Source organism: Neptunomonas qingdaonensis (genome assembly GCF_900113275.1).
Classification (GTDB): Bacteria; Pseudomonadota; Gammaproteobacteria; order Pseudomonadales; family Balneatricaceae; genus Neptunomonas; species Neptunomonas qingdaonensis.
On sequence record NZ_FOOU01000016.1, the window covers coordinates 1 to 57671 of the forward strand.

Genomic DNA, 57671 nt, shown 5'->3' on the forward strand with positions numbered 1-57671 from the left:
AATTGCTCGTGAGGCTTGACCATATAACGCCAAAGGCGTGTGGGAAGCATGTTGTGACGCTGAATGAAGTAGGCATCACCGTAAAAGATAAAGTTACTAGCGCTTGTTAACACAGACAAACACAAAAGATACCAACCAAAAACATTCATCAAATCCTCGTTGTGACAGTTTACGCTTGGCGACCATAGCGAAATGGAACCACCTGATCCCATCCCGAACTCAGCAGTGAAACGTTTTAGCGCCGATGGTAGTGTGGGGTTTCCCCATGTGAGAGTAGGTCATTGCCAAGCACCTATTAGAGAAACCCCGATCACGCTGTGATCGGGGTTTTTTTATGCCTGTGAGAAATTAAACTCCGTATTTCGATTTTGTGCGCTGCACTAATAAATACTGGATTCTAAGAAAAAAGTAATGATATTGACTTGCGGTTGATGTACTTTGGTCTATATTGCATTGCAGCATTCTCGTCTTTTAGGAGTTTAAAAAATGAGTATTCCTTTTTCCTTGGAAGGTAAACGTGGAGTCATATTAGGTATTGCAAATCGTCATTCCATTGCATATGGATGTGCGGAAGTGTTAAGTGGATTGGGTGCTGAGCTTTGTATTACCTATCTTAATGAGAAATCTAAACCTTTTGTGGCTCCTTTAGCAGAAAAGTTATCAACCACATTGTTTCTTCCTTGCGATGTGAGTAAGGCCGGAGAGCTTGAGTCTGTTTTTGATGAAGCCCAAAAGCAGTGGGGTACGATAGATTTTGTCGTTCACTCAATAGCGTGGTCACCCTTAGATGAATTGCATGGCCGTTTGGTTGACTCATCCTCTGAAGGCTTTGCTATGGCAATGGATATCTCTTGTCATTCGTTTATTCGTACCGCGCGCTTGGCTGAGCCTTTAATGAAAGAAAATGGTGGCGCATTAATCACCATGACTTATTACGGCTCAGAGAAGGTGGTGGATCATTATGGCATGATGGGGCCGGTTAAAGCGGCGCTGGAGAGCTCTGTTCGCTATATGGCATCGGAGCTTGGGGAATATGGAATCCGGGTGCACTCAGTGTCACCAGGCCCAATGCCTACTCGTGCGGGCTCTGGTATTGCAGACTTTGATGGCTTAATGAATGACGCTGTAAGTCGTTCCCCGTTGCATCGCTTAGGTAGCCCTGAAGATGTCGGTCGTTTAACAGCGTTTTTGATTAGTGATTGGGCTTCTAGCCAGACGGGTAGTCAGCTATTTGTCGATGCAGGTCATAATATCATGGCTTAAGGTATCTATATTCAAGTTTCAAGAGGCCTCTTTCAGAGGCCTTTTTTCGTTGTAAATGAAGTAGCTAGCCTTTGCTGTTGTAGAAATGCAGTGCGTGTTCCAGATATTCGCTTAGCAGTTTACGGCTGACGACAAAGATATGGCCGATGTTCTTTTCAATGGTCCGATTCAGACCGTCTGTGGTTTCACTGTTGCCACCATGATCGACTCCCCAGTTCTCACTGGCAATGCAGGATCCCGCAGGAGAGATAGGGTCACGTAGCCCACGATAATCCATTAACTGGACGCCGGCCCGGGTCAGGGCGTGCATGTCGACCGGCTTACCATCCAGCGCCGGTATACTTGAAGATAAGCAGTATTTGTCTCGCCATATCTGGTTATCTGTAAATATGTTTTCGATCCATTCTTGGTGCGCTCGAGCCGGAAAACGTGTGCCGTGATTTAGCCAGTTGAGGAAAGGTGCTGCATCCTCAATGGCGCCGTCGAATGAGGCTCGTTCATAGAAACCGTGGCTGACGGTATAGCGTACTCCGGGTTGAATCTGGTGCATACCTGCTTCGATTAGCTGTGGTGGGATGTTGCTGCCATCAAATATCTGGCTAATCATTTCCTTGTCATAACGGGTTCGGATCAGCTCCCGCATCGGTCCATGGCCGCTGCCCGCGTCATCAAACAATATGGGTGTAGCCATCAGAACTAACTTAGTGATATCCATCGCCAGACCTTGTGCTTGGCGCTCTTCAGCCCGTCGGGCCAGATAGGTAACAAACAGGGTGCCCCCCATACAGTAACCCATCGCGTGGATCTTTTGTTCTGGATATTGTTGCTGGATCAGATTCAGATAGCGGTCATGAATCTGTTTGCCAAAGAAATCGAGTCCTTGCCCGGTGTCTTGATCCCCCGCCTGGCTATAATCAACCAGATAAACGTGATGTCCGTTGGATATCAGGCCTTCGATAACCGATTTTCCTGGTGACAAATCAAAAATATCAGCACGATTTATTAAGGGGCTGCTGAGATAGATAATGGGTTTTTTATCAGCGTTTTTTGATTGGCTCGGGTAGTAGCGTAGCTGTACTCCGTGCAATGACGAATCTTTAACAACGCTGTAATCACAACAGCCTAGCTTAGCGGCTGGGGAGTGCTCGCTGAAATACAGCAGATCAAAGGCTTGTTGCTGATACAGTTTTTCTAATCGGAGCTGGCACTTAGCCAGATATTCGTCAAAGCTATCGAGTGGTTGGTTGTTGTCATATTTGCGATAGGGTTGTGGATCTGTGGTCGGTGTGCCGGTTATCAATATAAGCAGGCTGGTCAGTAGCTCTTTTTGTGCTGTCAGGCGAGTCAGGCCGAGGCTATTGTATTGGTATTCCAGCGCAGCAAGCTTGATCAGGCGAAAGTAGAATAGTTGGCTTTGTAGCGGATCAGTGAATATCTTAGCGGCCCGGGTCGGGGAGAATTTGTCGTTCTCAAAGCACTGTTGGCAGAGCTCTCCTGTGAGCTTGGCATATTGGGTTTCGATATCAATGTTCTGCTGTTTAAACAGGTCTGGATCTGTTCGGTTTAATACTGCTTGTTTTGCTTTATTTCTAACAGGATCAAACAGAAAGGTTTGCATCCATTGCTGTGTCATCTGCAAATTAAATGCGGCTATCGAGTTATCGGGTAGCCTCCGGTTTAGGCTATCCAGTTGTTGATAATGCTGCTGCATCCCTCGTAACCAGTTACCGCACAGGTCACTCTTCCAATCTAAAGAGGTGTCGAGTCCGATGTTATTATTTGCGCCGGACCACTGACTCAACGCTAGCAACTGTTCAGTTGTGGGGGTATGGGCGGGGAATATGGATGTCCATTCCATGGAGGGTGCCTCTTAGAGTTGAGTTCGTTGTTATAAGATAATTAATTAGAATAGCTTAATATTGGATAAACAGGGCGTTAATATCAAGTGTGGATATGCTGATCGTAAAGCGTTCAGCATGTTTTGAGGAGATCTGGCCGGTTTTATTTAAATAACCAGGTGGGCTGATTATTTAATGCTGTTAGTACCTAACTTATCTATCCGGTAGTTACCCATAGCAACTCATTGCTAGCTGGGGCTGGTTTATCTTGGTGATCTGTCCACCCTTTGTTGGTAGGCCTATGGGCATTTGGATCTGTTGCGACAACGGTCTACTTTCTGCTAATACAATTCCTTTCTTTTTAGCTCTAAATAGTTTCACAGAAAACTGAGGGGTCATAAACATTAGGTTTTTGTGTCAGCGTGGGGTATTGTATTTAAAATTATAATGATCTATATCAATCATTTATGACGGTATAAAAATGGCTGAACTGTTGTTTTACACTAAACCAGAAATTTTAAACCGGGAAAATCATAAAGATTTAAACTTCCTCGCTGTAACCGATCTGAGTTTTTCGCGTGATGTTAACTCGGTGCCTGTATTGGGTATTGAGTTCTTTGAGGCTAGTCGCGATATGCCAATTTTATTTAGTCGCGATGAATCGGGTGCCTATTTTCCTATCGCTTTGCTTTCGCTTAGAAATGAAGGTCATGACCAGTTGAATGACAGCGGACAGTGGAAAGGTAACTACACACCGGCTTTTATTCGTCGCTATCCATTTGCCCTGACTGACGATAAAAACATTTGTTTTGATCAGGATTATGCGGGGTTTAATGTGGACGATGGAGAGCCGCTTTTTGACGAAGAAGGCGCCAACACAAAAACCCTCGATAATATTATAGAGTTCGTGACGAACTTTGACGTTGAGCATCAGCGGAGCAGAGAGTTTTGTGATGCCCTGACTGAGCAGGAGTTGCTTACCCCTTTCAGGCTACAAATAATGACGGCGGACAAGCAGCCCTTGCGCATGGATGGTTTATTCGTTATTGATGAGAAAAAGCTGGAAAGCCTAACTGATGATGTTGTAAGTGATTGGTTTAAAGAAGGATTTATTGCCTGGGCTTACGCTCATTTGCATTCGCTTGGCGCTCTCAGGCAGTTGGGTGAGCAACTGGACACCCGTTAAGTTCACCACATAATAATTAAAAAATCCGCGGTTAGTTAGCGCGAAAAACTACACGCTGCGATGCAGTGAAGGAAAGCTATACGCCATGGAATATCCTCGTAGCAAGATTGCTGTAGCAGTTGCCCAGTGCATTAATTTAGCCGAGCCTCATAGACTGAAGGCGCCTCTGTGGATGGCCGTGCTGTCAGCTGGCGCGATGCAGGCGGTGGCTGCCACGCCGCACAATATTGTCGAGGATTCAAGCACCGTTATCAAAACGATTGGCCCTGCTGGTACAACTAGCTTAGTCAACGATAATAATCGCGTCAACGGTAATGCCGTCAATGTTTTTCAACATTTTGTGGTGGGCAATGGCAATACTGTCAACCTGATCGTTCCCGGTGATGTTTCCAAACTGGTCAATATTGTCAAAGACAGTACTCCCGAGGTGCATGGCACTCTCAACAGCTATAAGAGCGGTGCACTGGGTGGGGATGTTGTGTTTGCCAGCTCACATGGCTTTCTGGTGGGCCCGGAGGGTGTGGTTAATGTGGGTGGGCTCACAGTGCGAACCCCTAGCAGTAGTGATATAGACAACTTGATCAGCGGTTCGGTGACACTCGATGAGGTGAAGTCGATATCATCAACGGGTGTGATCACCATTGATGGTAAGATCAACGCGAAAACCGGAGTCCAATTGAATGGTCAAGAGGTTGTTGTTGGGACCAATGGTGTGGTTATTGCTGGTAATCCTTGGGCTGCAACGGCGGTAAATCTAGGTGATTACACCCCTCCGACCGAGTTGAAACAAAACGGCGGTACTATCAGTATCGCGTCGGCCGGTGGTGCATCGGGCGATGCTTATGATGTCTCCCTAGACGGAAGTTTGCTAGCTGATGGTGGCATCACGATCACGGCACCCAAGATATCGGTGGGTGGGGATGGAGAGCTTGATACGCGACAGCAAGGTGCGTTGGTTGATGGTACGGGCGATGATGTTCAGATTAATCGCGCCATTGAGACGGGCGGCGATGTTGAGATTACAGCCAGTGCGCAGCAAGCATTGGGCTTTGGTGTTGCGACAGCAGATACTCAAGTGATTGTGGACGGAGAGATCCGAGCTGCAAATATCACCATCACTGCGCACAGTGATGCTTCCTCCTCGTTCATTGATCAGCCGGGTGCAGGTTTGGCAACCAACCTGGTCGCGGGAACATTCGCTGGTGCGAGTGTCTATGTCATGCAAGCTGATGCAGATGCCAGTATTTCTGTCGGTGGCCAGCTCTACTCTGACGCTGATATCACTCTGGGCAGCCAGGCCCTCGCCTTAAGTGAATCGACCTCTATTGCCACTTCTCAAGCCGGCGTTAGTGGTAGTGCCTCATTGGCGGCAACCTACAACAGCAGCAACGCGACAAGTTCAGCAAGAATAAAGAGTGGTGCCATAGTTGAGGCCGGTGGTGATTTGACCGTGACGGCACACAACGAAGCCTACTTGCTGGGCAGTGCGCTGGACATTGTGTCGACCACGGCGAATAAGGCGGTACTGGCCTTGGCCATCGGTGAGTCTGATGTGAGTTCAACGGCCATCATTGAGTCTGGAAGTACCCTGGCGGCGGAAAATTTGGTGTTGTCTGCTGAAAACCAGAACTCTTACACAGTATCAGCTAACGCAACGGGGCTGAGGAATACGGAATGGGGCGTCGCAGTAGCAGTCGGTGATTTTGAGACCAATGCGACGGCGCAGCTGGGTGCCAGCCTGGGCAGCGTTACCGATCCAGTGGGTAACGTAAGCATTACCGCTCTTGATCGTACTGTAAACCAGCAAGTGAAGTCGGCGGTGACCATCGGCAGTAATTTAGCGGCGCGAACTGTATTTCGCCCGCTGGTCACTACAGTTTCGGCTGTACAGGGCGGGGCCGACTCGCTGATTAAGCTCTTTGCTGGTGACCAGCAAACGCCAGCGGATAGCAGTGGAAAAATTCCCTTCAAGGGTGGTTTGGCCTTCACGCTGAACCTGTCAGACCATGAGGCATACAGTTATCTTGGGACCAATACGGCAGGGCAATTGGATGCGCCAAGTGTCCATGCTTCCGGTAATATCCTGGTGGCCAGTGCTGTCGATCTGGGCACAGACAACGCAACCATCGCCGGAGGTAATGATAACGCGGCCCACGGCGATGATCAGGGTGCATGGAGAACCTCGGCAGAAACTGCGATTTCCTCTCCCAGTGCAGCAGCAGGGGGTGGAAGTCAAACCAAACCCGCTGATGAAAGTCTGGCTCTTGCAATCAACCTTGCGATCAATAGCGGCGATTCGGTCGCCGAGATTGGTGATTATGTTGAGATTAACGCTTCAGCTCTGGGCGTTTCAGCGAGTTATAAGCTTCCTGCAGTTTCTACCTACGACAAGTGGGATTCTATCTCGTCGGTGCTCAATAAATTAACCGGTGTGCTTGGATTGCAGAATAACATCCTCACGACGTTCGCCAATGCCGGAGCCTCGGCAGATAAAGACGCAACGGGGGGATCGCTGAATGTGGTTGCTAACGATCTGGATACTAAGGCCTGGATCGGCGATAACGCGACGATTACAACAACCGGGAGTGGGGATTGGTCGGCTCGGCGTATTCTGCCCGGCAGTCTGGAAGCCCCGGGTATTCTGGACGACTCTAAGCCCTTTAAGCAGATCACTTACGATTTTAACTTTAATAGCTCAGTCGATGTTCGTGCCTATACGCTGAACGAAAGCATTAATCTGGCCGGTAATCTTGGAACTCTGGGGCTTATTCCCAATGGGGTCGGTACCAATGAGCAGGGCAAAATGATTGGCGCAGGCGTCAGTTTTGTACAGCAGAACGTCAATACCGTGGCTGGTATCGGTGAATCTACGGTGACGGCAAATGGCAATGTCGGTATCAGCGCATTTACTGATGAGCGCCACGTCCTGATTGCGCCGTCTTCCGGCGCGGGTAAAGGTATGGGCTTCAACGGTGTGTTGGCGATTTTGAATAATGAGGTGCTGACCCATGCATCTTTGAGTAATCAGGCAAGAATTACGGCCGGTGAATTATCAGTGTTAGCCGATTATGATTTTGGCAACTGGTCGGCAGCCGGAGCGGTAAACAAAGCTGAGGACTCTGCCGTGGGTGTTGCCGTTGCTATTAATATTACTCAGGGTGATACCAAGGCGTTCATAGGCGACAATAGTGAGGAAGCAGCAAAAGTCGATTTTGCGAGTGGCTTTGTAAACGATACCCAGCCAGAACCCACTTCGCCCACGTCTCCAGTGCCTGATCCACGTGCTGTTATTGTCAATAACGTCACTGTTAGATCGCGTGCTTCCGGCAGCAATGGTGCGCTAGCTCTGGCAGGGGCGCTCAGTAAGGAAGATAGCGGCACGCCGGGAATCGCCGAGAAGTTTGAACAACGCTGGTCGCCCTTGGGCAAGAAAACAGCCGACGCTCAGCAGGGTGCAGCCTCGGGTAGTGGAGATGCTTCGGTATCCGGTGCTGCAGGTGCTGCAAAAACCGATAGTGCGGCTTCTGGCAACAGCACCCCTACAATCGATGAAAATAAGACCGGGCTTGCTGGCGCCGGTAGTTTTTCAGTGGTGTTCAATAACATCGATTCGAAAGCCATTATTGATGATGCGGTGATCCAGGGCAGGAACGACAGCGACGTCGATGTTTCTGTACAGGCCCTGGAAAATGCGGTCTCTGTATCTGCTTCAGGCTCGGCCGCCCTGTCCTGGATGAGCGGTTCGCAGAATCCTCCGGCGACTCAGAATACCATTGCCGGTGCGATCGCTTACCAAATCAGCTTTAACGATACTCTGGCCTGGATTGAGGGTTCGGTGATTTCCAATGCTGATGAGGTGACCGTGCAGGCAGTCCACGGCGGTGAACTGGTTTCTATTGGTCTGTCGGTTGCGGTCACCAAAGCCCCGCAGGCTGAAACTACAACCCGCAATGGCGCCCTGTCTGTTTCGGGTGCCCAGATTTACGATGGTACCTCGGCCCGAATAGAGGGTAGCACGATCGAGAGCAATGACGATGGCGACGAGAGTCTGGAAGTATCGGCTTATAACAATGCCTCTGTGGGCGTAGGTGGCGGTTCCCTTTATCTCGGTGGTAAAAGTGGTGGTGGTTTGGCAATTACCTTTGCCGAAATCAATGATCCGTCAGCTATCCTCGCTGGGCTTAACCCCGATTCTGATAGTAACCTCAGTGCTACCGAGAACGAAGATATTAATGATGTCTATGGTGGCGCAGCGGTCGAAGCGGTAATCGCAGGTATTGACACGAATCGCAGTGCTATCACCAATTTCAATGATGTAACGGTGACCGCATCAGCGCTTAATCACATTGGTATCGGTGCGGCGGGTGGTGGCTACCAGGGCGTTGCAAATTCAGCGGGCTATGCCGGTAGTTTTGCGGTTGGTGTGATTGGGGCTGACACCAAAGCTCTGGTCGATACCACCGATATTGAGGGTGTCGTCACGCTCTCAATCAATGCTAGCGGTGAACTGGACAGTGACCTTGACCAGCTCCTGACCGACCTGGGGGATAGTGATGTCAATGACGATTTTGATTTCACGGGTGCTTCGGCGATTGATAGCACCGAGATTTTTACCAATGATCAGGGCGCCGGCAGTTCTTACCAGTACGACAGTGAGGGCAAACGCATCATTGCAGTTGCCGGCCTATTGCAAATTGGCAAGAGCAACAAGGGTATTTCCTACGCTCATACGGATATAAAAAGTGATACCACAGCACGCTTAGACGCATCCACGATTAATGCGACCGGAGACAGAGCGAATCAGGTATCGGTTAATGCCCGCGACGATTCTCTGTTGTACAGCGTTGCGGTGGGTGTCGGCGTAGCTACCGGCGGTAATGCCGGGGTTGGGTCTGTGGCGGTGAATCGATTGAACAACCAGGTGGTTGCAGAGGTCGGTGACTGGATCGGTGTTGATAGTGGCAGCATCAGTACCGAAAACCTGGCGGTCACTGCCACCAATGATATGGATCTGATCAATGTGGCCGGCTCGGTTGCGGCGAGTACTTCGGACTCTTCGAGTTTTTCTTCCACCAAGGGGCTGGCGGTGGCGCTGAACCTGGTGGGTACCAATGCGCATGAAACACGTGCGCGTATCGCCAACACGGATTTGCTGGCCGGTGGCGACGTGCTGGTGAGAGCGACCAGCGGAGCCTCGGATGACAGTAACCTGCTGGTGGGTAATGCCATCGGTGTGGGTATTTCAGCCAGCGAAGACGCGGCTTATGCCGGTGCTGTGGGTGTCAATAATGTGGATCAGTTGGTCACGGCGGGTATCAAGAATGTCGGCACCGGGCTTGATGCCGATGGTGTCGCAGTGGTGGGTGATACCTACCGCGTACATGCTTATGACTATACCGATAGCGTGGCCACGGCCTGGATCGGTACTCTTTCTGTGGGTGGTGATGCCGGCGGTATTGCCGTTGCTACTAATCGGGTGGATTCCGATGTTACCGCCGAAGTGCTTGGCGATGGCTTAACCCGCGGTAGCTCCACGCTGAATCTGGCCAACCTGGATATTCGAGCGGCCCGCGACAACTGGTTATTGACCATTGATGCTGGCATTGCAAACGGTGGCCAGGATGCGTTGGCGGCTTCGGTAGGCACCGGTGTGATTGACGGTGATGTAACCGCCCGTATTGCAGACGATGCGACGGTGACGGCTAGTAATAATGTACTGGTCAATGCGGATGCCAAGAGCGTGAATATCGTCGGTAGTGGCTCGATTGGCTTTGCTGTGGGCGATAACGCCGGTGCGGTAGCGATCTCCACGACGCTCGAGTATGGCAAAACCCTAGCCAGTATCGATAACTCCAGTGTTACTGCCCGCGGAGCGGACGGTAATAACGTGTTGCGGGTGGATACTGGAGAACTGTCGAATTACGGTACCCTGCCGGATTTATCGACCTCGGGACAGACCGAGGACGATAATGATGCGGACACCGCTGCACCGGTAGATCGCGATGCGCTGACCACAGGCTTTAGCCTGATAGATCAGGATAAGGAAACCGAAGATGCCAGTGGACTGGTGGTGAATGCTACCAGTCGTACCAAGCAACAGGCGATTACCATTGCCGGATCTGCCAGCGCGTCAAAAGGCTTTGCGGCCAACGTATCAACCAATGCTTCAACCAGCAGTGCTGAGGCCCTGGTCACGGGTTCAGAGATAAACTCAGGTGTTGCTGGCGCAGATGTGCGCGTGCGTGCCAATGCCCATGAGGCAGGTCTGTCGATAGCAGTCGGCGGTTCTATCAGTGGCTCTGCAGGCGTTGGGGGCGTGGCTACCAACAGCCAGAAGAAGGCAGCACAAGCGACGGTTGACGACAGCAATATTAATGCAGATTCCGTGGTTATTGGCGCCCATACTTCCAAGGTTGCCCAGGCCGTCTCTGCGGGGATCGCGGTGGGTACAGGAGATGGCGGCATCGGTGGTGCTGCCTCGGTAGTGATTACCGAACAATCCGGCTCGACCCGTTCCTGGCTTCGCGGCGGTACTATGGTGGCGAATGCCATGGAGGTTTCCTCAGACCGGCGTCAGGAAGCGAATGTAGCGGCGGGCTCTGCCGGTATTGGCCCCAAAGCGGGCATCGGTTTTGGTTTGGCGGTGAATCTAATCGGCGATGACAGTAGCGCATTGATCGGCAATAACTTGTCTGATGCTAACGATTCACGCAATACCGTTGTGCAGGTGAGCGACGTTACGGTTGATGCTGATCGTTTTGAAAATGTAAACAGTTATGCCTTTGGCGCCGGGGTTTCGGGTGGCGTAGGCGCGGCTGCGATGATCAATGTCACCGAATTTAGTGGGGAAACCCGCGCGGCGATCCACGGCAAAGTCGTGGGTAACGCCTATACAACCCAAGTGCGAAGTAAAGATGGCACGAGCGAGGCGGATACGGTCTCGGTTAATGGGCAAGAAATTCTCAGAGCCAATCATGCCGCATTCGGAATCGGCGTTGGCGCCAAGGTGGGTATCGGCGCCGTGGCCAACGTTGCTCTGGGGCGCAGCCAGGTTTATGGCGAGATTGTTGGTTCCGATATTCAATCGGGCCTTCTGGATATTGATGCAACCGCCCAACGTGAGGCTGATCTGCTGAGTGTTGCCGGTGCTGCGGGACAAGCCGCGGCTGCGGTTAGTATTGGTGTGGCACTGTTCGGTCAGGGCGATAGCACCGCCGAAGACGGCACTAATGCCGAAGATGAGTTTGATCCATCAAGGTCTGTAGCCAATGATGCACTGACATCCGGTTATCTGCGTTTGAACACACAGCTCGACAGTGCTGAGTTGGCCGTGGCCGAAGCAGGCCCTGCTAGCACCGTGGCCGATGGCAGCACGCCGACAACAGTGACAACGACCGCATCGGGCCAATCCTTGCGTATTGACGGGGAGAGCGTGACAGCTGCGAGAATTTCTGGAGGCCGCATTGATGTGGGCAGCCTCAGTGTCAACGGTCGAACCCGCCTGCATACCTTGCAGGGCCTGGGTGCAGCCCAGGCTTCCGCCGTTGGCTTTGCCGGCGTTGTGGGTATTACTAGGATGTACGACATCAATGTAGCGACAGTGGATACAGACCTGAACGCAAATTCTGTCGTCGTCGGCGCCTTGATTGAAGACCTGTCGGCAGAAGATGCGGCGGGAGAGGCAAGATCCTTTGTGGTCGGTCTCGGCGGCTTCACCACGGTGGTCAACTATCTCGATGTGCGCAGCCGTCAGCAAGTGGTTGCCGGTGTCGCCGGAGCCACGGGTACCGATGTCGATGATTTGACGGTCAGTGCCAAAGACACCACAGAGTTGCGCGCAGGAGATCTTGGAGCGGGTAAGCCGACCGTGGTAACCGACAGTGGTGCCAGTGTGAATCTGGGTGGTACCGCTGTTGGTGTCAGTTATGGCTATGCCAATAAAGACAGCGATGTTGATGTCTGGCTGGGTAGGAGTGGCCGCACTGTTGATGGTTATAACAATATCACTGTGATTGCCGAAAGCTCGGGGATGGTCAAGAGTACTGCGTTTGCTCTCTCTGGAGGTATTGCCGGGGGCGCGCAAGGCGTCATTACTGACGCTGAAGACAACTCTGACGTGAATGCCGCGGTCTATGGCACCATTGGTACAGGCTCTGGTGTCACCAGCATTTCTGCGCAGTCAGTTCCCGAGCTCTACTCCAACTCTTTTGGCGTTACGGTGAGTGGCGGTTACTCCATGGGGGCCTCTTTTGCCTATGCCACAACAGATAGCACAGCCACAGCAGAGATTACCGACGGTGTTATTTTTACAGGTGATGGCAATGTGATCCTAACCAGTGAAACCGGCGACGCTAGTGATGCTGATTATGAAACAGCAAATGCTACGGCGCTGGCGGCCTCCGGAGGGCTTATCCTGGGCGCGGCGGGTTCAGAAGCTCGTTCTACCAACGAGTCGGAGTCAGTCGCTCGCGTGGGTGACAATGTCACCATTCCCAATGCTAATTTCGAGGTGTATGCGCGCCATACCGGTGTTCAGTACGGTGACGCCAATGGCTACTTCTTTGGTGCGTTGGCAGGGGGTTATCAGACAGGTGTGGCTCAGTCCTATACCTCGACCCGGGTTGAGTTTGGTATGGACCCCAACGCGACTCTGGGTCGCACGGGCAATCTAATTCTTGATGCCTCAAGTTCCAATGCTAACCAAGCGTTTACCACGGCGGGTGGCGGTGGTGTCTTTTCGGGCAGCGCCGCAATTTCTGTGGTCGATGCAGGCAATCACAAAAACGGCAATGCTGCCGCTGCGGTGCTGATCGATGACTGGTTCGACGGTTATCGGGTATTGCCTGTTGATGCGGGTAATATTGTGATTAAGGCTGAGAACAACATTGAGTTCTTTGCTGGAACCGATGCCACGACGGTCTCCGCGGTGGGTGGTTCTGGTGCTGAATCTGATGTCGACATCAGCACCAATACTCAGGTGACTCTGGGCGAGAACGTGGGTTTTGACGCCTTCGATATTGATATTGATGCGCGGAATAAGGCGCGCCAGGTGCAGGTACCTTTTAACCGTTCATTCGAATCCAGTATTCGGGCAGGCGGCGGCGGCGGCGCTAATGGGACCGCGGGCTTGTCCTACCAGAACATCAAGAGTTTGTCGGCACGCGTTAATATCGGTGAAAATGCAGTCTTGAAAGTGTCTCCCCTAGTGCTCAGCTCCTCGGCTGATGTTGCCGGTGTCTCATCTCTTTCCTCATCGCTGAATTCCGCCGATCATCGCATCGCGATCGATGCCAGTACTGACTTTATTGTCTTTGATCAGGCTATCCTCGAAGTGGGTGGCGCCCTGCAGGGCGCCGGTACCGAGTCGGATGTTGACGTCAATGCCCGTAATTCGGTCACCCTAAATGATGGCGTGCAGCTTCTCAACGGAATCGGCGAAGTGGGTGTGGGTACCTATTCTAAGGGTAATGCCGCCGCCAGTGCCAATGTGACGGTCTGGGCGATCGCGGGCGTGGCCGGCGGCACCTCGACGTCTACGGTTGATGTGGACAATGACGTCACTCTGGGTGAAGGCGTCATTATCGATTCAATCGAAGAAATTAATATATTTGCCGGCCGCAGTTCCGACGGGCTGGGCCAGAATCAGATCTTTGCCGATGCCAGAACCAATGTTTACAATTGGACGGCAGTACCTATTCCTGCAGGTAATACGGCGCGTAGTCGAATTACCCTGGAAAACAATGTGTCCTTCGCTGACAGTTACCAACTGGGTAGTGATGGCGACGTCAATATCGGTGCTCTCAAGGGGCAGGTCAATGCGACTCATAGCGGAATCGAGCGCAACCCGTATCTTGAACTGTTCAGCGCCGAGACCACGTTTGGATCCAGCCGCAGCACTACCAATACCAATCAGTTGGTGTTTGGCGATCTGGGTCAGATCACTGCCGGACAGTACGCTTATCAATACGTGAGAATTGATGAAAGTGGTCGCATTGTCGACAACCTGGCCAGGTTTGGTGAGGCGCAACAGCTCAATGAGAAATATTCCTCGCGTGCTGAGCTGCAGGCGTTTATCGACGATCTGGACAGACGAATCACCGAGCTGCAGGCCTGGGACGGCTCTGCGACAACAACGAGTGGAGTGTCTGTCGGTGAAGCGGTTGCTGAGTTGAGCACCCAGCCTGAGGTCGACGCCTATATTGCCGAACTTACAGGGCTGAAGGCTGCGGCTACAGAAACTGACTATATCGCTGAACTGGATGCTGAAATTGTGTTATTGCAGGCTTGGGACGGCGTAACCACGCTGACGGTTTCGCCGGTTGATGGTAGTAGTACATCCGGCTCCAGCAGTGGAGCCAGTGTCACGGCAAGCACCCCGGGGGTCAACCCCTTCCTCGCTGAAATCGGCGATCTGCAGGCACAAAAAGTCTTGTTGAGTGGGGTTGTGAACCAGCTCTCAGGGGTAGCCAATTTTGCGGTTGAGGTTTCCAATGTGCGGGCTTCGGCGGGCAATATCAATCTGCTTGCCGGCGACATCAGCATGACGGGTGCCGGCAATACCTCAATGTTTACCGCCAAGGGTAATGCCACCATCGAGATCGACAATCTGGATGATCAGCATCTGATTCTGAATGAAATCAGAATCGCCAACAAGACCGGCGGTAATGTGTTTGTTTCCGGTGGCGCTACCAGTCTGTCCAGTAGCCATGTTGATAAGCAGCAGGGTGCACTGATTCCGGGTACGACGACCGGGCAATTTAAATCCGGTATTTATGTGAATCACCAGCCGGTTGGCCCCGACAGGCTTGACGCCGATGTTATCGTTAGCGGCAAGCTCAGCAATGTGCTATCCACGGTTAACATCGTGGTCGGTGAGGGCGATTTGATTCAGCAGGGCGTCATCGAAGCCAATTCGATTGAACTGGATGTTGCGGGCATATATCTGGTGAACAACCCCAATGAAGAGCAGGCGTTGACCCGTACGCCTTCCAGTCTGCTCAATTTTGTGAGCCGCTGGAAACCCCAGAACGCCGAAGAGGTGGTGCAGTATTATCTCAACGCCAAGTACTCAGACAAAATTGGCGATACTAACCTTGCCAGATTCAATGAGTGGTTCAGTGGGCGTGCACTGAGTTACGAGAACGTGGTTTTGCCCCCTGACCCTTATTTTGGCAGGCCAGATAAACTCAATATTTATTTCAACTGGGGCTTCAGTAACGCTAACGATTATTTGGCGGGCGATGCGCTGGTTTTCAATATGCTCAGCGATGACAGCTCCCGTGGTAGCACCAAATGGGGCTTTAAACCTGTCTTGAATAAGCAGTCGCTGTTATCGCAGACGGCAACCTACAATCAGGTGAAAGGTACCCCGGGGTTCGGCACTTCGCCTGAATCAGTGATTGGCGAGAAGGTTCTCATCAACGCCGCACGACTTGATATCAATGGCACCATCGTTGTGGGTAAAAACAACAACTGGTCGGTGGATGTGGGTAGCGGGTTTGATGCTGAAATACAGCGATATATTAGCGATACTGGTCTGTCGGCGGGCAATACGATTACCTTCACACCTGGCGAAACCAAGACAGTAAGGCGGGAGAACCCAGACTATCAACCCATTAGTTTGTTTCCTGATCATGACGGTCGTCGCTATCTTACGGATATTTATGATTTTGATATTGGCAAAACCGCAGGCGCCTCCGGTATAGAATTGAAATACGACGTTGCCACCGGCAAACTGGAAGTGGATGACATTCCGGTGAGTGGTGGCGGCTATGCGGAGATCCGCGCACGGATTACCTCGACCGGTGAGGAAGGCCGGATCAAGATCAGAGATGGTCTGGGTCAGATCTCTATCAATAATGACTCCAATACAGAGTTGGTGGTGGGCACTCTTAGCGCGGGCGATGACCCCAGAGGTGTTGTCCGTATTACCGATCTCAATAAGCCCGTAATCAGGACCTCGGAGAATAGTTCCGGCTACGAATCTCAGTGGTATGTGCATAGCCCGGGCAGCCAGATTGAGCGCTACACGACTACAGCGCTAGCGACGGCCTATACGCCTGCGGACTATGTTGAGAGTCTCGGAGTCGCAGGTACCACATCGACTACCAGCTACAATCCGCTTCGCGGGCAGTTATATTACTTCAGCGAAACTGCCACAGTTGCTCGCGAGGTAGACTTGCCGCCAGATGGCTACTTCGCCAAGTATCCAGGCACTGTAGGCTCCTGGGCGTATACAACTGACTGGCCCACTGATCCAGACGAGGATCCCAATTTTACCGACTATTATACCAATTGTACCTACAAGCCACAGGCTTGCGCAGGTGGTGTTGTTACCGATTACTTGTTGCACAAGTACAGTATCGGCAGCCAGAGAACGACCGGTTTCAGTGCCTGGAACCTGAGCTATGCGCCATACTACGGATCGCTTCTGGTCGCTACAGATCCGGCGATAACGATCGCAAAGCAGGTGCAAGTCCGTACCGAGACTTATGTCAAAGCCGATCACTCAATCGCACTGGAGTTCACCGGTTCGGCGACTGGCAGCATCGGCATCGATTCAAAGACATCGCTGCAGTTGACCGGGAATATCTTCAACCCTCGTGGTAATACCTTTATTGCTACCGAGGCGGACTTCACCAATTCCGGTGCGGCGGTCATCACCTCGGATGTCATCGACATTACCGCCTTTGGCAATATTGGAGAGGACGCTGCGCCGCTGACGGTCCGGACCAATGAGTTGTCGCTTCGTTCGAGTGAAGGCTCCCTGAACTTCGATGCCTCTGCGCTGAATAGCGATAATGTTGCACTGGGTGAGTTGAGTGCTCGATATGATATTGTTGGCACCGTCGATAAGAGTATTGTGGCCCGTGATGCGAGTTCACTGGTTTCTGCGGACACTGTTGACCTGACTAGCGAGACTGGCAGCATTGGTCGCGTTGGTTTGATCAGCGATCCAACGAGTTACGAATTTATTCGGATGGCGTCCACTGGCGCGGTATCACTGAAGTCTGATGGAGACGTAGCAGTCTCACAGGCAAGGGGAGATATGGCGGTACTTGCTATCGATGCTCGTAATAGCGTGGTCATTAGTCTGGGCGATGGTGACTTGATCAATGCCATTGGGCAGCAGGCGAAGTCGGCAAAAGAGCTGGCCTACCAAGCTTCGGTTTGGGATTCTCTGAACTTGCTGGATGGTTCTGCGGGCGAGCGTTATGTCAGCGCCTACGAGAATCAGTTCAATAATAAGTATAATGGCTACTGGCTGATCAGGCAGCGTCTTAGTGATGCCAGCGATGCAGGTTTTTCTCTGGATGTTGCTTTCGTCGATGCGCTCGGGATTCGTTACGGTGAGACAGATCTCACCGCGTTGACCGCCTTGGTTAAGGCTGACTATGATGCGCTTAACGGCTGGTTTGCGGACCAGCAGGCGACGCCCGAAGTCTATACTAATGTGACTGATGCAATCGGCCAGGAGCAAAAAGGTATACTGGCTGGTTTTGATTACGGTAGTTTGTTTGACAGCTATGACGAGAATTACAGTTTAACCATTGCACCCGGTAGCAATATTTATGATCGGATGGTCGACGGTGCAACTTGGAAGCAAAGCCAGCTGGATATCAGCATTTCGGCGGCGGCACTCAGTGCTGATGCCTCAGGTCAGCTTAGCGGTCGTGCGGCCAACATCACAGCACCAAATATAAAATTATTGACTAGTAGCGGCAGTGTTGGCCAGAACCTCTCGGATCTGGTGTTCAGTATTCCTCTGGATGATACGGCATCGGTTACCGATGCCCAGAAGGCAGCACTGTTAAGCGCAGGGCCTGGCGATATCACCTCAGTTGTCACGGATACACTAGCAACGTTGACGGTGAGGCAGGTTGACCCAGTCAAGGTGGATACTCTGAATGCGCTGAATGTTTCAGCCCGGGATGAAATCTATATCGAGGCGGCGAACTCGCTGCTTCTGGGTGCATTGAACTCGGCCACTAACGACATTCGTGTCGTGGTGGATGGCCAGATTTCGGCTCAGGACGGAGCTATCAACCTGACTGCGAGAGATCTTTTTCTGGCGAATACTCAAGGTGATATTGGATCTTCCAGCCAGGCCGTATCGTTACAGTTGGGTGGCGCGCTTCGCCAAGCCGGTGCTGCGGCAGATCTATTCCTGTCTCAGACGGGTGGCGATCTGCGGGTAGGTTCAATAGCCGCGGGCGGGGTTTTGTCGCTCACTAATGAGCAGGATATTTTGGCTAACGATAGTAATCAGTTCATGTCGGCCTCCGGAATTACGCTCAATGTGGGCGCCTCTAATCTGGGTGCTGCTGATAGCAGGCTCAATCTTAGTGTGCTAGGCGACGATGGACTCACTGTTACGGCTGGTAATGCCTGGTTGAATATCACGAACACACCATCGTTGACTTTGGGCAATATGCTCGTTAATCAGCGCCTAGATCTGGTTACAGTGGGTGATGTTGATATCACTGGTGCTCTTCGCGCCGCGAGTCTTGAGTTGGATGTGGACGCTGCTGTAACCGGTACTTCCTCGGGTTCTGTTACTGTTGATGATTATCTGCGAATCCAAGCGTCTAGTATCGATCTGGCGCAGCTGGATATTAGTACCGGAGCAGCGACTCTGCAAACCATGGGCGGTGACCTGTCTGTTGGGAGTGTGCGAGTAAGCAACGGTGATCTTGGCTTGTTGGCAACGGGCGAGCTGATACTCAATGGAGATATAGGTGTGCAGTCTGGATCGCTGGTGGGTGATGCGCAACGGGTGCAGATGGCATCCGGAACTCGTTTGGGCACCAGCGGTGATTTAACCCTAACAGCGATCGAATCGGCTAGGTTAGACGAGCTGCAGGTGGGTGGAGATCTGGCAGTCAGTGTGGCGAACGCGCTGAATGCGGCCGAGGGACGGGCTGATTTCGAAGGTAATGTGAGCGCACAAGCGATCACGGTCACTGCCAATGCCGGTATTGATATTGAAGCAAATCTGCTTGGCACCACGGTGACGCTGAATGCCGGTGCTGGCTCGTTGAATGCCGCTTCGGCTTCGATGGTGAGCTCACGCACTAGCACGACAAGCCTGACGGGCCTCGGTATCGCATTTGCGGCTGATTCGCAGCTCGACAGTGCGGGTGACCTATCAATTAATGCAGGTGCTGAAGGCGTGAGCCTGGGTAGGGTCAGCAGTGGGTCGCTCACGATGGTGAGTGGCGGCGATATTGACCTAAACAACGATGTGACGATGGCGAATACATCAAGCTTGCAGGCTGTCGGTGCCCTGACCGGTGACAACATCCGAGTGAGCAACGGTGATCTTGGCCTGCTAGCAACGGGCGAACTGATACTCAATGGCGATATAGATGTGCAGTCTGGATCGCTGGTGGGGGATGCGCAACGAGTGCAGATGGCATCCGGAACTCGTTTGGGCGCCAGCGGTGATTTAACCCTAACAGCGATCGAATCGGCTAGGTTAGACGAGCTGCAGGTGGGTGGAGATCTGGCAGTCAGTGTGGCGAACGCGCTGAATGCGGCCGAGGGACGGGCTGACTTTCAAGGTAATGTGAGCGCACAAGCGATCACGGTCACTGCCAATGCCGGTATTGATCTTGAAGCAAATCTGCTTGGCACCACGGTGACGCTGGATGCTGGCGCTGGCTCGTTGAATGCCGCTTCGGCTTCGATGGTGAGCTCACGCAGTAGCACGACAAGCCTCACGGGCCTCGGTATCGCATTTGCGGCTGATTCGCAGCTCCACAGTGCGGGTGACCTATCGATTAATGCAAGTGCTGTAGGCGTGAGCCTGGGTAGGGTAAGCAGCGACGGACGGCTCACGATGGTGAGTGGCGGCGATACCGTGCTTAATGGTGATATTAGTGTTGCCAATGCGGCAGTGTTGCAGGCTAACGGTGGCATTACTCTGTCCAGCGGAAAGTCCCTGGTTAGTGCCAACGAGATGGGCTTTATTACGGCTGACTTGCTGGAACTGTTGGCAGGTAGCGAGGTGAATGGTGGATCTGAAGTGACTGTCGTCGCTGCTGGCATAGCAATGGGCCAGGGTTCTCGGATCACCGCAGGCGGGCCGGTAAGCATCAACACACGTGATGATATGCTTTTATCGTTTGTAGAGACGGACTGGGACGGTGAAGATGCATTGCGCCTTACCAGCGGCGCTAAAATCGAAGGCCGCGAGGATAGCCTGTTGCACCTCAAGGCTGTCGGCGATAATGCCCAGAGCCACCTGAGTGCGGCCACTGGAATCGGAAGCCCGCTGGTGGTGGACTTGCCATGGTTGGCGGCTCAAACGAGGGCTGGTGATATTAAGATAGTCGCTGAGCGAGGTCTCTATTCACCGTTTATTGATGCGGGTAATGGCAATGTTGAGTTGTCAGTTTCTGGGGATCTGGAAATTGGTGAGTTGATTGGTAATCCTTACCTGTGGATCGACGGCGGTATTCATGTTGAGCGAGTGGTTCTGGATGAAGGGACGCTTGCTTCTCGCGAACGAATTGAGATAGATCAAATTGACCTTTTCGGTGAAGGCCCGCTGGCGTTGGAATCTGCGCTTATCGATGTATCTGTAGACAGTAAAAACTCGGAAAATACCACTATATCCTTGACTGGATTCGAGGGCTTGGCAGCAGATTCGATTGATCTGACCGTTCGAAACACCAACAAGCTGTCCATCACTAAGTTATTTACTAATAGCGGCGCATTAACGTTTGACGGTGATCTAAGATTGGCTGCTGGCCGCGTTGAGAGCAACCTGGAGATTGAATCCTCTGCGCTGATACTAAGCCTTGATAATATTAATCCGGCGGCACAGTATTTTGATGGCCAATTGGTGACGCCTAATGGTGAGTTCTGGCTGGCAATGACCGGTAACGAAGTGCGGACTAATGCAGTAGTTACCCGTTACCGGGATCCTGTCGTTCTTTTCTTTACGCCACCAGAAGACTTTGAATCTGGTACACAGGCGCTGAATCAATCCCAGCAGCAAAGCACTTATCAGCGACTAAGTGTCGAGAACCTGACTCTCATGGATATGTATAAGGATCTGAGCCAGCCACTGTTCTCTGGCGGAACCCGGCAATTCCCGGCGGTTGCCTTCGACGGCAGCAATATACAGACACAGTTTATCAACTCGCTGCTGGAACAGACCTTGCCGGCAGAAGACGACGATCTGCTGGAAATTGCCGCTAATGCCGGGCCATCCTCACCCGAACCGATTGAATAGGGAATAATTAATTGAATTATTGGTGTCATGCCCCGCGAGTCGCAGTGCTCGCTTTATTACCTGTAAATCTGCTTGCAGCAACTCTTCCTCCCGCTATTGATCCCGCTGGTCAAAATCAGGATTTGATGCGCCGGGAGGAGAAAATTCAGCAGCGGGAGCAAGCTGAGAAAAAGCCGGTCTTAATTGACGAGAAGCCAGTGGCTACGTCGACAGACGATGGTGCTTTTTTCGTATTAAAGAGTGTTCGTTTCACCAAGTCAGAAATACTGAATGCCGATGATTTGCGTAAGGTCGTTGGCCCTTATCTTGGCAAGAAAACTCGTCTCTCTGATCTTAATAAACTGGTTGCTGGGATTAATGCTGCTTATCGTGAGAAAGGGATATTCACCGCAGCGGCGTTACTTCCCCCGCAGGATATTAACGGCGGTACTGTCATTGTTAGGTTGGTTGAAGGAAAGCTGGGTGAGCTTGTGGTCGAAGGGAATGATTACGTTCCTGATACCTATGTGCGTGACTGGATCCGCAATGTTCAGGGCGAACAGCTGAGTGATATGACTTTGCTGGAAAGCGATATTCTTCAGTTCAACCGCGTTAACGATTCACGCCTGCAGGCCGAGTTGCGAGCAGGTAAGGGTTTTGGTTTAACAGACGTAGTGATTTTAGTTGATGAGGTTGCACAGAACAATTTCCAATTGTTCGTAGATAATTACGGTTATGAAAGCTCCGGCGAAAATGAAGTAGGTGGTCTTTATAGGCGCTATGGTTTGTTTAACGGTAGCGACCGCGCTTTGGTTTATGGATTGGTAACAGATGGTAATATAGCGTTTAGTGCCGGTTATAATACGCCAGTGAGGTCTACGCGTTGGAGGGTCGGTAGCTCTGTATCCCTCAACCAAACCGAAATTACCAGTGGCGACTTTGAAAACGTTTTGGTTAATGGAGACTCCAGCAGCATTACCCTGGATGCCTCGTGGTTAGCATATTCCACCCCAAATTTTTGGCTTAATGCAGTTAGCTCCGCGTTCTATTCGGATTCCGAAACCACTGTGGCAGATGAGATCATCAGTGACTATAGCATTACTAAACTCAATACCGGGGCGCAGTTTACTTGGTATGGTGCCGGTTGGCAGTGGACAGGTCGACAGCTTGTCAGCTGGGTCAGCACCAAGAACAAGGCAGTTGTCGATAATGATCAGGCTTTTATGGTTCTCAGCGGTGATACTACTGCTTTTTTCCGCCCTGGTAATACGAATGGCTATGGCTTGCTTCAACTTGATTACCAGTACACCGCTGAGGATTCTATTCCCGGTGCTGTCGCCTATTCATTAGGAGGAGCAGCGTCAGTTCGTGGCTATAAAGCCGGGGTGGTAAGCGGCGATTCTGCGTATCAAATAAGTCTTGAAGCACATTATACTGGCTGGAGAGCCTTCGGCGGTGATGTTGATAGCTTTGTTTTCTACGATGCTGGAGAAGTCTATTCCACTAGCCCCTCGCAAATGGTGCAGTCCGTCGGCGTAGGGTTAGGGTGGCACAATGCCGCCGGTCTTTCTGCGGATTTTACGGTTGCCAATGCCATTGATAATGTCGTGCCAGATCAGGACGACGTTGTCTTCTATGGCCGCTTTAGTTGGAAGTGGTCGAAATAGTGTGAGCTAAGCAACTGCTAACAAGAGAGGCGTGTTAGACCGTGAAATATTTACGGAGCTGACAAATCGTATATGAGGATTAAAGTGCTCATCGTTACCCAAAAGCCGCAGACTGAAAAGCTCTAACGGTGTATGGGGTGTGGCTATCTGAATTTAGCTGCTACGCTGACCTGAAATGGACCAGAGCCCATAAACAACAAAGCCCCACATATGACTGTGAGGCCTTAGTACTTGGTGCCCGGAGGCGGAATCGAACCACCGACACGAGGATTTTCAATCCTCTGCTCTACCGACTGAGCTATCCGGGCATCTCAAGAGGTGCATATTCAATCATTTAGCGTTTCTTAGTTCAAGCTTATTGTTTGTTTTTGTACATAATTCTGCTGGCTTAAGCTGTTATGTCGCCTAAACTAATATGAATACTAGCCGTTATATATAGAATCCCTATTGAGGCTAGTGCTAAATCCTCTTCTATTAGTCGTTTTAATCTTTAAGATTGCGTAAAAGGAGTTACTGATTTGCTTCGGTTCAGAAAGAAAAATAGTAGATCGAATGGATTAGTTGCTATCCACCTTCTGCCGGAGGGAGTCGCGTTGGCCTGCGTTGCTTCTGTAGAAAATAAGCGAAAGTTAACCGCCGCTGCCTTTTTGAATGTGTCTGACCCTTTGAATAACCCGGCTATAGTGGCTACATCCGTTTCTGAAGCAGGAATGGCTAACAGCCGTTGTTCATTGGTTTTATCTTCGGGTGAGTATCAGTTGGTGTTGATTGAAGCCCCGGACGTACCTAAAGAAGAGTTAAAAGAAGCACTGCTTTGGCGTGTTAAAGATATGATTCAGTATTCCACCGATGATGCCATTATCGATTATTATGAGCTGCCTGAAGATGCATTTCGAGGCCGCGGTAAAATGCTGTATGTCGTGGCTGCTGATCGAAAACTAATAGCAAAGCGCATCTCTTGGCTAGAAAGTATCGGGCTCTTTCCAGAGTATATTGATGTGCCTGAAATGGCATTATTGAATATTGCGGAAGGTCTGAGTGAATCAGAGGCAGGTACAGCAGTACTTTATTTAAATGAGAAGCAAAGTGTTATTAACATGATGTCTTCGGCTGGTCTGTATCTCTCCAGAGCCTTGTCTTATGACCATAGTGTGCAGATTGATAATGCCGTCTTGGATCTGCAGCGTTCGATGGATTATTTTGAGAGCCAGATAGGTAAGCCTCCTTGTATGCGTATTATTGTGATGCCCCTGCAGGTCGGTGAGACTCCGTTGATGATGGAGTTACGTAATAATCTGGGCGCGGATGTCCAGTCACTGGATTTAAGCGATGTTGTTGAATCAGATGAGCCCTTAACGATTGATCTCCAGCAGCGCTGTTTCGTATCGATTGCTGCAGCGTTGCGCTGTGAAGAGAGTAAGTGAGTTATGAAACAACGAATTAACCTGCTTCCGCCCCGGCCTAAAATTGAGCGTGATTATTTACGATTTAATTATGTAATCTGGACTTTTACGGGAGTGTTGTTACTTTGTTCCGTGATAAGTGCCTGGATCTGGAGAGACGTTCATCAGACTGATGAACAGCTACAGGGCTATGTGATCCAACTGCAGCAACAGCAGCAGGCGTTAAAAAAACTTGAGGTGCTTCAGAGCCAGCGTAAACCTGATCCGGCACTTGAGGATTACAGGGATCAGTTACAACAGACAGTATTATCTAAACAGCGTTTGTCTGGACTATTAGAGACGGTACAGCCGGAGCACCAACAAGGTTTCTCACAAGGGCTGTTGGCATTCTCAAATAGTACGCCGGATAAAGTATGGCTGACCGCTTTCAAGATGACGTCAGGTTCTTTAATCCTTGATCTTGCTGGTGAAAGCGCGGATACATCACAAATTCCCGTTTTTCTAAGACAGTTAGCGCAACAGAGCTTCTTCAATAAAATGCATTTCGCTGAACTTAAAACCGAAAAGAAGGATGATAAAGCCTACCTGTTTAATGCTCATGGGGTGATCGCGGGTAAAACACATGATTAATTCTATTGCTGAAAAGTTTAATGCACTGGAAAAGCGTGAACGCTTGCTGATTGCGGTGACCTGTACTGTTTTGATAATAGCAGTGTTTTTTATGGCCGTGATTGAGCCTTTGATGAAAAAGTCTTCAAGGTTTAATGCTCAAATTGAGCAGAATGTGCGTATGGTGAACACCCGGCAGACGGAAATAGATGCATTTACCCGCGCCTTAAATGTTGATCCCTCCGCTGCAGTTCGGGCCAAGATTGCTGAGCTGGAAAAAACAGATAAACAAGTGACCAGCATCCTGCAAAGACGTTCTATAAATTTGATGGATCCTGGTCAAATGGGGCAGGTGTTAGAAACGGTTTTAAGAGATAAGCCGGGTATTGTGTTGCAGCGACTGTCTTCTTTGCCAGTAAAGCCTTTACGCTTGTCACCTGATGTTGAGACAGAATCAGATGCAAAACCATCTATAGTGAATGCCCCCGTCTATTCGCACGGATTTGAAGTGGAGCTACGTGGGGGATACGAGGATATTTATGATTACTTGCGTCATCTGGAGGGGCTTTCCTCATCATTTTTTTGGGATTCGCTGGAGTATAAAGTGTCCAAGTACCCTGATTCTGAAGTAACCTTACGCGTTCATACGCTGAGTGCTGTGGAGGGCTGGATAGGTGGTTAGAATATGGAGAGCTAAGATAATCGGTTTTTTGATGCTGTGCTGTTCGGTACCAGTGTGGGCTGATCCTGTGCTTAAGGATCCGACACAACCCTATCGTATACAGGTTGGAGAATCTGTGGCCGTCGTAGAAAAAAAGGACTTTGAAGTGACCTCTATACTAAAAAGAAAACATGTTGCCTGGGCTATTGTAAATGGCATTAAAGCCAATGTCGGGGATCGTGTCGGTGGCGCAAAAGTATTGCAGATTACCTATGACAAAGTGTTACTTGATATGGGCGATAGCCGGCGCTGGGTACTTCTTTCAAACAATTCTGGGCTGAAGATAAGCCGGTAACATTATAAGGTTTGCTCATGAAGCATATACAAAGACATCTGATTTTAATTATTGCAGGGTTATTAGCAGGATGTCAGACCGTTGGACATGTGACCGAAGAACCGCCGCAGCAGGAGTCAGAAAAAATCCTTCAGGCGGCATTATCAGATACTGCTAACCGAACACAAGCGGTTGCCGGGTTGCCGGTACTACCCTCATTAGCGCCACTACGCTTGGATGATTTGGCTCAGGTGCAGGAAGAGCGCTTTGATGTTTCCGCAAGCCAGTTATCAGCCCGCACTTTTTTTATGGGCTTAGTGGAAGGTTCGCCCTACAACATGATTGTCCATGAAGGGATTGAAGGTAACATTTCGCTTCAATTGAAAGATGTAACCGTTGCTGAAGTAATGAAAGCTGTACGTGAGGTATACGGTTATGAGTATAAACGTAGCGGCAATTTATATCAGGTGCTTCCGGCAAACCTTGAAACGCTGATTTACCAAGTCAACTATCTGGATGTTCAACGTGAAGGGCAATCGCAGACGTCGGTTAGCGCAGGTTCAGTTAGCCAGGCGGGGTCGAGTGATAATTCGTCAAGTGACAGCAGTTCTTCCGGTAATAGTTCTTCCAATAATAGTGCTGCCAGTAATTCGGGGCAGGGAGTGTTGGTTGGCACGCACATCAGCACGCGCAGTAAGACAGATTTCTGGGGCGGTTTGCAGGCGACCTTATCGACTATCATCGGTACTGACAAAGGCCAGCGTGTGGTGGTAACGCCACAGGCGGGTGTCGTCGTGGTAAGAGCGTTTCCAAGTGAACAGCAGACTGTTCGTGAATATCTGGAGAAAGCTGAATTAATACTAGGGCGTCAGGTGGTTATCGAAGCAAAAATCCTGGAGGTGAATCTGAATAATGGCTTCCAGGCAGGGATCGACTGGAGTGCAGTTGGAAGAATAAATGCGAAAAATTCGGGAGTGTATGGGGTTAGTTCCGAATCGATCACGAACTTTAACGGGCTAGGTGGCGTATTTAGTGCAGCGTTAGATCTGAACGATTTTACGGCGCTGATTGAACTGTTGGGTACGCAGGGTAATGTGCAGGTTTTGTCGAGCCCGCGTGTTTCTACCATGAATAATCAGAAGGCGGTGATTAAAGTAGGCACCGATGAGTTTTATGTCACCGATATACAAAACACCACAACCACCGGCACAGCTACGACCTCTACGCCTGATATTGAGCTAACGCCCTTCTTCTCTGGCATCGCTTTGGATGTCACGCCACAGATCAGCGCAGATAACGAAATTATCCTGCATATTCACCCCTCAGTTAGCGAGGTCGAAGATCAGCAGAAATTGATCAGCGTGGGTAAAGATCAATTCAATATACCGCTCGCTTTAAGCTCCATTCGTGAATCAGACAGCGTGGTCAAAGCCAGCAGTGGTCAGGTTATTGTGATTGGTGGGCTGATGACATCAGGCAGCAGCGATACTTTTGCTAAGACACCGGGGCTGGGTGATATTCCGGCGGTGGGTAAGCTTTTTCAACAGCGCAGCCAAGGCTCGAATAAAAGTGAACTGGTCATTCTGTTAAGACCTGTTATTGCTAATGCGACCGGCTGGAAGCAAGAGCTGCAGCGTAGCCTTGAGGGGTTTCAGTCATTAAAGCAGCGCTAAGCAATGCTCAGCACAAAAGTGATGGATTAGATATCTATGTATATTGATCACTTTGGCATGCGGGAGCTACCGTTTACATTAACGCCCAATACGCGATTTTTTCTGCAGTTGCCAACGCATCAGGAAGCCCTGAATCTGTTATTGGTAGCCTTGGGCGGTGGCGATGGCTTTATCAAAGTGGTGGGTGAAGTCGGCACAGGTAAAACCATGCTATGCCGCACCTTGCTGAATGCGTTGGACAAGGAATCTTGCATTACTGCGTATATCCCTAATCCTTATTTGAGTCCTGAAGCGCTACGCCGAAATTTTGCATTGGAGATTGGCATTGAAAATGCCTTGGCGATAGCGGATTTTGAGCTGGTTAATCGCATTAACCAGAGATTAGTAGAGATAGCGAAAGACGGTTTGTACACGGTCTTGATTGTGGATGAAGCACAAGCGATGCCGGAAGAAACCATAGAAGCATTGCGATTGCTGACGAATCTTGAGACCGAATCAGAGAAGCTTTTTCAGGTTGTGCTTTTTGGTCAGCCTGAATTGGATCAGTTATTAAGTCGGCCATCGCTTCGACAGCTGTTACAACGTATTACCTTTAGTTGCCGATTAAATACTCTGCCGGTCGCGGCTGTCAGCCATTATCTTGAACAACGTGCCAGCCGGGCAGGATATGCAGGGCTTTCTCTATTTTCGTCCGCTGCAGCAAAGTTGATAGCAAAAGCGTCTGGCGGCGTGCCGCGGTTGGTTAATATCCTGGCACATAAGTCTTTGATGAGCGCCTATGGACGTGGCGACAGCACGATAAAAAAAGCACATGTTATCAAGGCGATAGAAGATACTGAGGGCGTCGATGTTCCGCTAATGAGTGGTATTGCCAAGCTTCTGCTGGGCTCCGTTATTATGACTAGCTCAGTATGCGGAATGCTTTACTGGGCGACCATGCGAGGGCTTATATGAGTCTGGTGAATGATATGTTGCGTGACCTGGATGAGCGCAAAAGGGAAGGCTCTACAGGCTATCGCGCGGTTGCCAAACGCGATAGTAATACGGGTCATTGGATTTGGATTGCACTGCTTATTGCCTTAGTGACGATTGTTGGCTTTTTTGTCAGAGAATGGGGGGGAAAGATCAATGAGCGTAGCGACTTCTTATCCTGGCTTGATAAAGAACAGGTCCAAACAGCCAGTACTAGTCAGCCGCCTCTGCAGGAATCGCTTGCATTAATTGCTCAGCAGACAGACGTGCAAAAGGAAATAGCTGCACCTGAACCTGAGCCTGAACGTAAAGCTAAGCCTGAAATAACAGCTCCTGTTACTACCAATATCAGTGCCATAAACTGGACATCACAATCAGATCTACGCGGCACCTTGACCTTCTGGCTGGATCAGGTGAAGCCTTTTGTGCTTTATAGCCGGTCAACCATGACATTGGATATTGCCATTGAGGAGTCGCTTTTGGCCGTTGGTCTACCGGACATCAGTGGCTCATTATTGGCGACAATTGACATCGTTCCTGAAGAGGGCAAGAGCCGCTTTAAACTTGTCGCAAGCGACCCTGTGGAGTTTTCTCCTAAACTAAAACAAAACCCGGCCCGTTTAGTTGTTGAGGTCAGCCGTCCTGCACCTGTGGTGTCAGCCGTTATACCCACAAGATCAGCAGACAAAGAAACCACAGCCGTCTTAGCCGCCGCGAAAACAAGCCCCCCGGCACAGCCTACAGCTGCTCCCAGGGTTGCGGTATCGGAAGATGCGACAGAGGTCTCTCACACGGCAGCTAATACGACAGATCAGAGGGCAGGTCAGGCAACAGGCCAGAAGGCAGGTCAGTGGAAGAAATCACTGAATACGCTGCCAACAGACAGTTCTGTTGTGCGAAGTGCCCGCCGCCTGCTCAGTCAGCAACGTACCGATGAAGCGCTGGACTTACTAAAAGACTATGTCAATAAAGCGCCTGCTTCGCTGCAGAGCCGTTACTTACTAGTACAACTTTATCTGGCAACCGAGCGTTATGCCCCCGCATCAGAAATATTACACACAGCACCCGACAATCTATCGTGGGGGCTTTTGCAAGCGCGGGCTTTTCTGCAGCAAGGGCAAGCAAAGCACGCAATAGAGTTACTGGAGCAATATCCGGATGGGCAGAGTCGGCAGGATTATTTGGATCTGCTGGCATCGGGTTATCAGCAAGCAGGACAACATGCAGCAGCGGTTGCGCGTTATCTGAGTTTATTAACCCTGAACTCTCAGGAAGGTCGCTGGTGGATTAATCTGGGAGTCTCTCTGGAGCATCTCGGGCAGACAAGAAAAGCACTGGATGCTTATCGTTCAGCGTTACAGATTCCGGATTTGGAACAATCCTTAAAACAGTATGCGCAGTTGCAGTCGCAAAGATTGATGCAATCGCAATAAGAAGGGTTAAGAGGCATGGCATCACCAAAGATGAAAATCCGTATTGGCGACCTGATGGTTCAGAATGGTGTTATTTCTGAGCAGCAGTTGACCAGTGCACTGGCCCGGCAGAAGGAAACACGCCAGAAACTGGGGCGCTCTTTAGTCTCTCTTGGTTATGTCGATGAGCAGCAATTTTTAGAGTTTCTTGCGCAACAGTTGAGTGTGCCGCTGGTTGACCTGTCCCATTACAATTTTAAGCAGGAGGATGTGTTACGTCTTTCTGAAACCCATGCCCGACGCTTTCGTTCGATTGTATTAAAAGAAAACCCGGATCATTTTTTAGTGGGGATGTCGGATCCACTGGATATTTTTGCTTTTGATGAGTTGCAGCGCCTGTTGCCAAAAACCATCGAACTGGCCGTCGTTGCAGAGAGTCAATTGCTGCAAACATTGGATCTGATGTATCGCAGAACCAATGATATTGACTCGCTGGCAGATCAGCTCAGCGAAGATATTGTGGAAGATAGTTTCGATCTTTCGCGCTTAACGGCTACCGATGAAACCGATGCACCGGTTGTGCGTTTGTTGAAGAGTATTTTTGAGGATGCTGTGCAAGTCGGTGCATCCGATATTCATATCGAACCTGACGAGCATGTTTTGCGGATTCGCCAGCGTGTTGATGGGGTATTGCATGAACATGTCATGAAAGAGACACGTATTGCCGCCGTATTGGTATTACGTTTGAAGTTGATGGCCGAGCTTAATATCTCTGAAAAACGTCTGCCTCAGGATGGACGATTTAATATTACGGTTAAAAATCATAACGTTGATGTGCGTATTTCGACGTTACCGATTCAGCATGGCGAATCAGTCGTTATGCGTCTGCTGGATCAGAGCGCCGGTCTGATTGATCTGAATAACGCCGGATTGCCGCCACGTATGCTCGCTAAGGTGCGACGCATAATACATGAGCCACATGGTCTGCTGTTGGTTACGGGGCCTACGGGGAGTGGTAAAACCACCACCTTATACGGCGCATTAAATGAGTTAAATGATGCTTCGAAAAAGATTATCACTGTTGAGGATCCTGTGGAGTATCGTTTGTCTCGGGTGAATCAGGTTCAGGTGCATCCTCAGATAGGGCTGACGTTCTCAAAAGTATTGCGTTCCTGTTTGCGTCAGGACCCGGATATACTGTTAGTCGGTGAGATTCGCGATCTGGAAACCGCCGATATTGCTATGCGAGCGGCGATGACAGGGCATTTCGTATTGTCTACCTTACACACCAATGATGCTATCTCCAGTGCCATGCGCTTGGTTGATATTGGCGTGGAAGGTTATCTGGCAGGGACGGCGTTGCGTGGTATTCTCGCTCAGCGACTGGTGCGCCGAATTTGCGAAAATTGTAAAGAGCCCCATATACCGACGGCACAGGAACAGGTGTGGCTGGATATCAAAGGTGAAGAGGCGCAACTGCAGATCACTGAGCTAAAGCACGGAAAAGGATGCACATACTGTAATAATACAGGCTACAAGGGCCGCGTTGGTATCTTTGAACTCCTTGAAATGAATGATGAGATGGCTGATGCGCTGCGGCGTAATGATAATTCTGCTTTCAGCCAGGCGGCCAGAAGCAGTGAAGGCTATCAACCCCTTGTTATGAGCGCATTAGCCATGGCAAGCCAAGGTATTACTTCTCTGCAGGAGGTGTTCCGGGTGACTGAGCAGATGGATGAGTCTGCTTATCTGGAAAGTGCTGAGACCCTATCACCGGCTCAACCCGACAGCCATCTGGAGCTGGAGTAATTATGGCTGCGTTTCAGTACACAGGACGTCATGCGGATGGCTCAGCGGCGACAGGGCGTGTTGAAGCGTTAAATAAAGCGGCAGTGGCTTCACAGCTTCTGGATCAGGGCATCACACCGGTTAAGGTCGAGCTGGCAACCCAGGACAAAGAAGACCTGAAGTCCAGAAAGCGCGGCCAGATTCGCCTTTTTGAAAAAGTATCTGTCGATGAAATGATCATGTTTAGCCGTCAGATGGCCAGTCTGACCCGCGCCGGTGTGCCTATTACCAATGGTATGCGTGGTTTGGCAAATACTATTCGAAACCCTTTGCTGCAAAGTTCTCTGAATAAGATCGCGGATGATCTTGAAAGGGGGAACTCGCTATCAACAACCTTGAGTAAACACCCTAAGCTATTCAATAACCTTTATGTCAGCATGATCCATGTGGGTGAGAATACCGGCCAGCTGGATCAATCGTTTACCCAGATGGCCTCCTATCTTGATTTAGAACGCAAAACCGCGCGAAGTATCAAACAAGCTACCCGCTACCCTATGTTCGTGATTATTGCGATCTCAATAGCATTAGGTGTGATCAATGTGTTTGTTATTCCGGCATTCAAATCAGTTTTTGATAGCTTTGGCGGAAATATGCCTTGGCAAACCCGGGTGTTAATCGCTATTTCAGATTTTACGGTTAACTGGTGGCACCTGATTATAGGGGTATTGATAGCACTGATTTTTCTCTTTGTAAGATGGCGAAAAACAGATGAGGGTCATCGTAAATGGGATCGGGTTAAATTACGTTTTCCGCTGGTAGGCGGGATCTTCTATCGTGCTATTTTAGGCCGTTTTGCACGTACATTCAGTGTGGTGCTTAAAGCAGGAATACCTATTGAACAAGGACTATTGATCGTCTCACGCGCCATGGGAAATGTGTATATCGGTGAAAAAGTAGCGGAGATGCGTAAAGGGATTGAGCGTGGAGAAGGGTTTAGCGCAACCGCGCACCGCAACGGTATGTTTAGTCCCTTGGTGATGCAGATGTTAGCAGTAGGGGAGGAAACAGGACGGGTAGATGAGATGCTGGAAGATGTCGCCAACTTTTATGAAGAGGAGGTTGAGTATGATCTGCAAAACCTATCCAGTGTCATTGAGCCTATATTGATTGTGGCTATTGGTATTATGGTATTGGTGCTGGCATTGGGCGTATTCCTTCCCTTGTGGGAATTAAGTACCACTATTAATGGTTAACATCAGGAAAGACAAAGGTTTTACCCTGCTTGAACTGGTTGTGAGTTTGCTGCTGATTTTGATTTTATACGGCGTGCTTTCGACGCGTTTGGGAAGTGTTGCCGAATCAGCAGAACGTGCTGCCATGTATGGCGTGCTAGGGCAAATTCAGCAGCAGATAAATTTACGCCTGGCCTCGTTTTACATTGAAGGATCTCCGCATAAAGCAAAAAATCTTCTAACACAAAACCCTTTTAGCTGGATCTCTCCTACAGCGAAACACTATGGCGGTGAAATACAAGCCGGTGCTGATCAGACGCTGTTAGCAGGGCGTTGGTACTTTGATCAGGTTAGCCGGGAGCTGGTCTATCGGGTGCAACGCAATAATAATTTAAAAATTCAGGGTGATGACCAGCGAAATCTCAGATTTGTGCTTAAATTAAATGGTAATGCAGCCGATAACCAACAAAACAAGGCTGTTTATAGCATTAAGATTCAAGCGGTTAAACCGTTTGTTTGGGATATAGCAGCTTAAGAAGCCATCCAGGCTAAAGCAATTTCGAGTAGTACGGCGATCATCGTCAAGTAGAGAACGGAGTGGTTACATGAAACGACAGGCTGGTTTTACAATTATCGAGTTGGTAGTAGTCATAGCACTACTGGGGATTTTAGCGGCGGTGGCATTGCCACGCTTTATTGATGTAACCACTGATGCGCATCGCGCCTCTGTCCAAGGCTCTGCCGGTGCCTTAGGTGCTGCAGTTGCTTTGGTTAAGGCCCAAGCCATTGTTAAAAATGTTGGAGCAGGTGATACCGTCGCTATTGATGGTACTAATATTATCGTCAATGGCACTCGTTTTCCTGTCAGCACCAATGGGGCTGTTATTACCGGCGGAACAACGGCTGTACCGGCGCTATCGGCAGCGACTTGTGTTGCAACGTGGGATGCCGTGCTGCAAGCGAGCGCACCTTCCGTTGCAGCAGCAGCGGGGTCTGATTATCTGGCAACGGTGTCGGGAACAATTTGTACTTATGCCTATCAAAATAACCTGCCAACAGTGCGTACCATTGCGTATGATACAAACAATGGTGACGTAAGCACGACTAATCCTTAATAATCATGCTGGCGTAGCTCTGATGCAGTCCTGAAACAGTCCTGATACAGCTCTGGTATAGTTCTGATATGAAATACAGCTTACGTCAGCAAACAGGCTTTACGTTAATCGAGATGGTCACTGTGCTGGTCCTGTTAGGGATTTTAAGTGCAGTGGCCTTCGCACGTTTAGGGGGCGTATCCTCCTACAGCGAATCACTTTTTCAGCAACAGCTACTGTCTTATTTACGTTTGGCGCAACGCACTGCGGTCGCGCATCAAGGTAGCGGTGCCCAATTGAATATCACGCGTAGCACCACGACGCAGTGGGATATCTCATTGCAGTTTTCTGCTCAAACGTTAGCCTATCAATTGGAAGGTGGGCACTCTTTCACCTTTGCTTCGGGGGCTAGCTCAGGAACTATCGCCACAGGTAATACACTATCGCTGCTCTACCGTGATACCGGAGATCTGGCTCAACTGATCACTCCGGTTACTGCCCCTGTGGCTGCACCTATAAGCGCCAGCCTTTCCCTGCTGGTGGCCGGCAGCCATCCTACATGTGTTTCACCAACAGGATTCGCCTATGAAGGCCCCTGTCTCTGAATCCGGCTTCTCACTGGTTGAGACTATCCTGACCATTGTTATCATCAGCATTTCGCTGGTGGTGTTGGTTTCGGCTTGGGGGCAATCAGCACGACACAGCGCAGATCCTTTCTGGCATGCGAAAGCGGCTCATCTGGGCCAGGCCTATATAGAAGAGATTCTCACCAAGCGATTTGATGAAAATACGCCAGTCGGTGGTCAGCCTGCATGTACGAGTGCCAGCTGTTCTGCAACCTTAGGGGTGGATAAGCTGTCAGACGGTGTGACGGATGAAACAAGAGACCTGTTTGATGATGTGGATGATTATCACGGCTTAAATGAAACGCCCTCAGAAAACGCTTTAGGCGTTATCCGTCCGGAATATGATCGCTATCAGGTCGCTGTGAATGTCTCGTATGCCGGTGTTGAGTTAGGAAGGCCGGCAAAAACAGTCAAACGCATTAATGTCACGGTGACACCGCCCGGCGAATCAGCACAGTTGTTTGTGGTGTATCGGGGAAATTATTAATGCGTCGCACTCACGGATACAAGCAAACAGGCTTTACGCTGCTGGAGCTGATTGTTGTTATCGTTTTGCTGGGTATTATTTCCGTGGGTACCAGCGGTTTTATCGTTAACTCGCTACAAGGTTATAGCGATTTGGTGAGGCGCGATGGTATTGCTGCAACCAGCCGTGTGGCGATGGATCGTATGGTTAGGGCGCTGCGTAATGCATTGCCGAATAGCTCACGCACTCAGCAGGATGCGAGTGGCGCATGTCTGGAATATATCCCCATTCTGGATGCAACATCTTATATTTCAATGCCTCTCACCAGCGCCGCCAGCTCCTTTTCTATTATTCCTTTTTCCGAGGCGCCTGAGCTGGGTAAAACAGCAATCTATCCGATCAGCACACCGGCTGTTTATCAGACCGGTTCGCCCGCGGTGATCTCTCCCGACATTAGTTCGTCTCCAGCCAGCCTGTTAGGACCGGGTGCTACCACGTTGACATTGGCCAGTGCACATCAGTATCCGGCTGAATCACCCTCTAAGCGGATGTTTATTGTTGATGGTCCGGTTAGTTTTTGTCTGGTCGGGGATCGCTTGTATCAATACCGTAACTATGCACGCTCCGCCACGCAGCCAATGCCTGCAAGTCTGCCAAGTACCGAACCCAACAGAGCGTTGCTGGCTTATCCGGTGACATCGGCTCAGCCATTTACCGTAGTGAACGCTACGTTACAGCGTAATGCCCTGGTGATGCTGGAGTTCAGTGTTGAGCAAAACTCAGAAAAACTACTGATTCAGCAGGAGGTGCAGATCCGTAATGCGCCCTAACCTGAATCAAGCCTATAAAAAACAGAACGGCCTTGGGCTGATCTCTGCTATTTTCGTCATAGTAGTGTTGGCGATGCTGGTGGCGGGTATGAGCAGCATTATGACAGCCAGCCAAACGTATCGATCACAGGAGATATTAGCGGTCAGGGCATTGTCAGCGGCACAAACAGGTTCAGAGTTGCACCTGTCTGAGTTATTGCATCCGGAAAATGCGCAGGTCTGCAACACAGATGTGGCGCCGCTAGCCCTGGCAACACCCGGGCTGCTTGATTGTAGTTATCAGGCGAGTTGTGCTTCAGTAACCGTGGGGTCAGATACGTATTATACGATTAAGAGTGTCGGCCGGTGTGGCTCGGGAGTTGATTCGGCCACCCGCGAAGTCAAAGTACGGGTGGCGCCTTAAAGAGTAGTGCGAACAATAACTTAGATGCCGTATTCAGCTCGATATGCCTGGATTGCAGGTACGACTTCGTCATAACCACCGACTTCCAGTAGATAATCAACCACATCCTGCAGTGAAACAATGCTGATCACCTGCATGGCGTAATCACGCTCAACTTCCTGAATAGCCGATAGCTCACCTTTGCCACGCTCCATACGATTAAGTGCAATCATCACCGCGGCGGGTGTCGCTTCTGCGGCATTAATGATCTCCATTACTTCGCGGATGGCGGTACCGGCGGTAATGACGTCATCAATGATCATTACACGACCTTCTAATGGCGCGCCGACTAAGCTGCCGCCTTCGCCATGGCTTTTCGCTTCTTTACGGTTAAACACATAAGGCACGTCACGATTGTAATCGTTAGAGAGTGCAATCGCTGCCGCCGCCGCCAGCGGGATACCTTTGTAAGCAGGGCCAAACAATACATCAAATTCAACATTGGCTTCATCAATGGCCGCGGCATAGTAACGGCCTAATTTTGCCAGTGCCGTACCGCTATTAAAAAGGCCTGCATTGAAAAAGTAGGGGCTAACCCGGCCAGATTTTAATGTGAACTCACCAAAGCGCAATACATTCTGTTCGATGGCAAACTGGATAAATTCTCTCTGGTAATCGCGCATGGCAGGGTCTCATATCGTATAAAACGCGTATTCTACCATTAGCTTGGCATATGAACGAGATTTTCGGGGGTTAGTAAATTTCCTTTTTGCTGACTACACTATACAATTCCCCTTTAACTTTTTTGTGCGCTTTACAGGAATAACCAATATGCGTGTTATCACCTTCAATACACAAGGTATTGAACAGGCGGCTGATAGAGGCTTCTTCGACTGGATGGTCAAGCAGAATGCAGACGTCATCTGCTTGCAGGACCTTCGGCTAAGAGAATATCAGCTGGATGGTGACCGTTATCACCCTGAAGGCTATTATCCTTACTTCTTTGATGCGTTCGAAGATGGCTATAGCGGTGTGGCTATTTATACGCGCCAGGTGCCAAAAGCGATAATGACGGGTTTGGGATTTGAGCTGTGTGATACTCAGGGGCGCTTTATTCAGGCGGACTTTGATAAAGTCAGTGTGTCATCTCTGCATATCCCATCCGGACTAAAAAGCTTTTCGGCACAGCAAACAAAAGAAGAGTTTATGTCTCACTTTTTGGGGCACCTGAAGAAAACGTTACGTAAGCGTCGTGACTTTATTTTTTGCGGCACTCTGAATACGGCTCATCGTCCAATGGATTTGAGTAATTGGTATGCGAACCAGACTGTTTCCGGTTTTCTGCCAAGTGAGCGTGCATGGATGGAAGAGATGCTGGGTGACCTGGGCTTTGTGGATGCTTTCCGTGAGATCAACAAGGCAGAGCGTCAGTTTACCTGGTGGCCGGATTACAACCGCGCCCGCACCTTAAATGAAGGCGCCCGACTGGATTATCAGATAACTACGGCGAACCTGCGTAAGATGGTTAAAAACGTATCTATTTTTAAAGACCAGATGTTTTCTGAGCATGCGCCGTTAACCATCGATTACGATGGTGATTTTTAAAACTCCTTAGATAAACAAAGAGCAGAAAAACAAAAAGGGTGCCGAAGCACCCTTTTTAATGTCTAAAAAAGCTTATTAATTGAAAGCCGCTTTTTGCATCTCAATAATTTCTTTAATGCCTTTATTCGCCAGAGCCAGCATTTTGTTCAGCTCGTCCTGAGTATATGGCGCGCCTTCGGCAGTACCCTGTACTTCAATAAAACCACCCTGGTCAGTCATGATGACATTCATATCAGTTTCTGCTGACGAGTCTTCGTCGTAATCCAGATCCAATACGGCTTCACCTTTATAGATGCCCACAGAAATAGCCGCCAGCATATATTTGATTGGATTACCTTTTAGCGCGCCATGTTTATCTTTTTTCAGGAAGTTAATGGCATCCATGAGCGCTACGCAAGCACCGGTAATCGATGCGGTACGTGTGCCGCCATCGGCCTGAATAACATCGCAGTCGATAGTAATGGTATTTTCGCCGAGTTTTTTAAGATCCAGAGCGGCGCGTAGTGAGCGACCAATAAGACGTTGGATTTCGATAGTACGGCCTGTTTGCTTACCGCGTGCCGCTTCCCGGCCATTACGCGTATTGGTAGAGCGAGGTAGCATTCCATATTCGGCGGTCACCCAGCCAGAACCTGAACCACGCAAAAAGCGCGGCACGCCACGCTCAACCGTAGCGGTACAGATCACTTTTGTCTCACCAAATTCAACCAGCACCGAACCTTCTGCATGCTTAGTGAAATTACGTGTAATACGGATTTCACGCAACTGGTCGGGTTGGCGACCACTCGGACGCATGCTGGCAAGACCCAGGTTTTGAAGTTGATCTGACATGGTAGGACTCATCTGTAAAATACACCTTAACAATAATGAATGATTTGCTGCATAGAGCATCGGTCTTCAGACTGGTAAACTAGCCGAATAGGATAATTCTAATCGAGATACGACAACATGACACGTAGTATGACCGCTTTTGCTCGTCAAGAGAGCCAACAGGCGTGGGGAACCCTCACCTGGGAAGTCCGTTCTGTTAACCATCGCTTCCTTGAACCTCAATTGAGACTCCCGGAACAGCTCCGGGAGCTGGAAGGGGCATTGCGGGAAACACTGCGCAAACGCTTCAGCCGTGGCAAGGTCGAATGCATGCTGCGTTTTATACCCGATGAGCAAGCACAAACACTGCAAGTCAACGAAGCATTTGCCAAGCAGCTACTTGCCGCTACTGAGCAGATGGAGCAGTTAATGCCCGTATCTCAGTCGTTGAATCCGCTCGACCTGTTGCGTTGGCCGGGTGTTTTGCAAGACGTAAAGATTGATATGGAAGAAGTAAAGCGTGAAGCCCTGCAGCTATTCAATAAGGCGCTGGCAGATCTTCAGGCAGGCCGTGAGCGCGAAGGCAAAGAGCTGGCAGGTTTAATAGAGCAGCGTCTAGATGCTATTAGTATTGTAATCAGTGACGTGCGCACCAAGCTTCCGCAGATCCTGCAGAATCAACGTAACATGCTCAGATCACGTGTCACCGATCTGGGTGTGGATCTAGACCCGCAACGGCTTGAGCAAGAAGTGGTACTGCTGGCACAAAAAGCCGATGTAGATGAAGAGATGGATCGCCTCGACACACACGTACAGGAAGTACGCCGTATCCTTAAACAGAAAGAACCCATAGGTCGCCGTTTAGACTTCCTGATGCAGGAACTCAACCGTGAAGCGAACACGCTTTCATCGAAATCGATAGTGACGGATACCACGCAAAGCGCGGTGGAGCTTAAGGTATTAATTGAACAGATGCGGGAGCAAATTCAAAACATTGAATAAATAAAGTAACTTTACAGTGCTTCAATATAGAAGAATGAGAAGATACCGAGCCTGCGAGCCGCAGGTGCTCGGTATTTTTTCAGTGTTTTAAGCCGTTTCGCTCAGGGCTAATTTCTTAGCCGTTGCAAAATCGTTTTTCCCCGACCCTAACTTAGGCACTGTATCCACTGCTACCCAGTTGGCTGGAATCATTAAACCGCTGACGCCATTAGCTAGCATGGTTTGCCTGACACCAGAAGTTTCCAAATGTCCTTCATAGAGTAGTGTTATCGACTCACCTTTCTTGTCGCAAGGAAGGTTGATAGCGACGAGCTCTATATCTTTTTCGGGTATGGCATTGCGGACGTTTTGCTCTAGCTCGCTCAAGCTAATCATCTCACCAGCTATTTTGGCAAATCGGGAGTAGCGGTCCAAAATGGTGAGGAAGCCTTGCTCATCAATTGAGCCTTTGTCGCCGGTCACATACCAGCGTTGGTCCTCAATTTGTTTTAGGACTTCGGCATTTTTTTCAGGGTTGTTAAGGTAACCCTGCATCACTTGCACACCGCCGATGAGGATCATACCCGCTTCGCCAGTGGTTAACTCTGCGAAAGTGTTTGGATCTACTATCTTAAAGCTCGTTCCCGGTAGCGGCATTCCGACGGTACCTTGTTTTCCGCCTTTTTGTACTTTCCAATAGTGTGTATCGAGCGCGTCTGGTAGGTTGACGCTGGCGACCGGCGTGGTTTCTGTACAGCCATAGCCCTCTAAAATTGGCTTGCCAAACTTCAATTGGAAGCTGTCCCGTACATCTGAATTCAGTTTTTCGGCCCCAGAAACGACGATACGTAAGCTGTCGAACATAAGCGGGTGCACTTTATGATTACGCGCAAACAGCCGTAAGAAAGTCGATGTGCCACACATGACGGTTGCTTGATGCTTCGCCACGGCTTTGGCGATACCTAATGCGTCTGTTGGATCAGGGTGACAGATCATCGGCAAACCTTCGATCAAAGGCAAGAATTGAGTAACCGTTAAACCAAATGCATGAAACAACGGCAAGGAGGCCATGATAACGTCATCATCATTCATATTGAGCACATCAGCGGCCTGTTTAACATTGGCCATGATATTGCGATGACTCAACATAACGCCTTTAGGTGCGCCTTCACTGCCGCTCGAAAAGAGAATGGCAGCGGTTGCAAGTGGATCACGTTGTTTACACACCAAGCGAGTAAGCAGAGAGGCCGGAAGGAGCTTAGCCATTAGCCAATGGCTGAGTAGCTCGCCTTTGCCTATAGTTTTTTTCAGTTCTTCTAAATAGACAAGCTGCACACCGTCAAATAATGGGGTTAGATCTACACCGCGCTTCGCTAGTTTTTTAACAAAGCGCTCAGATGTGTAGATGGTTGTGATGTTAGCCTGTTTTACTGCCGACAGTAGTGCGTCAACGGAAGCTGAATAGTTCAGGTTTACGACTGTTTTTCCTGCCATGAGAGATGCCATATTGGCTAACACCCCGCCAGCGCTGGTAGGCACTAATAAGCCGACTTGTTCTTCTGGACTGAGCTTTCCAATACGCCGAGATATTGCCATAGCACCCGCCAGGGCACTTAAACCCGACATGTCTGCCCCAGTAGTGTCTGCAATCGCCAGGCTGGTGCCTTGCTGCTTGGCGGTAGTGACCCAAGCTTCTGCTAGTGTTGGCAGTTGTTCAACATAGTTCTGCCAAGAGCTGATGGATAGATCAAAAACCCGACGCTTAAGCACATCAACCGCGGTGTTTTTATCTAAAGGAGCGCCAAAAGACACGACAATATCACGTTTTATACCACGAGAACTGTGGCGTTTGAGTCGCTCAGAAGAGTGAGAGAATTTACTGCCCCATAGGCCGCGAAGATAAAATGGAACGATGCTGACATTGTCGTTTGCTTCTTTACAGGCAATCTCATAACCACGACGAAATTCAGCAAGATGACCTGTACGACTAATGCTGCCTTCAGGGAAGATGCAAACGACTTCGCCAGCATTAAGAGCCTCGGTAACTTTAGCGAGGGAGTCTCGGCTTGATGTGCCTGGCTGAATGGGTACGCAGCCCATCATTTTTAGAAAGCTGTTGAGGTACCATTTGTCGTAAATTGATTTCAACATTACAAATCTGATGGGGCGGGGAGTTGCGATTTGAATGATGGCCCAATCTACCCAGCTAATGTGGTTACCCAGTAGTAGTACGCCACCACTGCTAGGGATGTTCTTCATCCCTTGCACGCTAACACGGTAGCGTTTGCTCATTAATGAACTAAGAATAACGCGTACCAAACTTTGCGGTAGCTTTACGATGGTATACAAACCACCGATTAATGCTACCGCAGCGATGATCTGTAACAGGGTACGGCTGTCAAATCCTTGTAGAGAGAACACAACGGTCAGCGCTAAAAAGCTGGCCATGGCAACATTCTGCACCCAGTTATTAACGGCGAGCACTTTCCCCATCTCATGATCTTCGGCATGAAATTGTATTAAGGCATTTAAAGGGACAATGAATAACCCTCCTGAAACCCCCACAACTGTAAATAGTAATGCTTGGCCTTGCAGAGTTGTGATGCTTGGCAGTAGCCATAAGCTAAAAGCAACCCCTAGCGCACCTAAGGGTACGAGTCCCGTTTCTATATAATGACGTGATGCTCGTCCAGCTAGCCATGAACCAAAGACGATACCAAGGCCGGTACATGCAAGAACACCTTGAATGATGACTGTGTTAGTAACTCCAAAACTATCTTTTGCGTAGGAAGGAAATGCAGATAAAAGTACTTGGCCTACAGACCAGAATGTTGCCAACCCAATGATGGATAAACGGATGACCGCGCGGTTGTTGACTGCTTTAAGATTGCTAGCAATGAGCTTGCCTTTGATGTAATCGGGCACTGAAAACTGTTTTGACGGTTCGCCTTGCTCGAGTGTCGGCAGGCGATACATGGCTAGTAGCTCGAGCACAGCATTGAACACTAAGATCCAACCCAGTGGCGCGATAGCCAAGAGAATAGCGCTGCTATCTGTCGCCCCCTCAGGGTAAAGGGATTCAAAGAAGAGAGAGTACACTACAGTGCCTGCTAAAATAGCAACGATAGTGACCGCTTGTACCAGCGCGTTAGCGGGAACTAAGCCCTCCTTTCCAAAAAGAGGCTTGATGTAGCCGTACTTGGCTGGTGAGTAAAATGCTGACTGAATTGCTAGTAAAAAGGTCATGGCAAAAGCAGCCCAAAACCAGCCTTGGTAGTAGCAAAAGGTAATGGCTAAGGTGAGGCCTACTGCAAACCAAGCAGCGACTTTGAGGACTTTATTTTTGGGGTATTTATCGGCAACAAATGCTGACGGCGATAACAGTAAGATAAAAGGCAGCAGGATTAAACCGTTAATAATCGCGGTTAAGATAACCTGAGTCTGGTCGTCGTACACTTTGAAGATAGTGTTTTGAATTACAATCTTGTGGCCGAGGTCAACAAAGGCGTTAAGAAACACAGCCGCTAAGTAAGCTAAAGAGCCGGTGATTTTGAGTAGTTTATCCATAAGAACATTCCTTGGTGTGATTCGAATGCCATCCAGTATTGGCGAATACTCGAGAGATGAAATACTATCTGCAAAAGGCGCGGCACATCAAACATATAGTATTACATTATGATCCTTACAAGGATTGCTGCGTTTTTGTTTGGTTCTGAATTTTCTTGTGAGCTAGGAATATGACTTCTGTAAAGCACCGTCCGCAAACCAATGCCTTGATTGCCACGCTTAAGCGTCAACTTAAAGCGAGTGGCAAAACCTATCAAGATATCGCTTCATTGCTAGGGTTAAGTGAGGCATCTATTAAGCGGTTATTTCGTGAAGGTGATTTGTCGTTGCCGCGTTTAGAAATAATTTGTGATGGCATCGGACTTGAGCTGAGCGAGCTATTTCAATTAATGGCCCATCAGAGACAGCAACTGCAGGGCTTGAGTCGTGAGCAGGAACAGCAAATTGTCGATGATCAGGTGCTTCTATTGGTCGCTATCTGTTGCGTTAATGGTTACAAGTTTCAAGAGATTCTTGATCAGTACACGCTTGAGCAAACAACACTAATCAGCAAGTTAGCCGCTCTGGATCGGCTCAAAATAATTGAGTTACTGCCTAACAACCGCATTAAATTATGCATAGCGCCAAACTTCAATTGGCTTGCTAACGGGCCTATTCAAAACTTTTTCCATAGCCGAATTAAAGAAGAGTTTTTTCAAGCATCATTTGCAAAATCATTTGATAAGTTGCTAGTGGCTAACGGCCTAATTGCTAATAGCAGTAATGCCGAATTGCAAAAACGCATGCAGAAATTAATCAATGAGTTTACTGAGCATAGCCGTAAAGATGCCGCCCTGGAGATGGGTGAGCGACATGGCACTATGATGGTAGTGGCGATGCGACAGTGGCAGCCTAGTTTGTTTAAAGGCCATGTTAAAAAAGCTCCATGTAGATAAGCACTCAGTAACCAAAGGTTGCAGAATACGCTACTTTTTTGCCTTTGCTGTTCTCGAGCCGTGAAAATCACAACACTGCTTTCCATCACCACTGACGTGGATCATGAAGGAGAGTTGTTATGTTGTGGAAGCAAGTGATTAGTAAATGTATTGGCGGAGTGTTGTTATGCGCAGGGGTTTCACTCAGCGCTCAGGCAGCAGGATTAATGAAACCGGTTAACAGTGTGTTGCCGGACTTGAGCATCCAGCAGCACCATGTAAATGTGCTGGTGGAGGATGGTTATGTAACCACCACGGTTGAGCAGGTGTTTCACAACCCGAGCAATTCACAGTTAGAAGCAAAATACTCTTTTCCTGTACCGGAGAGGGCCGCAGTAGGTGAGTTTATTTACTGGATAAATGGCCAGCCGGTGATAGGTGAAGTGGTTGCTAAACAACAAGCTCAACAGATTTATCAGCAGCAAAAACAAGCCGGTAATCATGTCGCTTTAACTGAGAAAGACGGCTACCGAACGTTTGACAGTTTTATCTATCCCGTTGAAGCCAATGCTGATGTACGTATCAAATTAGTCTATATACAGGCCGCGCACCTTGATACGAATACAGGTCGATACCTCTACCCATTAGAAGATGGCGGTGTTGATGAGCAAACAAATAGCTTTTGGTCTCGTAACGAAATCGTGCAGGAAAGTTTCAGTTTCAATATGGATATTCGCTCCAGTTATCCACTTGATGGGGTTAGGCTGCCCAAACATACTAATGCCATCATTACACAGGTATCACCACAACAATGGACGGTTGCTCTTTCTTCCTCAGCTCAGGTCGATGAAGGCAGTGGTAAGCATCAGCCTGCAGCGTCGTTAAGCGAAGATATTTTGGTCTACTGGCGGTTAGAAGAAGGGCTACCAGGCTCGGTTGATTTAGTCAGTTATCGTCATCCTGACAGCCCCCAAGGAACCTTTATGCTGACCTTAACGCCAGGAGATGATCTGCCTTCAGTACAAGGCAATCGAGATTGGACTTTTGTGTTGGATGTGTCGGGTTCTATGGAAGGAAAGTATTCGACCCTCCTCGAAGGTGTCCGCCAAGGGCTGGCAAAATTACCGACTGAAGATCGCTTTAGGTTGATTACATTTAACAACGAAGCACGTGATATAACCGGCGGCTACCAATCGATAAGTACCGAAAATGTCACTCGATATATAGAGCAGTTACAGCAAAATGGCACCGGTGGAGGGACCAACCTATACGCGGGCCTGGCAAAAGGTTTGAAACACCTGGATGACGACAGATCCACGGCTATCGTATTAGTAACAGATGGGGTGGCTAATGTCGGAACCACTGAAAAGAAAGACTTCCTAAAACTTGTTCAAGAAAATGATGTTCGGCTTTTCACTTTTATTATGGGAAACAGCGCTAACCGTCCTATGTTGAAGGAAATGACAGAGTTATCTAATGGTTTTGCTGCCAATATCTCTAATGCAGATGATGTTATTGGCCAGGTGATGTTAGCAACCAGTAAGCTCAATCATGCTTCAATGAGAGATATAGACGTGAGCATCAAGGGTCGGCGGGTTAGTGATCTAACACCCGAGCAGATCAATACAGTTTATCGTGGACAGCAATTGGTATTGTTTGGTCACTATTTCGAAGCAGGCCCCGCCGAAGTAGTACTGAGCGGAAAAGTGGGTGCACAAGAGCGAGTGTACAGGGCTCAGGTTGAGCTAGCCGATGTGTCGAAAGGTAACCCCGAACTGGAACGCTTTTGGGCCTACAGCAAGATAGAAGCACTACAGAAAAAAATGGACTACCTAGGAGCTGATGCCGACTCAGAGCAAGCTATTACTGACTTAGCAGTAGAGTACGGTTTGGTAACTGACTATACCTCGTTATTAGTGGTGGAAGAGGAAGTGTTCGAGCAGCTAGCGATTCAACGCACAAATAAACTGCGGGTTAACAAAGAACAGCAGGCTCGCCAGCAACGCAATAAGCGAGAACAGGTGCAAGACAATCGTGCAGGTAGTAACCAGCCGATGTTCAAGCAGCCTCGTGCAAGTACCGGCTCAGGAGCCATTGATAGTTCACTGCTTTTACTTCTACTCGCGTTGGGCCTGCCATCGTTGTTTGCAAGGTTTAAAGCGAGCAGCGTCGCGATCGAAACTTCCAAGAAATGATAATTCGTCAAATGACTATGCCCTGGATCACTGTTGCTTTTAGCACAGTGGTTCTGGGCTTGGGTTTGTTACCCGATTTGTTTCAACTCCTATATTTTGATCGCTCCTTGATTGTTGAACAACAACAGTGGTGGCGGCTGTTGACGGGTCATCTGGTACATAGCAGTGAGACGCATTTAGTCTGGGATCTATTAGGGTTTGCCGTGTTCTCGGGTATTGCTGAATGTTGGCACCGCAAAAAATTTAATATCTCCCTTGGCGTAGCATTATTCATGTTGAACTGTTTGTTATTGTCACCCTTTGGGCTGGAACGTTATTGTGGTTTGTCGGGTATTCTTTGTGCTCCTGCAACGCTGATACTGTGGGCACACTTCAATAAGCAGCGAGACCTACTGCATTTTTTACCTTTATTAATAGCAGGGCTGAAACTCGTGGTCGAAGCCAGTAACGCTGACCTTTTATTCGCACAGCAAGTATTAGCTCAACAAGGTTGGCCTTTGTATGCACCGGCACATTGGGTGGGAGTGATAGCGGGGTTTTTAAGTATTAGTTTGTTTTCTATCTCACGACTAGGTTTACGAAGAATATGAGCGTACGGATGATGCTACTTGAACAAGAAGTGGAACTACTGGCACAAAAAGCCGACAGGAAGTACGCCGTATCCTTAACAGAAAGAGCCAATAGGTGGCCGTATTCTTTGTTTGATTTCTGCCAGCTTACGGAATTTTATTTTGCGTTTAGGTGTTTAGCTAACTCAGTCGTGGCTTTTTTCAGAACATTTTGCAGACCTGCCTTCATGCACTTCCTCCTGTTGGGGCTAGCTAACTCTCTATCCTCAGTTATTTTAACAAGTGCTTATTCATTTGGTAGGTGTTATTTAACTGCTGCTCAATCAGCACGATAGTCTCTTTATTTACTCCTAAGGCTTTGGCTTGCGCGCTAAAATCCGACAGGCTGTTAACTACTTCATCCAGTACCTGCTTTGCCTGCGACCATTGAGAAAAGTTTGCCGTGGCTGCCAGTTGCTGGATTATTTTCAGAGGTGGTTGTTTGCCGTAACCTCCAAAGGCTGTTGCCTGTTCCCCAAAGGGGTTGGGGCTGAAAGTGACATCATAAAAAGGAGCCAGAGACCAGGCGCCGTCATCGCTTTGTAAAAAGGACCAGTTTTTACTGTGATCATCCTGATTGGCAGCGAACAGGTTAAACATGGCACGTCGGAATTGGATTTGTCCGGCCTGAGGACTCTTGCACAACATGCTACTGGCTTTTATCAGATCATCGTAATCGAGGCTTGGGCTACGAAAGTCAGCATCTAGCAGGCCACAGGCGCTGTGCATATGTAAATGGCCTAAGCGCCCGTCATCGTTAGTTAACCTGTCAAACCGCTTGATGGCTAGCCAATGACTCGCGCCCGAACGCTGGGGGGCGGGGAGTAGCTTCCAGGTGGGCACCTCTAGTCCAGACTGTGCAGCTAAGTTTAGATAAACGGCCTCACACAACCCTTCTTCATGCCCAAGTGCGAGATTTCTGGAAGTGAATTTAACCAGCCAGGCGTCATCGCCTTTATTGGGTTTTGCCCGGCAGGTGGTGAAATCGTTGTTGGCAAAATACACCTGCGCTTTTGGCCGTGCCCCCCCTGAGCTGCCGGCCGTCACTAACGCTTCGAGCATTACATCAGTTTGGCCATCAAACAGAGCCTGAGCCTGTAATCCTAGTGCAGATAGATCAAGTTCTTGCTGTTCACTTTGTGGTGATAGAGGTGATGCAGGACGGTAACTCAGCGCTCCCATGGCCGAATCGCCAATGAACATTAAGCGATCCATGGCTGTGACATTGGTCGGTAGGATAGTGTGCTGTCGGAACATTCGATCCATCAGAAGCAGTCCCCAACCATCGGGCAGTGAGTCGGAAAACACACCATACAGGCCATTGTGTGGCTGCTTTGGTGCACGTTGCAGCTCGTTATTTTGCTTTAAAGTAAAGGGAGACAGGTTGGCGTTGTGTTTTAGATAGTTTGCAGCGTACTGAAAAAACACACCTTGGTTATTCTGCGCTAATAACCCTACCAACACCTGTTGGTTATCGCTGAGAGTGCGCCATACTTCAAGCTTGCGTACAGGCGTGAATGTCATTGTGCTAGTACCTCATCAATGCTTTTGGGCAGAGAAGGCAAAGAAGACGCTGGCTTAGTCAGTTGTTGTAAACGTGCCAAGTCGTCCAAACTTTGCCAAAGTAGCAGAAACTGACGTAGCGAGATCTGACCGGTCGTTTCAAATTTCTTGATTGTGGATTCTGGCACAGTGCTACGCTGCGCCAACGCCGAGCGTGATAACTTGCTGGCTTTACGCTGTGCTAAAAGGTACGTTGCAAACGATTGCTGCACATTGCTACTGGAAAGTAATAAGAGATCATTCATTGCGATAGCCATTAAACAGATATAATAGTGTCTATTTTAGCTTAAAATAATACATTTTTGATACTATAGTATCTTTTTTGGATCGAAGTGCGCTAGATGAGATCAATAATATGTTATCTACTAAAAAGCACTTTAAGTTAAGGATTGATGTGTGCAACAAATTGGTATCTACAAACAGTTGATTACGCAGGTCGTTGAGAAAACACTTAACCGCAAACAGTTTTATAACAGCAAGCGCTGACATGGTTCCAATAAAATGTTGCCGCCTATAGAGTATGAAAACCAATTTGAAAGACGGCTGAGAAGTGTCTAAAGAACTAGTGGCGATTTAGACGATGATGCTCATCACATCATAAGACGTGAGCGATAAAGTAGGACTATATTCCAATTGTTACCCACAGTTATAGGAATACAGTCCTGGTTTTGCGTTTTTCAACAAGCGGTTTCCGCACTAGGCTCCAAAGAAATCCCCTCAAGCGTTGAATTTTTTCGACCTGTCGCCATCTATAGAATGTCTATTTAACAACGCTTAGCTTTGCGTCGGCAAACATCAGGTCGAGCGCGGAGCAATGTATTGAATCTTGTTTGAACACATAACGTCACTGGGAGATACAGATGACTGCAGAGGTTGTGGTTGCTGATAGCAGCGAAAGTACTAAGAGCACTGAAAGCATCGTCAGTACAGCAAGCACGCATCAGGCGACGTTACAACGCTTACGTGTGGCGCTGCAGAGTAAAGTGGTAGGGCAGGATGGCTTGATTGAACACCTGTTGATTGCTTTGTTAACCGATGGGCATGTGCTGCTGGAAGGCCCTCCAGGTCTGGCTAAAACGCGGACGATTCATGCGTTGAGTGACCTGTTGGAAGGTGAGTTTAAGCGCGCGCAGTTCACGCCGGATTTATTGCCGAGTGATATTACCGGCACAGAAATTTTTAATGCACAAAAGGGTGAGTTTCAGTTCCGCCCCGGCCCGTTATTTTGCAATATGCTACTGGCCGATGAGATCAACCGTGCCCCGGCTAAGGTTCAGTCTGCCTTGCTGGAAGCGATGGGTGAGCGTCAGGTGACAGTGGCGGGGCAGACTTATCCGTTACCGCGCTCCTTTATGGTGATGGCGACGCAGAATCCGCTGGAGCAGGAAGGTACATACCCGTTGCCCGAAGCGCAGCTGGACCGCTTTATGTTACATGTGCGTGTCGATTACCCGCAGCATGAACAGGAAAAGCTGATTTTACGGCTGGTGCGCAATGAACATACGGATGTTGTGAAGCCAAAAGATAGCAGCATTGACGTGGTGTTGACTGAAGCGGCATTGTTGGAAGCACAGCGTGAAGTGATGGGTGTGTTTCTGGCGGATAGTCTGGAAGATTATCTGGTCGCGCTGGTGATGGCGACGCGTAACATTGCTGCCTACGGGGACGATCTTAAAGACAGCTTAACCTTTGGTGCCAGCCCACGCGCCACTATTGCTCTGGATCGTGCAGTGCGTGCTAAAGCCTGGTTACAGGGGCGTGATTTTGTCACGCCGGATGATATTCAGGAGATGCTGCCGAGTGTTTTGCGTCACCGTATCGGCCTGAGTTATATCGCCGAGGCGAATGGTCTGGATAAAGATCAGTTGATTGCTAAGTTGATCGCCCGTGTAGCCGTACCGTAGGCGGAGAGGTCATCATGTTTGTTGCAGATAACAGCCCACGTCCGGTGCCAGCACAGCGTCATTGTATCTCGTTAGATGAGCTACTCAGTTTGCGTCATTGGCCGCCGGCGCGTAGCCCTGGACGACAGCGGATGGCGATTCGTGAAGGTCATCATCTCAGCCATATTCGTGGCCGTGGGATGGAATATGATGATGTGCGCGAATACCAGCCGGGTGATGATATCCGTCATCTGGACTGGCGTTTAATGGCACGTACCGGCGAAGCACATACCAAGCTGTATCGCGAAGAACGTGAGCGTCCGGTTTTTGTGCTGGCTGACCTTCGGCCTCCGATGTTTTTTGCCACTCAGGGGCATTACAAATCGGTACTCGCCAGTTACGCCGCTGCCATGACAATCTGGACGACACTGGCGAATGGTGATCGGGTTGGCGGGCAGATTTTAGGTGCTGGCAGTGAGCAACTGTTTCGCCCCAGTAGTAATCGTCAGCAGGTGATGGCGATGATGGCCGCCTTAGAGCGCAGCAGTGCCTGTGCTGAGGCTGGTTTGAATAGCAACAAGCCAGACAATACGGCGTCCTCACTCTCGTTGGCTGATGTGCTGGCGGGTGCGGATCGTTACATCAGTAGTGGCACCTTGTTATATATCTTCAGTGATTTTCATGATGTTGATGAAGCGGTGCAGCAGCACCTGATGCGGCTTGCACAGCGTTGTGAACTCAAACTGGTACTCATCTCTGATCCGCTTGAACAACAATTGCCGCAGGGTAAACGTTACCGTTTTTTCGGCAGTGGCCGCGAATTGTTAGTGGATGCCGACCAGCAGCAACAACAGCGTTATCAGCAGCAGTTTCAAGCTCGCATCGAGTTGTTAGAGCGCTTACGTAATCTGCGCGGTGTTGAGTTTGCGCATTGGCAGACACATCATCATCCGCTATTTAGATCACCACTAATGCAGGAAATGATCTGATGAACGCAGAATCGTTGCCTTTGCGTCCGATGCAGTTACCGGAAGCTGTTGGCTGGTGGCCGATGGCACCGGGCTGGTGGCTGCTGATTCTTTTGTCGGTGGCCATCGTCATCGCTTTGATCTGCTGGCTCCGCCGGCGTCTGGCAGACCCGCGCCGCGCTGCATTAGCTGAGCTGAAAAGTATCCAACAGCGTTTTCAGCATGATGGAGATAAGAGGGCGCTGATTAATCACTGTAACCAACTGTTAAAACGCACCGCGTTAACGCTCTTTCCGCGTCAGGATGTGGCGGCGTTGTCAGGTGATGAGTGGCTGACGTTTCTATTAAGTAGTAGCCGTGGTTGTCAGCCCCAGGCATTGCAGTGCTTAGCAGATGGTCCTTACCGTCCTCATACTGATTACGATACGACGGCACTGTTTTCAGCTTGCCGTCAGTGGTTGAAAACTGTCAAAAAAGGGAAGCAAAAGCATGTTTGACGTCGCTTTGCCCTGGTTGCTGTTGCTGGCGCCTTTGCCTTGGTTGGTTCGCTGGCTAGTGCCCGCTGCCCAGCATTCAAAACAGAGTGCTTTACAGGTGCCTTTTATTGAAAGCATGGAGCAGGCGGTGGGTAGATCGACCAGCATCACTCAGCGGAGTAATTTTTGGATCACCTTGATCGCTTATCTGGCGTGGTGTCTTTTGCTGGTGGCTGCTGCACGGCCACAGTGGTTGGGTGAGCCCGTTGCGCAGCAACGTGAAGGGCGCGATATGATGCTCGCCATCGATCTGTCTGAAAGTATGTTAGAAGAGGATTTTGAATTAGGCGGGCGCTTGATCAACCGCCTGATCGCGACCAAGGTGGTGGCGGGTGATTTCATTGAGCGCCGCAAAGGTGATCGCATCGGTCTGATTCTGTTTGGTGAGCAAGCGTACCTGCAAGCGCCGCTGACACGTGACCGTAAAACGGTTAAGCAATTACTGGATGAAGCGCAGATAGGTCTGGCGGGAAAACGAACCGCCATTGGCGATGCGATTGGGTTGGCGGTGAAGCGCTTTAAAGAGATGGATAACGAGCAGCGGATACTGGTGTTGATCACTGATGGTACTAACACCGCAGGCTCGATTGAGCCGGATAAAGCCACTGAACTGGCGGCGGCCGAAGGCTTGAAAATTTATACCATCGGAATTGGCCGGGACCGGACTCAGCAGGGTCTGATCAGTCAGTTTTTTGGCGGCGGCACGTCCGAAATTGATGAAGCGACTTTGCAGTACATTGCAGAAAATACCGGGGGGCGATATTTTCGGGCGCGTGATCTGGAGCAGTTATCTGAGATTTACTCATTGTTGAATGAGCTGGAACCTATCGGTCAGGATGATGATTTTTATCGTCCGGTAGTGTCGCTTTATCAATGGCCGTTACTCGGTGGGATTTTCTTACTGTGTCTCACTGGATTACTACAGCGGAGGCGCTCTTAAAATGTTAGCTGCATTTCATTTCCAGCAACCCCTCTGGCTGCTGCTGCTACCGGTTTTTGCCGTGCTGGGTTATCTCTGGCAACACCAGAAAGGTCGCACTCAGGAATATTGGTCGCAAGTGTGTGATCCTGCCTTGTTGCCGCTGCTGTTAAAAGAAGGACAAACGGCATCAACAAAAAGAGCGCCGCTGTTGGCTATTGCGGTTGCGGCTGTGTTGCTTGCGGTTGCGGCTGCACAGCCGGTGTGGAAACAACAACCCGTGCCTGCCTTTAAACAAAGCGCGGCAGTGGTGATTGCATTGGATCTGTCAGCGTCGATGAATGCGACCGATATTAAACCGAGCCGACTTCAGCGGGCACACTTTAAAATTGAGGATCTGCTGGGCCGTTTGCCGGATAGTCAGGTTGCGCTGGTGGTGTACGCCGGTGATGCCTTTGTTGTCACACCTTTAACAGAAGACACCAGTACTATTTTGGCGCAGTTGCCAGTGATGCAACCTGAGATTATGCCTTCCCCTGGCAGCCGTGCTGATCGCGCGCTTAAACAAGCGAATGAGGTGCTGACACAGGCCGGCGTGCGAGGCGGTAGCGTTTTGCTCATCAGTGATGAAGTTGAACCTGCGCAGATAGCGGCAGAGGCGAGTCGTTTAGCGCAACAGGGAAGAACACTGTCGATTTTAGCCGTAGGGTCAGCGCAGGGCGCACCGATACCGACGCAGTTTGGACCCTTAAAAGATCGCCAGGGGCAGGTCATACTGGCGCGTACCAATATGTCTGAGATGCGTGAAGCGGCCGCACTAGGCGGCGGTAAGGCCGTGCAGCTGGTGGCGGATGACTCCGATTTAACCACCCTTATTGCCACATTCGCCAGTGGCAAGCGCGAAGAAGTAAAAGCCGCCACTGAGGTTGAACGCTGGATAGCGGAAGGTCCGTGGTTTGTGTTACTGGCGCTTCCGTTGCTGTTGCCGCTGTTTCGGCGCGGCATGTTGAACCAGGTGTTGCCTCTGATGTTACCTGTAATATGTCTGGGTGCCGTGTCTTTTACGCCGGATGCGCAAGCCGGGATATGGCAGGATTTATGGAAAACGGCGGATCAGCAGGCCGCAGAAAAGTATCAGGCGGGTGATAAAGCGGCGGCTGCAGACACATTTGCAGACCCGCGCTGGAAGCAAGTTGCCGCGTATGAAGCGCAGAACTATGACGCGGCATTACAGAGTGTCGCGACCCCGGAAACCGCTGCCGATTGGTATAATCGCGGTAATATTCTGGCGCAACAGCAGAAGATTGATGAGGCGATTGCGGCGTTTGAGCAGGCACTGAAGCAACAACCTGATCATGAAAATGCTAAGGTAAATAAGAAACTGCTGGAAGATCTGAAAAAGCAGCAGGAACAGCAGCAAAAACAGGATCAACAGCAGCAAGATCAACAGCAGGGCGGCGAACCGCAACAGTCATCCTCTGATAAACAGGACAAGCAGGATCAGCAAGGGCAGCAAAGTGAGCCAACTGATCAGACTCAATCAGGCGAACAGGCATCAAATAATGAAAAAAACGCTTCGGCCGAAACGCCACCCCAAACCGACCCGGCAAAGAAAGATCTACAAGGTGAAACGGCCAATCAAACTGCAGAGCAAGCAGCGGATAGTACGAAAGAAAAGGATAAAGGTCAGAAACAAGCGGCAGATTATCTTAAGCAACAGATGGATCAGGCTCGGTCACATGATGGCGAAGAGACGGCCAGTGTTGCTGCAGAGCAACCTGATCAGCCCATAGATGAATCTGAACAAGCGAGGCAGCAGCTCCTTAACCGAATAGTGGATGATCCGGCAGGCTTATGGCGTCGCAAATTTCTCTATCAGTATCGCCAACAGGCTGAGCAAAACTCGGGAGAGGAAAAAACATGGTAAGCAGAACACGAGCATGCTTATTCGTTATGCTTTTGTGTGCCAGTCTTAATCTTCAGGCAGCCATTAAAAGCAGTATTAATCATAGTCTGATTGAACAGGGCGACAGCATTCGCCTGAGTATTGATCTGGAAAATGTCGATGGCGATAAGATTGATTTAACGCCGCTGGAAGTGGATTTTGAAGTGCTCGGCCGAAGCCAGCAGTCCAGCACGATCATTCGAAATGGCCAGCTCAACAGTTCGACAACGCTGGTGCTGACACTGTTACCCAAACGGGCCGGAGATCTGCAGATACCGCCGATCAGCATTGATGGAGAACAGACCGAATCGCATGCGCTGCGGGTGTCAAAAGTCACTCAGCCCACAGCAGTAGAGGGTGGCATCGAGATGTTATCAACGCTCTCCAGCCAGCAACCAAAAGTGCAGCAGCCATTAGTTTATCAAACCAGTTTATTGCTGGGGCGGCAGATATTTAACGCCACCTTACAAGGCCCTGAAATCACAGCAGGACAGGCATTGATTGAACCCTTGGGTGATCAGCGACAGTATCAGCAAACATTAAACGGCCGTCAGATTAGCGTCGTTGAACAGGCCTGGCTGATTACACCGCAACAGAGTGGGTCGTTGACTATCAGCCCTGCAAGACTCATCGGGCAGATCCAAACGGGCCGGCAGAGCCGCAGTCCTTTTAGTGGTGGTTTCTCCGGTTTTTCTGATCCTGGTGAGATGCGCCGCATTCAGATAGCGGCTCAAGGCTATCAGTTGGAGGTTGAGCCGATACCCGCCAGTTTTACTGGTAATACCTGGCTTCCTGCAGAAAACCTAACCTTGACGGATAGCTGGAGCAGTGATCAGTTCATGGTGGGTGAGCCCATAACCCGGACAATAACGCTGCATGCCGAAGGCGTCAGTCGCCATCAGATAGCAGAACTCGCTTTGCCGGATATTGATGGCATTAAGCAGTATGCATCTACCCCTGATGTTAGCCAGAAGTATGAAAACGACTTGTTGTCCTCGACGCTGACGTTGGAAGTGACCTTGATACCCGAACGTGCAGGTCAGCTGATATTGCCCGAGTTACGCATTCCCTGGTGGGATGTGAAGAGCAACAGCGAACAAACAGCCATACTTGCCGCGCGAAGCATACCGGTGGCGGCGGCGAAAAATGTACAGCGGCAGCCTGACCCTGCTACAGCATCTACAACAGCGAAGCCTCAGGATCCAATAGGCAATTCGCGAACAGATCCTGTTTTGCACAACCCAGCGCCAAGCTCTGCGACACAAACACAAACACAAACACAAACACATACACAGTCAACGCCAACGAATTCAGTGGCTGCGGTTCCTGCCCAAGCTTCGTCAGTGGCTACAAATGATCAATCGATCAGCATAGGATGGATTGCGTTCTTCGGGGCGCTGGTGGGCAGTCTGGCAACATTAATGATCGTCTGGCTACTACAAAGGCGCGCTCGTCAGCAGCCGGTAAACTCTGATGCCGAGTCGCCATTGAACCCGCCCCGGTCGCTCTCTTCTTTGAAAGAAGCGTGCCACAGTCATAATGCCGCTGCAGCACGATTGGCGCTGATTGAGTGGGGGCAGCAGTTTTGGCCAGAGTGTAGTAATTTGAACCAGCTCTCTTTGAGAGTCAGCCCAGAGCTGCGAGAGGCGATTGCAGAGCTGCACAAGCACAGTTATAGCCAGAAGAGTTATAGCCAGAAGAGTTACAGCCAGAAAACCGATCAGGCTGAGCAGCGTTGGCAGGGCGATGCTTTGTGGAACGCCGTGCAGGCGTTTAAGGGTAAAGAGGCTGCAAATAAGCAGCCCGAGGATAAATTAGCGCCGCTGTTTTTGTCTTAAGCAGAAGGTAAAAACAGCAAAATAGATTATTTGTGTTGTCCGCCACGGCATTGGCTGCCGGGCACGTGGCTATGTACTACAGCGGGTTCTGTTAACTCCTCAGTAGGATGATCCAACTCGCGCAGAATACCACAATCGCGGGTGGTATGGGCTGCCCGGCACTGGCCGCGTAGCTCAATCAGTTGTGTTTCCAGTATTTGCAGCTCGGCGATTCTGGCTTGTACATGATGTATATGTTCATCAATTAATTCATTAATCGTTTCACAACTGGCATTCGGTTGAACGCGGGCCTGTAGCAGCACCTGAATTTCTTCATGCGTCATCGCCAGTGTGCGGCAGCGACGGATGAAAATTAGCCGCTCCAAGTGGCTATGATCGTAGCGGCGGTAGTTGTTGGCCGGGTCACGCAGGGCCGGATGCAGCAATCCTTCTTTTTCATAGTAACGGATGGTTTCTACGGTGAAGCCAACCTGTTTTGCTAATTCACCAATTTTCATCGTTTGCTCCAGGATCGTTCTGCTTTCTTCCTAGTTTATTCACTTTTGAGCCTTGACCCTAAAGCAGCTTCAGGGTGTTTAATGCTAAGCATACGACAGAATGAGGTTAATCACTATGCGCGATTCGATAAGCAGTTGTTGTGGGTCAGTAGCCGATAATAACCCTCAGGAGAAAGAGCAGGGTC

General features: G+C 49.7%; 38 protein-coding genes, 1 tRNA gene and 1 rRNA gene (1 of these 40 running past the window's edge). 32 read left to right on the forward strand and 8 right to left on the reverse strand.

The window, feature by feature from the left end:
* Positions 1-174 precede the first annotated feature (174 nt).
* Positions 175-290: ribosomal RNA gene (gene rrf / locus BM099_RS17460) — 5S ribosomal RNA — on the forward strand.
* Positions 291-486: 196 nt separating this feature from the next.
* Positions 487-1263: an enoyl-ACP reductase FabI gene (gene fabI / locus BM099_RS17465; RefSeq protein WP_090729968.1), complete on the forward strand. Its 777-nt coding sequence runs from the start codon at positions 487-489 to the stop codon at positions 1261-1263.
* A 64-nt stretch (positions 1264-1327) separates the two neighbouring features.
* On the opposite strand, the gene BM099_RS17470 is transcribed toward fabI, so the two are convergent.
* Complete coding sequence (locus BM099_RS17470) at positions 1328-3121, reverse strand: alpha/beta fold hydrolase (protein ID WP_090729971.1); 1794 nt, start codon at positions 3119-3121, stop codon at positions 1328-1330.
* 461 nt (positions 3122-3582) lie between these two features.
* Here BM099_RS17470 and BM099_RS17475 point away from each other — a divergent pair, with 461 nt between their 5' ends.
* From BM099_RS17475 to BM099_RS17485, 3 genes are all read left to right on the forward strand, one after another.
* On the forward strand, positions 3583-4287 hold the full coding sequence (locus BM099_RS17475) for a SapC family protein (RefSeq protein WP_090729973.1): 705 nt from the start codon (positions 3583-3585) through the stop codon (positions 4285-4287).
* An 85-nt stretch (positions 4288-4372) separates the two neighbouring features.
* Positions 4373-21529, forward strand: coding sequence for a leukotoxin LktA family filamentous adhesin (locus BM099_RS17480; RefSeq protein ID WP_090729975.1), 17157 nt, complete (start codon positions 4373-4375; stop codon positions 21527-21529).
* An 11-nt stretch (positions 21530-21540) separates the two neighbouring features.
* Entirely contained in the window at positions 21541-23175 is a 1635-nt protein-coding gene (locus BM099_RS17485) for a ShlB/FhaC/HecB family hemolysin secretion/activation protein (protein ID WP_143083799.1), read from the forward strand.
* A gap of 232 nt (positions 23176-23407) precedes the next feature.
* On the opposite strand, the gene BM099_RS17490 is transcribed toward BM099_RS17485, so the two are convergent.
* Positions 23408-23483, reverse strand: a tRNA-Phe gene (locus tag BM099_RS17490).
* A gap of 210 nt (positions 23484-23693) precedes the next feature.
* On the opposite strand from BM099_RS17490, the gene BM099_RS17495 reads away from it, so the two are divergent.
* From BM099_RS17495 to BM099_RS17565, 15 genes are all read left to right on the forward strand, one after another.
* The gene (locus tag BM099_RS17495) at positions 23694-24599 is read left to right on the forward strand and encodes a type IV pilus biogenesis protein PilM (RefSeq protein ID WP_143083800.1); all 906 of its coding nucleotides are present in this window, start codon (positions 23694-23696) and stop codon (positions 24597-24599) included.
* 3 nt (positions 24600-24602) lie between these two features.
* On the forward strand, positions 24603-25208 hold the full coding sequence (locus BM099_RS17500) for a PilN domain-containing protein (RefSeq protein WP_090729986.1): 606 nt from the start codon (positions 24603-24605) through the stop codon (positions 25206-25208).
* Positions 25201-25869, forward strand: a complete 669-nt coding sequence (gene gspM / locus BM099_RS17505) for a type II secretion system protein GspM (protein WP_090729989.1) — start codon at positions 25201-25203, stop codon at positions 25867-25869. The genes BM099_RS17500 and gspM overlap by 8 nt, the downstream gene beginning before the upstream one ends.
* 115 nt (positions 25870-25984) lie before the next feature.
* The gene (locus tag BM099_RS17510) at positions 25985-26203 is read left to right on the forward strand and encodes a hypothetical protein (RefSeq protein WP_143083801.1); all 219 of its coding nucleotides are present in this window, start codon (positions 25985-25987) and stop codon (positions 26201-26203) included.
* A gap of 17 nt (positions 26204-26220) precedes the next feature.
* Positions 26221-27855, forward strand: a complete 1635-nt coding sequence (gene mshL, locus BM099_RS17515) for a pilus (MSHA type) biogenesis protein MshL (protein WP_090729997.1) — start codon at positions 26221-26223, stop codon at positions 27853-27855.
* Positions 27856-27891: 36 nt separating this feature from the next.
* Positions 27892-28809, forward strand: a complete 918-nt coding sequence (locus BM099_RS17520; RefSeq protein ID WP_090729999.1) for an ExeA family protein — start codon at positions 27892-27894, stop codon at positions 28807-28809.
* A complete protein-coding gene (locus BM099_RS17525) occupies positions 28806-30260 on the forward strand; it encodes a tetratricopeptide repeat protein (RefSeq protein WP_177201222.1) in 1455 nt (484 codons plus the stop codon). The genes BM099_RS17520 and BM099_RS17525 overlap by 4 nt, the downstream gene beginning before the upstream one ends.
* 15 nt (positions 30261-30275) lie before the next feature.
* Positions 30276-32048 carry a GspE/PulE family protein gene (locus BM099_RS17530; protein WP_090730007.1) on the forward strand — a complete coding sequence of 591 codons (1773 nt, stop codon included), beginning with the start codon at positions 30276-30278 and terminating at the stop codon, positions 32046-32048.
* 2 nt (positions 32049-32050) lie between these two features.
* Positions 32051-33280 carry a type II secretion system F family protein gene (locus tag BM099_RS17535; RefSeq protein WP_090730009.1) on the forward strand — a complete coding sequence of 410 codons (1230 nt, stop codon included), beginning with the start codon at positions 32051-32053 and terminating at the stop codon, positions 33278-33280.
* Entirely contained in the window at positions 33273-33794 is a 522-nt protein-coding gene (locus BM099_RS17540) for a prepilin-type N-terminal cleavage/methylation domain-containing protein (RefSeq protein WP_090730011.1), read from the forward strand. Before BM099_RS17535 ends, BM099_RS17540 begins: the two co-directional genes overlap by 8 nt.
* Positions 33795-33864: 70 nt before the next feature.
* Positions 33865-34374 (forward strand): type II secretion system protein, encoded by a 510-nt coding sequence (locus BM099_RS20850; RefSeq protein ID WP_090730014.1) that lies wholly within the window; start codon positions 33865-33867, stop codon positions 34372-34374.
* 68 nt (positions 34375-34442) lie between these two features.
* On the forward strand, positions 34443-34958 hold the full coding sequence (locus BM099_RS17550; RefSeq protein WP_090730017.1) for a pilus assembly FimT family protein: 516 nt from the start codon (positions 34443-34445) through the stop codon (positions 34956-34958).
* A complete protein-coding gene (locus tag BM099_RS17555; protein WP_090730020.1) occupies positions 34939-35466 on the forward strand; it encodes a type IV pilus modification PilV family protein in 528 nt (175 codons plus the stop codon). Before BM099_RS17550 ends, BM099_RS17555 begins: the two co-directional genes overlap by 20 nt.
* Positions 35466-36275, forward strand: a complete 810-nt coding sequence (locus tag BM099_RS17560) for a PulJ/GspJ family protein (RefSeq protein ID WP_090730023.1) — start codon at positions 35466-35468, stop codon at positions 36273-36275. Before BM099_RS17555 ends, BM099_RS17560 begins: the two co-directional genes overlap by 1 nt.
* Positions 36265-36678, forward strand: coding sequence for a hypothetical protein (locus BM099_RS17565; RefSeq protein WP_090730026.1), 414 nt, complete (start codon positions 36265-36267; stop codon positions 36676-36678). The genes BM099_RS17560 and BM099_RS17565 overlap by 11 nt, the downstream gene beginning before the upstream one ends.
* A 20-nt stretch (positions 36679-36698) precedes the next feature.
* On the opposite strand, the gene pyrE is transcribed toward BM099_RS17565, so the two are convergent.
* Positions 36699-37340 carry an orotate phosphoribosyltransferase gene (gene pyrE / locus BM099_RS17570; protein WP_090730029.1) on the reverse strand — a complete coding sequence of 214 codons (642 nt, stop codon included), beginning with the start codon at positions 37338-37340 and terminating at the stop codon, positions 36699-36701.
* A 148-nt stretch (positions 37341-37488) separates the two neighbouring features.
* On the opposite strand from pyrE, the gene BM099_RS17575 reads away from it, so the two are divergent.
* Positions 37489-38262, forward strand: coding sequence for an exodeoxyribonuclease III (locus tag BM099_RS17575; protein WP_090730032.1), 774 nt, complete (start codon positions 37489-37491; stop codon positions 38260-38262).
* Between the two features lie 75 nt (positions 38263-38337).
* Here the strand turns inward: BM099_RS17575 and rph are convergent, their stop codons facing one another.
* Entirely contained in the window at positions 38338-39057 is a 720-nt protein-coding gene (gene rph, locus BM099_RS17580) for a ribonuclease PH (RefSeq protein ID WP_090730163.1), read from the reverse strand.
* Between the two features lie 153 nt (positions 39058-39210).
* Here rph and BM099_RS17585 point away from each other — a divergent pair, with 153 nt between their 5' ends.
* Entirely contained in the window at positions 39211-40074 is an 864-nt protein-coding gene (locus BM099_RS17585) for a YicC/YloC family endoribonuclease (protein WP_090730035.1), read from the forward strand.
* A gap of 87 nt (positions 40075-40161) precedes the next feature.
* Here the strand turns inward: BM099_RS17585 and BM099_RS17590 are convergent, their stop codons facing one another.
* Positions 40162-43620: an acyl-[ACP]--phospholipid O-acyltransferase gene (locus BM099_RS17590; RefSeq protein ID WP_090730037.1), complete on the reverse strand. Its 3459-nt coding sequence runs from the start codon at positions 43618-43620 to the stop codon at positions 40162-40164.
* Positions 43621-43790: 170 nt separating this feature from the next.
* Between BM099_RS17590 and BM099_RS17595 the strand changes: the two genes are divergently transcribed.
* The 3 genes from BM099_RS17595 (at position 43791) to rrtA (ending at position 47319) form a co-directional block, all read left to right on the forward strand.
* The gene (locus tag BM099_RS17595; RefSeq protein ID WP_090730041.1) at positions 43791-44555 is read left to right on the forward strand and encodes a helix-turn-helix domain-containing protein; all 765 of its coding nucleotides are present in this window, start codon (positions 43791-43793) and stop codon (positions 44553-44555) included.
* 119 nt (positions 44556-44674) lie between these two features.
* Complete coding sequence (locus BM099_RS17600; RefSeq protein ID WP_090730042.1) at positions 44675-46729, forward strand: VIT and vWA domain-containing protein; 2055 nt, start codon at positions 44675-44677, stop codon at positions 46727-46729.
* Positions 46730-46740: 11 nt separating this feature from the next.
* A complete protein-coding gene (gene rrtA, locus BM099_RS17605; RefSeq protein ID WP_177201223.1) occupies positions 46741-47319 on the forward strand; it encodes a rhombosortase in 579 nt (192 codons plus the stop codon).
* Between the two features lie 249 nt (positions 47320-47568).
* Here rrtA and BM099_RS17610 read toward each other — a convergent pair whose 3' ends face one another.
* Together BM099_RS17610 and BM099_RS17615 are read right to left on the reverse strand one after the other, a co-directional pair.
* The gene (locus BM099_RS17610; RefSeq protein ID WP_090730047.1) at positions 47569-48861 is read right to left on the reverse strand and encodes a type II toxin-antitoxin system HipA family toxin; all 1293 of its coding nucleotides are present in this window, start codon (positions 48859-48861) and stop codon (positions 47569-47571) included.
* Positions 48858-49145: a transcriptional regulator gene (locus BM099_RS17615; protein ID WP_090730051.1), complete on the reverse strand. Its 288-nt coding sequence runs from the start codon at positions 49143-49145 to the stop codon at positions 48858-48860. Before BM099_RS17615 ends, BM099_RS17610 begins: the two co-directional genes overlap by 4 nt.
* 615 nt (positions 49146-49760) lie before the next feature.
* Here BM099_RS17615 and BM099_RS17620 point away from each other — a divergent pair.
* From BM099_RS17620 to BM099_RS17645, 6 genes are read left to right on the forward strand one after another with little or no spacing between them, the layout of a single operon-like run.
* Positions 49761-50804, forward strand: a complete 1044-nt coding sequence (locus BM099_RS17620; protein WP_090730056.1) for an AAA family ATPase — start codon at positions 49761-49763, stop codon at positions 50802-50804.
* 14 nt (positions 50805-50818) lie between these two features.
* A complete protein-coding gene (locus BM099_RS17625; RefSeq protein WP_090730059.1) occupies positions 50819-51772 on the forward strand; it encodes a DUF58 domain-containing protein in 954 nt (317 codons plus the stop codon).
* Complete coding sequence (locus BM099_RS17630) at positions 51772-52248, forward strand: DUF4381 domain-containing protein (protein ID WP_090730062.1); 477 nt, start codon at positions 51772-51774, stop codon at positions 52246-52248. The genes BM099_RS17625 and BM099_RS17630 overlap by 1 nt, the downstream gene beginning before the upstream one ends.
* Positions 52241-53227: a vWA domain-containing protein gene (locus BM099_RS17635; RefSeq protein ID WP_090730065.1), complete on the forward strand. Its 987-nt coding sequence runs from the start codon at positions 52241-52243 to the stop codon at positions 53225-53227. The genes BM099_RS17630 and BM099_RS17635 overlap by 8 nt, the downstream gene beginning before the upstream one ends.
* Before the next feature lies 1 nt (position 53228).
* Positions 53229-55133 carry a VWA domain-containing protein gene (locus BM099_RS17640; RefSeq protein ID WP_090730068.1) on the forward strand — a complete coding sequence of 635 codons (1905 nt, stop codon included), beginning with the start codon at positions 53229-53231 and terminating at the stop codon, positions 55131-55133.
* Entirely contained in the window at positions 55127-56989 is a 1863-nt protein-coding gene (locus tag BM099_RS17645) for a BatD family protein (RefSeq protein WP_090730071.1), read from the forward strand. Before BM099_RS17640 ends, BM099_RS17645 begins: the two co-directional genes overlap by 7 nt.
* A 26-nt stretch (positions 56990-57015) precedes the next feature.
* Here the strand turns inward: BM099_RS17645 and cadR are convergent, their stop codons facing one another.
* A complete protein-coding gene (gene cadR, locus BM099_RS17650) occupies positions 57016-57486 on the reverse strand; it encodes a Cd(II)/Pb(II)-responsive transcriptional regulator (protein ID WP_090730075.1) in 471 nt (156 codons plus the stop codon).
* 115 nt (positions 57487-57601) lie between these two features.
* Between cadR and BM099_RS17655 the strand changes: the two genes are divergently transcribed.
* A protein-coding gene (locus tag BM099_RS17655; RefSeq protein ID WP_232349012.1) for a heavy metal translocating P-type ATPase crosses the window boundary here: on the forward strand, positions 57602-57671 show its beginning. Its footprint extends 2282 nt past the window's final position; only the first 70 of its 2352 coding nucleotides appear in the window; its start codon is at positions 57602-57604; its stop codon lies off the right edge, out of view.

Excerpts from the sequence above, each read along its gene's own strand:
- BM099_RS17620 (WP_090730056.1), top strand. The coding sequence starts at position 49,761 with ATGACTGCAGAGGTTGTGGTTGCTGATAGCAGCGAAAGTACTAAGAGC.
- BM099_RS17635 (WP_090730065.1), top strand. The coding sequence starts at position 52,241 with ATGTTTGACGTCGCTTTGCCCTGGTTGCTGTTGCTGGCGCCTTTGCCT.
- BM099_RS17615 (WP_090730051.1), bottom strand. The coding sequence starts at position 49,145 with ATGAATGATCTCTTATTACTTTCCAGTAGCAATGTGCAGCAATCGTTT.
- BM099_RS17640 (WP_090730068.1), top strand. The coding sequence starts at position 53,229 with ATGTTAGCTGCATTTCATTTCCAGCAACCCCTCTGGCTGCTGCTGCTA.
- pyrE (WP_090730029.1), bottom strand. The coding sequence starts at position 37,340 with ATGCGCGATTACCAGAGAGAATTTATCCAGTTTGCCATCGAACAGAAT.
- BM099_RS17540 (WP_090730011.1), top strand. The coding sequence starts at position 33,273 with ATGGTTAACATCAGGAAAGACAAAGGTTTTACCCTGCTTGAACTGGTT.
- BM099_RS17625 (WP_090730059.1), top strand. The coding sequence starts at position 50,819 with ATGTTTGTTGCAGATAACAGCCCACGTCCGGTGCCAGCACAGCGTCAT.
- BM099_RS17525 (WP_177201222.1), top strand. The coding sequence starts at position 28,806 with ATGAGTCTGGTGAATGATATGTTGCGTGACCTGGATGAGCGCAAAAGG.
- BM099_RS17630 (WP_090730062.1), top strand. The coding sequence starts at position 51,772 with ATGAACGCAGAATCGTTGCCTTTGCGTCCGATGCAGTTACCGGAAGCT.
- BM099_RS17480 (WP_090729975.1), top strand. The coding sequence starts at position 4,373 with ATGGAATATCCTCGTAGCAAGATTGCTGTAGCAGTTGCCCAGTGCATT.
- BM099_RS17470 (WP_090729971.1), bottom strand. The coding sequence starts at position 3,121 with ATGGAATGGACATCCATATTCCCCGCCCATACCCCCACAACTGAACAG.
- BM099_RS17590 (WP_090730037.1), bottom strand. The coding sequence starts at position 43,620 with ATGGATAAACTACTCAAAATCACCGGCTCTTTAGCTTACTTAGCGGCT.
- BM099_RS17645 (WP_090730071.1), top strand. The coding sequence starts at position 55,127 with ATGGTAAGCAGAACACGAGCATGCTTATTCGTTATGCTTTTGTGTGCC.
- BM099_RS17555 (WP_090730020.1), top strand. The coding sequence starts at position 34,939 with ATGAAGGCCCCTGTCTCTGAATCCGGCTTCTCACTGGTTGAGACTATC.
- BM099_RS17530 (WP_090730007.1), top strand. The coding sequence starts at position 30,276 with ATGGCATCACCAAAGATGAAAATCCGTATTGGCGACCTGATGGTTCAG.
- BM099_RS17550 (WP_090730017.1), top strand. The coding sequence starts at position 34,443 with ATGAAATACAGCTTACGTCAGCAAACAGGCTTTACGTTAATCGAGATG.
- mshL (WP_090729997.1), top strand. The coding sequence starts at position 26,221 with ATGAAGCATATACAAAGACATCTGATTTTAATTATTGCAGGGTTATTA.
- BM099_RS17575 (WP_090730032.1), top strand. The coding sequence starts at position 37,489 with ATGCGTGTTATCACCTTCAATACACAAGGTATTGAACAGGCGGCTGAT.
- rrtA (WP_177201223.1), top strand. The coding sequence starts at position 46,741 with ATGACTATGCCCTGGATCACTGTTGCTTTTAGCACAGTGGTTCTGGGC.
- BM099_RS17610 (WP_090730047.1), bottom strand. The coding sequence starts at position 48,861 with ATGACATTCACGCCTGTACGCAAGCTTGAAGTATGGCGCACTCTCAGC.
- BM099_RS17500 (WP_090729986.1), top strand. The coding sequence starts at position 24,603 with ATGAAACAACGAATTAACCTGCTTCCGCCCCGGCCTAAAATTGAGCGT.
- BM099_RS17600 (WP_090730042.1), top strand. The coding sequence starts at position 44,675 with ATGTTGTGGAAGCAAGTGATTAGTAAATGTATTGGCGGAGTGTTGTTA.
- cadR (WP_090730075.1), bottom strand. The coding sequence starts at position 57,486 with ATGAAAATTGGTGAATTAGCAAAACAGGTTGGCTTCACCGTAGAAACC.
- BM099_RS20850 (WP_090730014.1), top strand. The coding sequence starts at position 33,865 with ATGAAACGACAGGCTGGTTTTACAATTATCGAGTTGGTAGTAGTCATA.
- BM099_RS17535 (WP_090730009.1), top strand. The coding sequence starts at position 32,051 with ATGGCTGCGTTTCAGTACACAGGACGTCATGCGGATGGCTCAGCGGCG.
- BM099_RS17585 (WP_090730035.1), top strand. The coding sequence starts at position 39,211 with ATGACACGTAGTATGACCGCTTTTGCTCGTCAAGAGAGCCAACAGGCG.
- BM099_RS17565 (WP_090730026.1), top strand. The coding sequence starts at position 36,265 with ATGCGCCCTAACCTGAATCAAGCCTATAAAAAACAGAACGGCCTTGGG.
- BM099_RS17475 (WP_090729973.1), top strand. The coding sequence starts at position 3,583 with ATGGCTGAACTGTTGTTTTACACTAAACCAGAAATTTTAAACCGGGAA.
- rph (WP_090730163.1), bottom strand. The coding sequence starts at position 39,057 with ATGCGTCCGAGTGGTCGCCAACCCGACCAGTTGCGTGAAATCCGTATT.
- gspM (WP_090729989.1), top strand. The coding sequence starts at position 25,201 with ATGATTAATTCTATTGCTGAAAAGTTTAATGCACTGGAAAAGCGTGAA.
- BM099_RS17595 (WP_090730041.1), top strand. The coding sequence starts at position 43,791 with ATGACTTCTGTAAAGCACCGTCCGCAAACCAATGCCTTGATTGCCACG.
- BM099_RS17520 (WP_090729999.1), top strand. The coding sequence starts at position 27,892 with ATGTATATTGATCACTTTGGCATGCGGGAGCTACCGTTTACATTAACG.
- fabI (WP_090729968.1), top strand. The coding sequence starts at position 487 with ATGAGTATTCCTTTTTCCTTGGAAGGTAAACGTGGAGTCATATTAGGT.
- BM099_RS17560 (WP_090730023.1), top strand. The coding sequence starts at position 35,466 with ATGCGTCGCACTCACGGATACAAGCAAACAGGCTTTACGCTGCTGGAG.